The sequence below is a fragment of the Exiguobacterium sp. QJM3NY_9 genome, assembly GCF_056173545.1.
The window spans coordinates 152501-209702 of record NZ_CM149679.1 but is presented as its reverse complement, the minus strand read 5'-3'; the positions used below and the strand labels follow the sequence as shown (position 1 = coordinate 209702).

The 57202-nt window shown below is 48.8% G+C and carries 52 protein-coding genes, 7 tRNA genes and 2 rRNA genes (2 of these 61 cut by a window edge); 19 read left to right on the top strand and 42 right to left on the bottom strand.

Annotated features, from left to right (window positions below; translation table 11 throughout):
• Together AC0VYQ_RS01190 and AC0VYQ_RS01185 are read right to left on the bottom strand one after the other, a co-directional pair.
• On the bottom strand, positions 1-638 hold the 5' portion of the coding sequence (locus AC0VYQ_RS01190; protein ID WP_475404028.1) for a ribitol-5-phosphate dehydrogenase. The gene continues 388 nt to the left of window position 1, outside the view; the window shows 638 of its 1026 coding nt (coding positions 1-638); it begins with the start codon at positions 636-638; its stop codon lies off the left edge, out of view.
• Between the two features lie 7 nt (positions 639-645).
• On the bottom strand, positions 646-1359 hold the full coding sequence (locus tag AC0VYQ_RS01185; RefSeq protein WP_475404027.1) for an IspD/TarI family cytidylyltransferase: 714 nt from the start codon (positions 1357-1359) through the stop codon (positions 646-648).
• A 238-nt stretch (positions 1360-1597) separates the two neighbouring features.
• Here AC0VYQ_RS01185 and AC0VYQ_RS01180 point away from each other — a divergent pair, with 238 nt between their 5' ends.
• From AC0VYQ_RS01180 to AC0VYQ_RS01170, 3 genes are all read left to right on the top strand, one after another.
• Positions 1598-3361 carry a CDP-glycerol glycerophosphotransferase family protein gene (locus AC0VYQ_RS01180; protein WP_251137231.1) on the top strand — a complete coding sequence of 588 codons (1764 nt, stop codon included), beginning with the start codon at positions 1598-1600 and terminating at the stop codon, positions 3359-3361.
• The gene (locus AC0VYQ_RS01175) at positions 3358-4419 is read left to right on the top strand and encodes an acyltransferase family protein (protein WP_475404026.1); all 1062 of its coding nucleotides are present in this window, start codon (positions 3358-3360) and stop codon (positions 4417-4419) included. The genes AC0VYQ_RS01180 and AC0VYQ_RS01175 overlap by 4 nt, the downstream gene beginning before the upstream one ends.
• A 219-nt stretch (positions 4420-4638) precedes the next feature.
• Positions 4639-5835: an MFS transporter gene (locus AC0VYQ_RS01170; RefSeq protein WP_214894101.1), complete on the top strand. Its 1197-nt coding sequence runs from the start codon at positions 4639-4641 to the stop codon at positions 5833-5835.
• Between the two features lie 99 nt (positions 5836-5934).
• On the opposite strand, the gene AC0VYQ_RS01165 is transcribed toward AC0VYQ_RS01170, so the two are convergent.
• From AC0VYQ_RS01165 to AC0VYQ_RS01155, 3 genes are all read right to left on the bottom strand, one after another.
• Positions 5935-6267: a hypothetical protein gene (locus AC0VYQ_RS01165; protein WP_088836054.1), complete on the bottom strand. Its 333-nt coding sequence runs from the start codon at positions 6265-6267 to the stop codon at positions 5935-5937.
• A gap of 172 nt (positions 6268-6439) precedes the next feature.
• The gene (locus AC0VYQ_RS01160) at positions 6440-6892 is read right to left on the bottom strand and encodes a DUF4385 domain-containing protein (protein ID WP_088836053.1); all 453 of its coding nucleotides are present in this window, start codon (positions 6890-6892) and stop codon (positions 6440-6442) included.
• Between the two features lie 53 nt (positions 6893-6945).
• Positions 6946-7572, bottom strand: coding sequence for a TetR/AcrR family transcriptional regulator (locus AC0VYQ_RS01155; protein ID WP_475404025.1), 627 nt, complete (start codon positions 7570-7572; stop codon positions 6946-6948).
• 110 nt (positions 7573-7682) lie between these two features.
• Here AC0VYQ_RS01155 and kynU point away from each other — a divergent pair, with 110 nt between their 5' ends.
• The 4 genes from kynU to kynB are packed head-to-tail and all read left to right on the top strand — an operon-like array spanning position 7683 to position 11850.
• Positions 7683-8960, top strand: coding sequence for a kynureninase (gene kynU, locus AC0VYQ_RS01150; RefSeq protein ID WP_475404024.1), 1278 nt, complete (start codon positions 7683-7685; stop codon positions 8958-8960).
• Between the two features lie 10 nt (positions 8961-8970).
• On the top strand, positions 8971-10353 hold the full coding sequence (locus AC0VYQ_RS01145; RefSeq protein ID WP_214770570.1) for an amino acid permease: 1383 nt from the start codon (positions 8971-8973) through the stop codon (positions 10351-10353).
• A gap of 20 nt (positions 10354-10373) precedes the next feature.
• A complete protein-coding gene (gene kynA / locus AC0VYQ_RS01140; protein WP_088836049.1) occupies positions 10374-11213 on the top strand; it encodes a tryptophan 2,3-dioxygenase in 840 nt (279 codons plus the stop codon).
• Positions 11214-11226: 13 nt separating this feature from the next.
• The gene (gene kynB, locus AC0VYQ_RS01135; protein WP_475404023.1) at positions 11227-11850 is read left to right on the top strand and encodes an arylformamidase; all 624 of its coding nucleotides are present in this window, start codon (positions 11227-11229) and stop codon (positions 11848-11850) included.
• A gap of 260 nt (positions 11851-12110) precedes the next feature.
• On the opposite strand, the gene AC0VYQ_RS01130 is transcribed toward kynB, so the two are convergent.
• Positions 12111-12758, bottom strand: coding sequence for a cyclase (locus AC0VYQ_RS01130; protein WP_475404022.1), 648 nt, complete (start codon positions 12756-12758; stop codon positions 12111-12113).
• Between the two features lie 150 nt (positions 12759-12908).
• Between AC0VYQ_RS01130 and AC0VYQ_RS01125 the strand changes: the two genes are divergently transcribed.
• Positions 12909-13412, top strand: a complete 504-nt coding sequence (locus AC0VYQ_RS01125; RefSeq protein ID WP_088836046.1) for a hypothetical protein — start codon at positions 12909-12911, stop codon at positions 13410-13412.
• 59 nt (positions 13413-13471) lie between these two features.
• On the opposite strand, the gene cydC is transcribed toward AC0VYQ_RS01125, so the two are convergent.
• Together cydC and cydD are read right to left on the bottom strand one after the other, a co-directional pair.
• Positions 13472-15187, bottom strand: coding sequence for a thiol reductant ABC exporter subunit CydC (gene cydC / locus AC0VYQ_RS01120; protein WP_475404021.1), 1716 nt, complete (start codon positions 15185-15187; stop codon positions 13472-13474).
• Positions 15184-16914: a thiol reductant ABC exporter subunit CydD gene (cydD, locus tag AC0VYQ_RS01115; protein WP_475404020.1), complete on the bottom strand. Its 1731-nt coding sequence runs from the start codon at positions 16912-16914 to the stop codon at positions 15184-15186. Before cydD ends, cydC begins: the two co-directional genes overlap by 4 nt.
• Positions 16915-17125: 211 nt before the next feature.
• Here cydD and AC0VYQ_RS01110 point away from each other — a divergent pair, with 211 nt between their 5' ends.
• Entirely contained in the window at positions 17126-17608 is a 483-nt protein-coding gene (locus AC0VYQ_RS01110; RefSeq protein WP_088836043.1) for an Rrf2 family transcriptional regulator, read from the top strand.
• Between the two features lie 14 nt (positions 17609-17622).
• Complete coding sequence (locus AC0VYQ_RS01105; protein WP_475404019.1) at positions 17623-18006, top strand: nuclear transport factor 2 family protein; 384 nt, start codon at positions 17623-17625, stop codon at positions 18004-18006.
• Between the two features lie 488 nt (positions 18007-18494).
• Here AC0VYQ_RS01105 and ypfJ read toward each other — a convergent pair whose 3' ends face one another.
• Entirely contained in the window at positions 18495-19340 is an 846-nt protein-coding gene (ypfJ, locus tag AC0VYQ_RS01100; RefSeq protein WP_214767639.1) for a KPN_02809 family neutral zinc metallopeptidase, read from the bottom strand.
• A 208-nt stretch (positions 19341-19548) separates the two neighbouring features.
• Here ypfJ and AC0VYQ_RS01095 point away from each other — a divergent pair, with 208 nt between their 5' ends.
• Both AC0VYQ_RS01095 and AC0VYQ_RS01090 read left to right on the top strand, forming a co-directional pair.
• On the top strand, positions 19549-21072 hold the full coding sequence (locus AC0VYQ_RS01095) for a methyl-accepting chemotaxis protein (RefSeq protein WP_475404018.1): 1524 nt from the start codon (positions 19549-19551) through the stop codon (positions 21070-21072).
• A 136-nt stretch (positions 21073-21208) separates the two neighbouring features.
• Entirely contained in the window at positions 21209-25660 is a 4452-nt protein-coding gene (locus AC0VYQ_RS01090) for an MFS transporter (protein ID WP_475404017.1), read from the top strand.
• Between the two features lie 56 nt (positions 25661-25716).
• Here AC0VYQ_RS01090 and AC0VYQ_RS01085 read toward each other — a convergent pair whose 3' ends face one another.
• On the bottom strand, positions 25717-26871 hold the full coding sequence (locus AC0VYQ_RS01085; RefSeq protein WP_475404016.1) for a glycosyltransferase: 1155 nt from the start codon (positions 26869-26871) through the stop codon (positions 25717-25719).
• 53 nt (positions 26872-26924) lie between these two features.
• Between AC0VYQ_RS01085 and AC0VYQ_RS01080 the strand changes: the two genes are divergently transcribed.
• From AC0VYQ_RS01080 to AC0VYQ_RS01070, 3 genes are read left to right on the top strand one after another with little or no spacing between them, the layout of a single operon-like run.
• Entirely contained in the window at positions 26925-28118 is a 1194-nt protein-coding gene (locus AC0VYQ_RS01080; protein ID WP_475404015.1) for an oligosaccharide flippase family protein, read from the top strand.
• Positions 28115-29254 (top strand): glycosyltransferase family 4 protein, encoded by a 1140-nt coding sequence (locus tag AC0VYQ_RS01075; protein ID WP_475404014.1) that lies wholly within the window; start codon positions 28115-28117, stop codon positions 29252-29254. The genes AC0VYQ_RS01080 and AC0VYQ_RS01075 overlap by 4 nt, the downstream gene beginning before the upstream one ends.
• Entirely contained in the window at positions 29251-30117 is an 867-nt protein-coding gene (locus tag AC0VYQ_RS01070) for a glycosyltransferase family 2 protein (RefSeq protein ID WP_475404013.1), read from the top strand. Before AC0VYQ_RS01075 ends, AC0VYQ_RS01070 begins: the two co-directional genes overlap by 4 nt.
• Here the strand turns inward: AC0VYQ_RS01070 and AC0VYQ_RS01065 are convergent.
• A complete protein-coding gene (locus tag AC0VYQ_RS01065; protein WP_475404012.1) occupies positions 30101-30712 on the bottom strand; it encodes a response regulator in 612 nt (203 codons plus the stop codon). The two genes, AC0VYQ_RS01070 and AC0VYQ_RS01065, sit on opposite strands and share 17 nt — an antisense overlap.
• A 40-nt stretch (positions 30713-30752) precedes the next feature.
• Here AC0VYQ_RS01065 and AC0VYQ_RS01060 point away from each other — a divergent pair, with 40 nt between their 5' ends.
• Positions 30753-32087, top strand: a complete 1335-nt coding sequence (locus AC0VYQ_RS01060; protein WP_475404011.1) for a sugar phosphate nucleotidyltransferase — start codon at positions 30753-30755, stop codon at positions 32085-32087.
• A gap of 66 nt (positions 32088-32153) precedes the next feature.
• Here the strand turns inward: AC0VYQ_RS01060 and AC0VYQ_RS01055 are convergent, their stop codons facing one another.
• From AC0VYQ_RS01055 to AC0VYQ_RS01045, 3 genes are all read right to left on the bottom strand, one after another.
• Positions 32154-33107, bottom strand: coding sequence for a type I phosphomannose isomerase catalytic subunit (locus AC0VYQ_RS01055; RefSeq protein ID WP_475404010.1), 954 nt, complete (start codon positions 33105-33107; stop codon positions 32154-32156).
• 218 nt (positions 33108-33325) lie between these two features.
• On the bottom strand, positions 33326-33961 hold the full coding sequence (locus AC0VYQ_RS01050) for a peroxiredoxin-like family protein (protein WP_475404009.1): 636 nt from the start codon (positions 33959-33961) through the stop codon (positions 33326-33328).
• Between the two features lie 64 nt (positions 33962-34025).
• Complete coding sequence (locus tag AC0VYQ_RS01045) at positions 34026-35069, bottom strand: YcjF family protein (RefSeq protein ID WP_475404008.1); 1044 nt, start codon at positions 35067-35069, stop codon at positions 34026-34028.
• Between the two features lie 123 nt (positions 35070-35192).
• Between AC0VYQ_RS01045 and AC0VYQ_RS01040 the strand changes: the two genes are divergently transcribed.
• Positions 35193-35798, top strand: a complete 606-nt coding sequence (locus AC0VYQ_RS01040) for a hypothetical protein (RefSeq protein WP_475404007.1) — start codon at positions 35193-35195, stop codon at positions 35796-35798.
• Between the two features lie 46 nt (positions 35799-35844).
• The gene (locus AC0VYQ_RS01035) at positions 35845-36411 is read left to right on the top strand and encodes a hypothetical protein (protein ID WP_475404006.1); all 567 of its coding nucleotides are present in this window, start codon (positions 35845-35847) and stop codon (positions 36409-36411) included.
• A gap of 91 nt (positions 36412-36502) precedes the next feature.
• Here AC0VYQ_RS01035 and AC0VYQ_RS01030 read toward each other — a convergent pair whose 3' ends face one another.
• The 8 genes from AC0VYQ_RS01030 to AC0VYQ_RS00995 all read right to left on the bottom strand — a co-directional run bounded on the left by AC0VYQ_RS01030 (position 36503) and on the right by AC0VYQ_RS00995 (position 42026).
• The gene (locus AC0VYQ_RS01030) at positions 36503-36982 is read right to left on the bottom strand and encodes an N-acetyltransferase family protein (protein WP_475404005.1); all 480 of its coding nucleotides are present in this window, start codon (positions 36980-36982) and stop codon (positions 36503-36505) included.
• 62 nt (positions 36983-37044) lie between these two features.
• Complete coding sequence (locus AC0VYQ_RS01025; RefSeq protein ID WP_475404004.1) at positions 37045-37746, bottom strand: YjjG family noncanonical pyrimidine nucleotidase; 702 nt, start codon at positions 37744-37746, stop codon at positions 37045-37047.
• Between the two features lie 3 nt (positions 37747-37749).
• On the bottom strand, positions 37750-38220 hold the full coding sequence (locus AC0VYQ_RS01020) for a DMT family transporter (RefSeq protein WP_029332300.1): 471 nt from the start codon (positions 38218-38220) through the stop codon (positions 37750-37752).
• Positions 38221-38232: 12 nt separating this feature from the next.
• Positions 38233-38901, bottom strand: coding sequence for a Crp/Fnr family transcriptional regulator (locus tag AC0VYQ_RS01015; RefSeq protein WP_214811475.1), 669 nt, complete (start codon positions 38899-38901; stop codon positions 38233-38235).
• A gap of 12 nt (positions 38902-38913) precedes the next feature.
• Positions 38914-39339, bottom strand: coding sequence for a DMT family transporter (locus tag AC0VYQ_RS01010; protein WP_214802732.1), 426 nt, complete (start codon positions 39337-39339; stop codon positions 38914-38916).
• 142 nt (positions 39340-39481) lie between these two features.
• Positions 39482-39820, bottom strand: coding sequence for a zinc ribbon domain-containing protein YjdM (locus AC0VYQ_RS01005; protein ID WP_214805641.1), 339 nt, complete (start codon positions 39818-39820; stop codon positions 39482-39484).
• A gap of 419 nt (positions 39821-40239) precedes the next feature.
• Positions 40240-41091, bottom strand: a complete 852-nt coding sequence (locus AC0VYQ_RS01000) for a PPK2 family polyphosphate kinase (protein WP_475404003.1) — start codon at positions 41089-41091, stop codon at positions 40240-40242.
• Positions 41092-41168: 77 nt separating this feature from the next.
• Positions 41169-42026: an SDR family oxidoreductase gene (locus AC0VYQ_RS00995; protein WP_475404002.1), complete on the bottom strand. Its 858-nt coding sequence runs from the start codon at positions 42024-42026 to the stop codon at positions 41169-41171.
• A gap of 126 nt (positions 42027-42152) precedes the next feature.
• On the opposite strand from AC0VYQ_RS00995, the gene AC0VYQ_RS00990 reads away from it, so the two are divergent.
• Positions 42153-42482, top strand: a complete 330-nt coding sequence (locus tag AC0VYQ_RS00990) for a winged helix-turn-helix transcriptional regulator (protein WP_475404001.1) — start codon at positions 42153-42155, stop codon at positions 42480-42482.
• Between the two features lie 38 nt (positions 42483-42520).
• Here AC0VYQ_RS00990 and AC0VYQ_RS00985 read toward each other — a convergent pair whose 3' ends face one another.
• From AC0VYQ_RS00985 to AC0VYQ_RS00890, 20 genes are all read right to left on the bottom strand, one after another.
• The gene (locus AC0VYQ_RS00985) at positions 42521-43513 is read right to left on the bottom strand and encodes an NAD(P)/FAD-dependent oxidoreductase (protein ID WP_475404000.1); all 993 of its coding nucleotides are present in this window, start codon (positions 43511-43513) and stop codon (positions 42521-42523) included.
• A gap of 67 nt (positions 43514-43580) precedes the next feature.
• Positions 43581-44477 (bottom strand): phosphotransferase family protein, encoded by an 897-nt coding sequence (locus tag AC0VYQ_RS00980; RefSeq protein ID WP_475403999.1) that lies wholly within the window; start codon positions 44475-44477, stop codon positions 43581-43583.
• A 128-nt stretch (positions 44478-44605) separates the two neighbouring features.
• Positions 44606-45166, bottom strand: a complete 561-nt coding sequence (locus AC0VYQ_RS00975) for an isochorismatase family protein (protein ID WP_475403998.1) — start codon at positions 45164-45166, stop codon at positions 44606-44608.
• A 393-nt stretch (positions 45167-45559) separates the two neighbouring features.
• Positions 45560-46135, bottom strand: a complete 576-nt coding sequence (locus AC0VYQ_RS00970; protein WP_475403997.1) for a hypothetical protein — start codon at positions 46133-46135, stop codon at positions 45560-45562.
• A gap of 81 nt (positions 46136-46216) precedes the next feature.
• A complete protein-coding gene (gene glmS, locus AC0VYQ_RS00965) occupies positions 46217-48013 on the bottom strand; it encodes a glutamine--fructose-6-phosphate transaminase (isomerizing) (protein WP_475403996.1) in 1797 nt (598 codons plus the stop codon).
• 998 nt (positions 48014-49011) lie between these two features.
• The gene (gene glmM, locus AC0VYQ_RS00960) at positions 49012-50367 is read right to left on the bottom strand and encodes a phosphoglucosamine mutase (protein WP_029332288.1); all 1356 of its coding nucleotides are present in this window, start codon (positions 50365-50367) and stop codon (positions 49012-49014) included.
• 29 nt (positions 50368-50396) lie between these two features.
• A complete protein-coding gene (locus AC0VYQ_RS00955) occupies positions 50397-51683 on the bottom strand; it encodes a CdaR family protein (RefSeq protein WP_475403995.1) in 1287 nt (428 codons plus the stop codon).
• The gene (cdaA, locus tag AC0VYQ_RS00950) at positions 51683-52507 is read right to left on the bottom strand and encodes a diadenylate cyclase CdaA (RefSeq protein ID WP_204251426.1); all 825 of its coding nucleotides are present in this window, start codon (positions 52505-52507) and stop codon (positions 51683-51685) included. Before cdaA ends, AC0VYQ_RS00955 begins: the two co-directional genes overlap by 1 nt.
• 115 nt (positions 52508-52622) lie before the next feature.
• Complete coding sequence (locus AC0VYQ_RS00945; RefSeq protein ID WP_475403994.1) at positions 52623-53237, bottom strand: anti-sigma factor; 615 nt, start codon at positions 53235-53237, stop codon at positions 52623-52625.
• Between the two features lie 16 nt (positions 53238-53253).
• Positions 53254-53817, bottom strand: a complete 564-nt coding sequence (sigW, locus tag AC0VYQ_RS00940; RefSeq protein WP_029332284.1) for an RNA polymerase sigma factor SigW — start codon at positions 53815-53817, stop codon at positions 53254-53256.
• 125 nt (positions 53818-53942) lie between these two features.
• Entirely contained in the window at positions 53943-54851 is a 909-nt protein-coding gene (gene rocF / locus AC0VYQ_RS00935) for an arginase (protein WP_475403993.1), read from the bottom strand.
• A gap of 221 nt (positions 54852-55072) precedes the next feature.
• A tRNA-Ala gene (locus tag AC0VYQ_RS00930) sits at positions 55073-55148 on the bottom strand.
• A 16-nt stretch (positions 55149-55164) separates the two neighbouring features.
• Positions 55165-55236 (bottom strand) — tRNA-Gly (locus AC0VYQ_RS00925).
• 7 nt (positions 55237-55243) lie between these two features.
• Positions 55244-55316 (bottom strand) — tRNA-Lys (locus tag AC0VYQ_RS00920).
• Positions 55317-55320: 4 nt separating this feature from the next.
• Positions 55321-55404 (bottom strand) — tRNA-Tyr (locus AC0VYQ_RS00915).
• A gap of 33 nt (positions 55405-55437) precedes the next feature.
• A tRNA-Thr gene (locus tag AC0VYQ_RS00910) sits at positions 55438-55510 on the bottom strand.
• Between the two features lie 9 nt (positions 55511-55519).
• A tRNA-Glu gene (locus AC0VYQ_RS00905) sits at positions 55520-55594 on the bottom strand.
• 2 nt (positions 55595-55596) lie between these two features.
• Positions 55597-55671 (bottom strand) — tRNA-Asn (locus AC0VYQ_RS00900).
• A 16-nt stretch (positions 55672-55687) separates the two neighbouring features.
• Positions 55688-55803 (bottom strand): 5S ribosomal RNA (gene rrf / locus AC0VYQ_RS00895).
• Positions 55804-55850: 47 nt separating this feature from the next.
• Positions 55851-57202, bottom strand: a 23S ribosomal RNA gene (locus tag AC0VYQ_RS00890) (it continues 1563 nt past the right edge of the window).

Below are 57202 nucleotides of genomic sequence, written 5' to 3'. Positions count from 1 at the left end.
TGATACATCTCATCTGCAAAGGAAAAGTAATCAAGTTTCAACTTAGTCTTTCCAAAAACAAGTAACTTTGCATTTGGATACAATTTTTTTAATAATAGCGCGATGATGAAACCGAGATTTCCATCACCCCAAACTCCAAATGATTCACGACGATGATGAGCTATTTGATCAAAACGTGTTAAAGTGTGAACTGCAACACTGACAAGTTCTGTAAATGCTGCGACTTCTGGCTTGAGATTGATCGGTATTTCAACGAGTCGATCCATTTGAATAAAAACGTAATCCTGCATATAACCATCATACCCGCTTGAACGGAAACGACTTGAGCGCAAGTAATTTTCACCAATAATATCGTCAACTTCTACAGGAGTGTTTGGTACCATCACTACTATAGTCCCCTTTGAAAATGTTCCTGTTGGATCATAAACAACCTTTCCAATTCCTTCATGAATCATCGCCATCGGTAATTTTTTGGAAAGAACTTCTGTGCTACGACTGCCTGTAAAATATCGTTGATCTGCATGACAAATTGATAAATACGTTGGTCTGACAACAACTTGATCAGAATTTAAAGACTGTTCATCATATGTGACCTCGATTTGTCGTGGGGCTACAAGTTGGTAAATTTGATTTATCATTTATTACTCATCGGATAATCCGCTCCTTTAGGATTGCATTCGCAATACGCAAATCATAAGGTGTTGTAACTTTGATGTTAAAGAATTCTCCTGTGACGAGTGCTACTTCTTCACCTTTAAGCAATAAAATCTTACAAGCATCCGTCAAGAGAGCACGCTCGTCTACAGATAAAGATTCATAATGTGCTTTAAGCTTTTTTATTTGAAAACTTTGTGGTGTTTGCCCTTGATACATCTGATCCCTTATTGGAATATCTGTTATACTTTCGCCATCTTTTGAAACGACAATTGTATCAATAGCTGAAATCACAGTGTTACATGCGCCAAATTCAAGTGCTTTCGAAATATTTTCTTTTATGATTCGGTGAGTTATGAAAGGGCGAACTGCATCATGGGTGACTATTATATCTGTCTCTGAAATACTATTTTTTGCTTGAATCCACTCAATAGCAGCCATTATTGATTCATTACGATCTTTTCCACCGGCAATGATGACGATTCGCTCATCTCGATCAATATATTTTTCTAAAATATCACGAGTATAGTTAATCCAGGTATTTGGTGTAACGATGATAATTTTATCGAAATTATCATTTAACAGAAATTTTTCAAGGGTATGAATAAGAATGGGATTTTCACCAATCGAAAGAAATTGTTTAGGACGGTCTACATTTCCCATTCTCGTCCCTTTACCACCAGCTAAAATCGCCGCATAAATCATTTTAAATCGCAGACGCCTCATCAGTACAAAATACTTCCGTGAAGCGGTCTACTTCCCTCCTTCACTAAGTTTTTTTGTTTCTACTTAATAACATTATGGGTATATTTACAATGATTCAGTTCGAAGATTTCTCATATTGGTTCTGTTTTTCCATTACATTTTTAATTGTTTGTATTCAATTTTCTGAGTAAGAAATTGTATAATAATATTTTCTGGCCAGGGGAGAGGAGAGATTGTTTTGACAGAAGAAACACTGATGCCGACTTTACAAGCGAAAGTCGACTATTTAGAGCTTGCCGGTACGACATTCCGCTTTGAGGCACGCTTGTTTGGATTAACTGAATTCTTGCAAGCAGAACAATTACTTTTCGAAAACCCGACAGCACAAGAAGGACAGGAAACAGAACGAGAAGATGACTACATTCAATCGGAAGCACCAGAAGCACCCATTCCGCTTGAACGTGCCATCGTCTTCCGCAATAAACGAAATAAACGGACGTTCATCCTCCGCTTCCCATTTGAAGGGGACTGGACAGAAGAGACCTTTACCGGCTCATTGAACCTCAATCACATCACACCGACGGGACGTCCTTTACCAATGGGCTATTTTGATGCCTTCTTCGCAATCGTCCAGGGCAACTCGATTTTACACGAAGCCCCATTCGGCGACACACGTGCACTGATTCCGGTCATTTACCGTGTCGATACGAAACATAGCAATCTGTTATTGAAACTCGAATATGAACTCGTCGTCCAACATTCTGAGTATAGCAACACCTTAAGCTTCCATTCCCTAAAACGCGGGGAGTCAAAACGTTTCATCCGGATGATTGACCGGTACAACAAATATAAAAAGGATTTCCGCAAACGCGCCTTTAAATTCCGTCGGTTTACGTTTAAAGCCATCTACAACGTCACGAAATGGACGCAGCCGATCGCGGAAGACAAAGTCTTGCTCGCTTCCGACTCACGGAGTGATGTCAGCGGAAACTTCGCCTACATTCTCGACGAAATCGAGCGACGCGATTTGAACCTCGACGTTAAGACATTCTTCAAACCGAATCTTCAATCCCGACGCGACTGGCGTGATAAATTCACATTGCCGTATCACCTGGCAACAGCCAAAACAATTCTCGTCGATGATTTCTATCCGATGATCTATCCACTCAAAATCCGTAAAGGAACGGATCTTGTCCAGGTATGGCATGCTGTCGGAGCATTCAAGACGTTCGGTTACAGCCGTCTCGGTAAACCGGGTGGTCCAAGCGCCAACTCGCTCAGTCACCGGAACTATACGAAAGCAATCGTCAGTTCACATAATGTCGCGCGCCACTACGCTGAAGGATTCGGTCTCCGCGAAGATCAAGTCGTCGCGACCGGTATCCCACGGACGGACATGTTCTTCGACCAGGACTACATCGCTGCTGCGAAAGAACGGATTTATGAAGAATATCCAACATTCAAAACGAAAAAAGTCATCATGTTCGCGCCGACCTTCCGCGGTAATGGTGCGAAAAGTGCTTATTACGACTTCGACCAACTTGATTTAGATGCTTTGTACGAAGCGTTCCACGAAGAGTATGTCTTCGTCTTAAAAATGCACCCATTCGTTCGTCGTCGGATGGAAATTCCAGAACTGTACGCTGATTTCTTCATCGATTTGACGGATCACCGTGAAATCAATGAGTTGTTGTTCGTCTCAGACATTTTGATTACGGATTATTCTTCGACGTGTTTCGAATTTTCACTCTTGAACCGACCAATGTTATTCTTTGCTTATGACTTAGACGACTACATCTCTAAACGCGATTTCTATTATGACTTTGAAGAATTCGTGCCCGGACCAATCGTCAAAAATTCGGATGAATTGATTGAACGGATTAAAAATGAAGACTTTGAAATGGACAACGTCAAAGCGTTCGCTGAGTACTTCTTCGAGCATCAGGACGGGAAATCAAGTGCCCGGTTCGTCGATCAAATCATTCTTGGAGAGAACAAATGACGGTTGCTCCAAAGCCGATTCCCGTGCCGGCTTACGATCACTGGCTCGGGAATTACAAAGTCTTGTTGATTTTCACGGTCGTCTTCGGTCACTTGATCGAGACGTTTCGTAATCTTGACGGCAATGATTCGGTCCAAATCGCTTACAATGTCATCTACTTGTTGCACATGCCGGCCTTCATCTTCATGAGCGGATACTTCTTCAAACAAGTCCGACCAAAACGAATCATTTCGTTTGTTGTCTTGTATTTCATTTGGCAGTCGATTCATGAAGTCTATCTTGCGTATGCGAACGATAAGACGCTCGAAGGACTGATTGACGGATTACTTCATCCGCTCGTCCCAAGCTGGACATTGTGGTACTTGCTCGGCATTATCATCTGGCAAATCGTCACACCGGGGTTCCTCATCTTACGCTTCCCGCTCTTGATCAGTGTCGCTGTTGCGCTTTTAATCAATGCAGACCCGGGTGCGATCACAAACTTCCTGTCGCTCCAAAAGGTGATTAGCTTTTATCCGTTCTTCTTGATGGGCTATCTCGTCAAGGAACGCGGATGGTTAGCGAATGACGGTTTCCGCGATCGGTTGACGGGGCCTGCCGGACGACTTGTCGGTCTCGTCGTTTCACTGACGATTGCGATTTTTATGGGCATCTGGACAAAAAACGGTTTTGATACGGCATGGCTCTTTTACCGGGATACGTACGGTGAATTTGAAGTATCTCTCCTTAAGGGAGCGGCGACGCAACTGTTCCTTTATGCAGTCAGTACGGTCATGATTTTCTCCGTCCTCCTGATTGTCCCAAGACGATCTTTCGGTGAACGGTTTGACGAAATCGGGATTCAGACGTTAGCGATTTATTTACTCCATTCGTTCATCGTCCGTCTCTTCCGGGATTCCTTACCACCGGCTATCGCAGAATCACCGTTCCTGTTAATCGGCTTAGGACTTTTGCTCGCGACAGTTCTTGTCTTTGTCCTGTCGAGTCGCCCGATCGTCCGGATTTTGCGACCGTTGTTATCGCCGAATGTGAATTGGTTGTTCAAGAAAACAAGCTGATGCTTTACCTGATACGTGTAGAAGCAGGTGACTTCATCTAAAACATCCAAAAAGGGATTGTCCATCGATTTTCAGATGGCAATCCCTTTTTCCGTATCCATTTCAAAATCAATCTGGTCTTTTCAGCCCTCTAAATTGACACAGTCTTTCTCTTGAAACTAAGATGATAAGGATGACACAATAATCGCTTACATAAGCGCGCAGAAAGAAGGGGTCCCCTTGCAAGCGGATCAACGTAAAAAATTAACGGTCTTGATGATCAACATGTTCATCGCCGTCGGGAGCTTCGGGATCATCATTCCGATTCTGCCTGCTTATCTTGCCTCCATCGGACAAGGTGGAACGGCTGCCGGGCTGATGATTGCCATCTTTGCCGGCGCCCAGCTCATCATGTCTCCAGTTGCCGGAAAATGGGCCGATCAATACGGCCGTCGCAAGATGATCATCTATGGACTGATTGGTCTGACACTGTCGATGTTCGTCTTTTACTTCTCGAACTCGGTCGCAATTCTTTATCTGTCCCGTGCAATCGGTGGTATCGGTGCTGCCTTACTGATTCCGGCAATCTTTGCTTACGTCGCCGATATCACGACGATGGATCAACGGGCGAAAGGAAACAGTTATGTCTCGGCCGCGATGTCGCTTGGAATCGTCATCGGACCGGGAATCGGTGGGTTCCTCGCCGAATATGACTTAAAGTTGCCGTTACTCGTCTCAGCTCTCGTCTCGGGACTCGCCGTCTTGTTCAGCATCTTGTTGCTCAAAGAAAGTGATGTCCATGACGCAACAGCGATGGCACCGGACGAAGGATCGATGCTCAGTAAAATCGGTGCGTCGTTCCAAAAACCGTACTTCGTCCCACTCGTCATTACACTTGTCATGAGTTTTGGTCTGATGGCGTATGAATCCGTCCTTGGTCTCTTCATTGATAACCAATTCGGTGCTTCACCAAAGGATATCGCCGTCATGGTGACATCGACGGGTATCATCAGCGTTATTGCTCAAATCTTTATCGTCGACAAAATCACCCGGAGTCTGGGTGAAGGCAAAGTATTGAATATCTTTTTATTGATTGCGACACTCGGGTTTCTCGTCTCACTCTTCGCCTCGAGTTACGGCGGCTTCTTTGCCGTCACGCTGGTCATCTTCCTCGCGACGTCGATTTTACGACCTGTCTTGAACACGATGATTTCAAAACTCGCCGGGAACGAACAAGGCTTCGCGATGGGGATGAACAATGCCTATATGAGCATCGGAAACGTCCTCGGACCAACACTCGCCGGTCTGCTGTATGACGTCAATATCTTATATCCGTTCATGCTGGGACTTGTCTTCCTCGCCGTGACGTTAGTCGGCTCTGTCGTATGGCAACGCCGCCAGTCCCGGTTGATTGAAAAAATCGAACGTACGTCTTAAGTTTCACCCACTAAAAAAGAGTAGGAGGAATCCGGATATACAGCGGAGACCGCCCTACTCTTTGTTTATCGTACGACATCTAAATGAATCGGTCTTTTCTTAACGTTGCAGCTCTTTTCGAAGACGGAATTCGGTCGCAATTAAACGAAGTCCTTTCACACTGACTTCTACTGCAAGCAAGACAAACAAGAAAGCCGTCCATTCTAACCAAAGAACATGATTGAAGAGCAGTCCGCAGAGCAGTGTCGTCAGAAAAACGCGACGCGTCGTAAAAAAGCTCGCTTCCTGTATTTCGCCTACGAAACTAAGTCCCACACTGCTTACGAATAACACGAGCAAAATAGAGTACGCAACGGTCTCGATGTAATAATCCGTCACTGCATACATACTCAATCCGAACAGGATTAACACGACTTGCTTCAGCTTTTTCATCCTTTCACACTCCATGATTGATTTGTTTCATAATAACAAATCGTTCCCCTTCAAATCCGTCTTTTTTAGTGCAATATGGAAACTGATTTTTAAGAAAAATCGGAGGAAGCGTCGTCAAAGATATGTGCATCGCTGCAAGGTTACTGACGTATTGGATCCTCTTCGATTCATTTTAACCATATGCTTTTTGATGGGCTTTTTTTAACTTCAGGTAGTCTTCATCGGCCCGGATCAAGTCCCACTTCTCTTGAAAGATTTCAGCGGATTTTGCTTTTTCCGGGTCAATGTCCCGTTCGTTCAACTCGCCTTTTTCTTTATCCTTATATTTCCGCCCTCCCGGATAGTTCGCATAACGACGGGCACGTGTGTGTCCCATCTGAATGAACTTCCGTGCCATATCCATCCCGACGAAATCACCCGCCGCTTTATAGGCTAAGTACATTTCATAGATTTTTTCAGAGGACTCCTTTGCAATCTCCGGTGTCTTGAACCGCCAGTGCGGCAGGATTTCACCTTTATACGGTTCGACAAGCAGGACACCTTGCTCCCCCCGTCCGACGCGGTATTTTTCCGGTTCCTTCCGAAAGTCCGTCGTCTCGAAATCGATCTCATAATCAAATGCCACGGTTCCCACATCCCTTTAGTTAATTACAGGACAATTCCCCGCCATGCCTTCACTTAATCTTCTCGATACAATCCATGTGCATACACTTCCGTCAGCGTCCGCGCAATCTCATCAATCGTCGCCGTCGTTTCTGACCGGACGACTTCAAACAAATACATTTCATTTGCGAAAAACCACCCGCGTGCGACGAGTTTCGGATCAAGATCCATCCGGGCAAGCCCTTGCTGTTGGGCATATAAAATGTCTTGGCTGATTTGTCCGATGAACCGCTCGCGAATTTGTTTCCACTTCGTCCGGACGACGTACGATACGCCAATCGCTTGCTCGACGATCCGAAGCATCGCCCGCTCCTCATCCGCTAATCGAAGAAAGGCCGTCGCCTGTTCCAAAATCTGCTGTTTTGCGTCCGCACGCGAACGCGGCTCAAACACTTGCTCGGCAATTTTGTAAAACCGGTCCATGACGTCTTCCATCAGGACGATCAACAATTCATCCTTCCCTTCAAAATGAACGTATGCCGTTCCGTAACCGACACCTGCTTGTTTGATGATTTGTGAGATGGTTGCCGTTTGAAAGTCTTGCGATAAAAAGACGTCACGTGCTGCTACTAGCAGCTTTTCACGTGTTCGCACCGTCCGTAGATGACGTTTGTCGACTTTCGCCTGTCCTGGTTCCTTCATCCTCACACCACTCCTTTTGATTCGTTATTCGATAATATTGACACAGTGTCAATTTGTTTGCTACGCTTTTGTCAAAATTGATTGAGGATTCAGTTCGAGGAGGAACCGAGATGACACTTACCGCAAACCGTGAAGATGCAGTCCGCATGGATCAGCAAGACCAACTTGCACAGTACCGTAATGAATTTTATCTCCGTGAAGGGTCGATTTATATGGATGGCAACTCGCTTGGTCTCTTATCCAAACGTGCCGAACAGACATTGCTTGAGTCGCTTGCCGATTGGCGCGAACTCGGGATTGACGGCTGGATGCAAGGACGCCATCCTTGGTTCGAATTGTCGGAAAAACTCGCTGCCTTAAACGCCCCCCTCGTCGGCGGGCGGGCAAACGAAGTCATGGTGACCGGCTCGACGACCGTCAACCTGCATCAACTCGTCTCGACGTTCTTTGCTCCGAGCGGACAACGGACGAAAATTTTAGCGGACAGTCTGACGTTCCCGTCAGACATTTATGCACTGCAAAGCCAGCTTCGCTTACGTGGACTCGACCCAGCTGAGCACCTTGTCCAAGTCGAGAGTCGTGACGGACGTTTCCTTGACGAAGAGGATTTAATTGCTGCAATGACAGATGACATCGCCTTGATCGTCCTCCCGACCGTTTTATACCGGAGCGGGCAAGTCCTCGACATGGAGCGCTTGACGAAGGCCGCCCATGACCGGGGAATCCTGATCGGTTTTGACGGCTGTCACTCCGTCGGTGCCGTCCCCCATGCGTTTCACGACTGGGGCGTCGACTTTGCGTACTGGTGCAACTATAAACATTTAAATGGTGGACCGGGAACCGTCGGTGGTCTATTCGTCCATGAGCGGCACTTCGGGACACTCCCCGGTTTAACCGGGTGGTTCGGTTCGCGCAAGGACAAACAATTCGACATGGATCACACATTGACGCCGGCAGAAGATGCGGGTGCCTTCCAGATTGGAACACCACATGTCTTAAGTCTTGCGCCGCAAATCGGTGCCCTCGAACTGTTCGCAGAAGTCGGAATCGGTGCCGTCCGGGAAAAATCGCTCGCCTTGACGGATTATATGATGCGCCTGGTCGATGAAGAACTTTCGCCTTACGGCTTCTTCATCGGAAGTCCTCGCGATCACAAGCAGCGTGGTGCGCACTTGAGCCTCGAACATCCGGAAGCGGCGCGGATCTGTAAAGCGTTAAAAGCCCATCACATCATTCCCGACTTCCGTGCACCGAACATCGTTCGCCTCGCACCGGTCGCATTGTACAATACGTTTAGCGATGTCTACGACGTCGTTGCGACACTGAAGACCATTATGGAAGAGAAGGAATACGCGCAATTCGCAAATGAACGCGAAGTCGTCGCGTAAGGAGGTCATCATGAAAGAACACCCTACTGAACTACGACGTGACTTAAAAACGCGTCAACTGACGATGATTGCGATGGGGTCTGCCATCGGGACGGGACTATTTCTCGGAAGTGGTCTCGCGATCAGTCTCGCCGGACCGAGCGTGCTGATCAGTTATGCGATCGGCGCCTTCATCGTCTTATTACTGATGGGCTGCCTCGCCGAAATGACGGTCGCCCATCCGACTTCCGGTGCGTTCGGAACGATTGCCGAACGCTATATCAGTCCCTATGCCGGCTTTCTTGTCCGCTATTCGTACTGGGTCGCGAACGTTCTTGCCATCGGGGTCGAGGTCAGTGCCATCGCGATTTACATGAAGTACTGGTTCCCGGACGTTCCCGGTTACTTATGGATCTTATTGTTTGCCGGTGCACTCATTTATATCAATGCTACGACGGTCCATACGTTTGCGACGTTTGAATACTGGTTCTCCGTCATCAAGATCAGTGCCATTCTCATGTTCATCGTTCTTGGTGCGTACTTGATCATCGGTAGTCCGGCACCGGAAATCGGCCCGCAAAACTTCACGAATGATGGCGGATTCATGCCGTTCGGAATTTCCGGTCTGTGGGTCGCCGTCTTTATCTCGCTCTTTAGTTTTATCGGAACAGAATTAATCGCGGTTACGGCGGGTGAAGCAAAGGACCCGGACGTTGCCGTGCCGAAAGCATTAAAAGCGACGGTCTTCCGTCTCTCGACGTTTTATGTTCTGACGATCGCCGTCATGTTGATGATCGTCCCGTGGCAACAGGCCGGCGGGATTGATCAAAGTCCATTCGTCAAAGTGATGGAGCTCCTGTCGATTCCGTATGCAGGCGGCATCATGAACTTCATCATCCTAACAGCTGCCTTGTCAGCGATGAACAGTCAACTGTACGCCTCGACGCGGATGATGTACTCGCTCTCGAAAGCGACCTACGCCCCGCGGATCTTCAGTCGTCTGAACGCAAAAGGTGTTCCGCTGTTCGCACTCGGAATCTCGACACTCGGTATTTTCCTTGCTGCCGTCATCAGCAGCCAATCGAGCGTCTCCTACCCGTTCATGATGGGGATTTCGATGTTCGGTGCGATTTTCACCTGGTTCATGATTTTTATTTCCCACCTCTACTTCCGCAAAGCCTGGGAACGGGACGGCGGGCGGAAACTACCTGTCCGGATGATGGGTTATCCGTATTTGACGGCACTCGGCGCGATCTTGTTAGTCGCGCTCGTCATCACGACATGGTTCACGGACTTCCAAATTGTCCTGAAGTTCGGAATCCCATGGTTGATTTTCTTGACGATTGCCTACGCGTTTTGGAAACGAAATCATCCACCGCAAGCAGATCAACAGAAACGTTCACAATCACTTTAACGTAAAGGGGATCGATTGGAATGGAACAGACCGGTCACAATGGAATCGAGTCGACGATTCAAACGGATTTCAAGAAAGACATGTCGTACGGGGATTATTTACAGCTTGATCCACTACTAAGCAGCCAACACCGCTTATCGGATCATCATGATGAAATGCTGTTCATCATCATCCACCAGACAAGCGAGCTTTGGATGAAGTTGATTTTGCATGAGATGACGGCTGCGACAAAGGCAATTGCGGACGATCAGCTTGAACGTTCATTCAAGATGCTCGCCCGTGTCTCAAAGATTCAGCAACAATTGATTCAGTCCTGGTCCGTCCTCTCGACGTTGACACCGGCAGAGTACCTCGAGTTCCGGGATTCGCTCGGGCACTCGTCCGGTTTCCAGTCCTATCAAAACCGGCAAATCGAATTTGCACTCGGCTTTAAAAACGCGCAGATGTTGCGTGTTTATGAACATGAAACAGAATTATTCGCTCAGCTGAACAATGATTTAAAAACGCCCAGCATCTACGATGAGACCGTCCGCGCGATGGCACGACGCGGTCTCGCGATTGATTCTGCTATCCTTGAGCGCGATGTCACACAGGACTGGGAAGCTGATGCCAGTGTCGAAGCAGCCTGGGGTGAAATTTACCGTGACGTCGCACAATACTGGGACCTGTACGAACTCGGTGAGAAGTTACTCGATATCGGCAGCCAACAACAAATGTGGCGCTTCAATCACATGAGTACGGTCGAACGGATCATCGGACAAAAACCGGGTACGGGCGGCTCGTCCGGCGTCAGTTATCTCCGGCGTGTCCTTGACCACCGCTTCTTCCCGGAACTCTGGTCCGTCCGTACAAAATTATGAGGGGGAATTCCTGATGAACCGCTGGATTGATGTTTCACAACCACTGTCTTCGTCCGTGACGACATGGCCGGGAGATACGAAGTTCGACTATACGATCAGTTGGAGTAAGGCTGACACCGGATCCGTCAACGTCGGTAAGGTCACGATGAGCTTACACACGGGCACACATATCGATGCGCCGTTCCACTTTGACGATGCAGGCAAAAAAGTCATCGAACTCGACCCCGATCTTTACATCGGTCATGCACGGGTCATCTACTTACCCGGTCGGACGGAACTCGTCGCAAGTGACCTCGACGGATTCGATTTGACGGATGTCCGCCGTCTCATCATCAAGACGGACGGCTGGGTCGATAAATCGGTTTTTCCTGAGTCGATTCCCGTCCTGACACCCAGTCTCGCCGACCGACTCGGTACTCTCGGCGTCGAACTGATTGGTCTCGATCTTCCGTCCGTCGATGCGATCGATAGTAAGGAGATGGCTGCCCACCATGCACTTGCGACACATGGTGTGCATATTTTAGAAGGACTTGTCCTCGATAAAATCGCACCTGGGGACTATCACCTGAACGCGGTCCCGCTCCCGCTCGTCGATGGTGACGGCAGTCCGGTCCGTGCGTTATTACGTCCGTATTGAACAGAAAAAAGAACGTTCTCGTTTTTTCGAGGACGTTCTTTTTTGACTGTAATGAAGTAACTTTCGGACAAACGTTTCACTTTTCGTGACTCCTACGGGGAAAAGCGCACGATTTTTGCGCTGTCAGAGGCAGGCAAGACCCTGCTACTTGGTTCGTTAGAACCAGGTAGCAACGGCTTGCGCCTCGCCCGAGGAAAGCACGAGAAGGAAGACACGTTTGTCAGTCACTCACTTCGCCTAGAAACGATAGACAACACCGTTCAACGAATTACCGTCACGGGAAAGAGTGTTTCTTCAATCCGTTTCGTCACATGCGCAACCGTCGCAAGCGACTGATCGACTTGAAAACCGATATCTAACGAATGATTCGCTCCAGGAATCAGCTCAACCGTTAAGTGACTGGCCCGGCACCGTTCGAGTGCCGACGTTTCATAAAAACGGTCCGTATCACCGATGACGAGTAATCCCCGTTGCCGACTTGCGACAATCCCTTCCGCGATGAAAGGTACGGTCAAAAGCGGCGTCAGTAAAATGACTGTCGCTTCCGAAAAAACCGGTCGTTGCATTAACGTAACGAGCGGACCTGTCCCAAGGGATTTCGCGATGAACTGGTGCGTCAGATAGGTTTTTTCTTGTAAAACTTTCACGATGACGGCCTCGATCCGGCGTAGGATTTCGTCGTCCGCTTCCTCGTCCGGCAACGCATAGATGTCGTCTGACATATAGTGAATCTCAATGATATTGACATCATGATTCAGCAACATCATTCGACTATAGTAAAAGTATGGATGGTTGTAGACATAACTTGCGCCTGACAACAAAAAACAGACCTGTGATGACTCGGAATAATAATGCGTATATGAAACCAGCTGCTCCCCGACTGCGATTGTTTCGTGACGGATATCCATTGAACTCCCCCTTTTTAATTTTCCTTACTTTACCATCGATACATCATAAGGTCCATTAAAATTCCATTTCCATTCTGTAAGAAAACGGTCACCTGGCACTGACGATTCTTTTGTACACTGAATCCATCACATATCCTCTGGAGGTGCAGAATGGATTCAAAACGAAATGATGGGGTGATTGCTGTCGGTCTCCTGTGCGTCGAAGCCGGTCTTTTTGGTTTCGGTCATGCGATGTCCGTTTCACCTGAAGTCAGTTCCGGTAACGGCAATCCGGCCATTTTATTGGCAATGCTGTTAATCTTCTTATTCGTCACCAGCGTCCGTTCCGTCATCCGTTTCCTGCACCGTCTTCAAGTCCGTCCACCCGGATTGACGATTTTGCTGCTGCTCAGCGGGAGTTCCGTGCTGTTCGGTTCAATCTATCAAATCCATCACTACCGGACGTACCGGGCTGACTTGATTGATCATTTGATGCATCGCGAAGGAGCGACACGTGATTTAGAATACATTCGCTCGATCACATCCGTCTTCGACATCCACATGAATGATCAGACTTTCAATAGTACGACTTTTTTCATCTTCACTTGTGCCATCCTCCTCGTCAGTAGCTCGTTCCTGCTCCTCCATCACTGGTGGCTCAACGTACCCCGTTAAACCACACGAAAAAACAGGATCCGCTGGCGCCGTTCGTGGCACAAGTGGATCCTGTTTGTTTAACGTGCGATTTGATCCGGCGTAAAGACGGATTGTTCGACTTGTTTTAATGCGTAGAAGGCACCTTGTCGGTTCATCAACTCATCATATGTTCCGACTTCCATGACTTGTCCCTGTTCCATGACGACGATTTGATCCATCTGTTCAAGGCCTGCGAGACGATGGCTGACGAGTAGCACGGTTGCGTCTGTCGCACGTGCGAACAGTTGACGTAAAATCATTTGTTCCGTCAAGGCATCGACGGACGATGTCGGTTCATCCAGCAAGTAAAGCGGTGCTTCGCGTAAGAAAATCCGGGCAATCGCGAGGCGTTGTTTTTCGCCTCCCGATAGATTTTCTCCTTTCTCGAGCACCTTGTCAGCCAGACTAAACGTCAAATCAACCTGCCGCAACGCCAATTCCATCGCTTCATCCGTCGCTTCTTCATGTGCGAGCTGCAAGTTTTCACGAATCGTTCCGTAAAAGAAATGATTCTGTTGCAGAACGACATTCGTTTGTCGCCACAAGGCTTCCGGATCGATTTCTTCTCCACGGACACCAGCAATCGTGATTCCGTCTACTGGATACATTCGGAGCAACAGTTGAAGCAAGGTCGATTTTCCGGAGCCACTCGCGCCGACGATCGCCGTCTTCGATCCACGGGGGAACGTCACGCTGACGTCACGGAGGACGGGCCGGACTTCACCCGGAAATGAAAACGTGACGTCCGTTGCCGTAAGCATCGGGGCAGCGTCCAGTTCAAACGGAGGATATGTCGGCATGACTTCGTCCGTTACGACGTCATCGAGCCGCCGTGCAGCATGGCGGCTATCTTCGAAGAAGCCGGGTAAAATCGCCATCGGTGCCGCATTTTCGAATACCGTCAGTGATGTCATGACGAGCAACGCAAGGAACACACCATCGAGTTGACCATCCGCGACGAGGTAAGCGCCCAGTCCGAGGACGAGCCATGAGATGACTAACGTCACCAGTGTATTGAGCGCCAGGTTCGAGACGGCATGCAGTCCGTTTCGCCGTTCTTCTGCAACATAGCGGGCTGCGACTTCGTTCAGTTCCGTCTCTTTGTTCGCGAGTTGCTGATAGATTTTTAAGTCACGGTAGCCTTGGAACAACTCTGTCACTTCCGTCGAGAGTTCCCCGCGCCGCGCGCGAACGGTCCGCGCGAAACGCTGTTCCCGGTAAGCGAACCAGCCCGGGATGATGAATCCCGTCAATAACAGTCCGAACACGAGGACGAGCGCGACGCTCAGTGAGAAGAAGCTGACAAAAAAGATCGTACACAGAAAGACGAGGACGAGAATGATCGGCGGATAGACGACACGTAAAAACGTGTTCTGCAGACTCTCGACATCGCCGACGATTCGCGCGAGTAAGTCACCGCTCCGGTACTTCGCGAAGATGCCCGGCGCAAGCGGTTCGAGCCGTTTGTAAAACGTCGTCCGTAAATCACTCAAAATCGTAAACGTTGCCCGGTGCGAGTAATAACGCTCCGCATACCGACTGACGGCACGCGTCAGGCTTGATATTTTTTGCAAGGCAATCAGTACAGCGAGTGTTTGAATCGGTGGCAACAGTGCCGCCTTCGAAATCAGGAAGCCGCTTGCTGCAAACAGACCCACCGCCGTGACGCCGGCAAGAACACCAAAGACAATCGAGAGGACGATATCCCGTTTCTGGTGCAGCATCAATCGAAAAATACCCATCAATTCCTTCATCGTGTTTCCTCCCCTCGTTGGACGGCACGCATCCGTGCGTATTCCGAATCCCGTGCGAGTAACGCCTCATGTGTGCCTTGGTCGACGATCCGGCCGGCCTCTAAAATGACGATGTTGTCCGACTGTTCGATCGTATGCAGACGGTGTGCGACCGTGATGACGGTCGCCGTCCGTCCGAGTTCCTGGATTGCCTGCTGTAACAGGTGTTCCGTCTTGACGTCGAGTCCCGTCGTCGGTTCATCGAACAGGATGACGTTCGGTCGTTTTAAGAAGGCACGGGCGAGTGCGACCCGTTGTTTTTCGCCACCCGATAGACCGCGCCCCCCTTCACCGATTCCGGTGTCGAGCCCGTCCGGTAAACTCGCAATCAGTTCCCCGAGTCCTGCGGCAGCTGCCGCACGCTCGATGTCTGTCCGCGTCGCCTCCCGTAATTCACCAATGGCGATGTTGTCGGCGAGTGTCCCCGCATACAGGTAAGGATGCTGCGAGATATAGCTGAGCTGTTCAAACCAGCTCGTTTCCGTGATTTGTGCGCGTGGCTGACCATTCAGGAGCACTTCGCCGTTCTTTGGATCGGCCAGTCCCGCGAGTAACTGCAGGACGGTCGACTTCCCGGCACCACTTCGTCCGATCAAGGCGACTTTTTGGTACGGTTCGATGCGCAGCGTGACGTCGGTCAGTGCAAACCGCTCATCCTGATACGTAAAGTCCACGTTTTTTAATTCAATCCGCGGTGGTGTCGCGGACTTTAATTCAACCGTTCCGAACGTTACGCCCCGGTCGTCTTGCGTCAGTTCAGACGCAATCTGTTTCGCCGCCGCAACACTGCCCCGTCCGGTATGGAACGCAGCCCCCATCTCTTTTAAGGCCAAATAATACTCCGGTGCAAGCACGAGCATCAAGAAGGCTGGAACAAAGGTGATGCTTTGGAAGAGAATCAACCGGAGACTGACCTCAAGGGCAATCATCCCCATGCTGAGCATCGAGATGAACTCAAGCATCAACGACGACAAGAAGGCAAGCTTCAGAACGGTCAAGGTCGCATCGCGGAAGTCGAGACTGCTCCGTTCGATGACGTCCTGCTGTGCTTTCGCGCGACCAAACAACTTTAACGTCGTGATGCCTTGCAGCGTATCGAGGAAGGTTCCGGAGAACGCCGTCATCTTCTCGAGCTGTGTATCGGCACGTTTTTGTGTCATGATTCCGATGACGATGTAGAACAGTGGAATGAATGGTGCCGTGATCATCATGACGAGTCCCGTAATCCAGTCATAACTGAATGCTGCGATCAGCACCATCAAGGGAACGATCGACGTCTGGATGACTTTCGGCAAGTATTGGCTGTAATAGCTGTCCATCTCATCGACTGCGTCAAGCAATACACTGACCTTTTGTCCCGACTGACCTTGCGACATCACTTCGACGGAACTCGTCGTATACTTCGCGACGAGCGCCTGGCGTATGTCTTGTTTGACACGCGCTGCGAGGACCGTCCCGAGCCGCCCGTTCCAGTAGGTAACAGCGACCCGTAACATCAGCATGAGCAGTAAGATACCGAGTAGCGGAACAATTGCCGCAAAGGCGTCCCCTTGGAGAAAAATGCGGTCGACGATGATGACGATCAAGTACGATTGACCGATGACCGCAATCCCCATCAGGACAGCCGCCAGCATCAATTGCAACATGATCGTACGTGGAATCGAGATGATTCCTTTAAGTGGATTCATATAAAAACGCCCCTTCACAAATTGTGAACGACTTTTAGTGAATATTTTCACATATCGTACATTCAGTATACCGAATCCTTCGTTTAGTTGCCATGAGAATGCCGCTCCAAAGGTGTGACGGTTTTGTGAGAAGCGTTTTACTCGACAAAATTGCTAACGTCCACTATTATAGACAATAGTTATCCACGTTATACAGAAAGGGCGAATTACCATGCAAATGAAAACCGGAGTCGAACAATCCGTCTACGCGATGCTGTTACTGACCTTTTTGCCGGAGAAAGGACTTTTACCCGGTGAGTTCATCAGTCAGCAGCTCGGCGCGTCACCGACGTACTTTCAAAAACTATTACGTAAACTCGTCAGTGCCGACCTCCTCTTGTCTGTCCCGGGGGTCAAAGGCGGTTTCCGACTGAATCAACCTTCCGATCGGATTCGTATCTTTGACGTCTACGAAGCCATCGAAGGAAAACAATCCCTTTATGCTTCAAGTGGTGTCTTTGAGGACTTGATGGGCATCAAAGAACAGAATGTCCGCCTCTTATCGAACTTGATGACGGAAGCGGAAGACGCTTGGCAATCGACCTTAAAACGTGAAACGATCGGGTCGCTCCGACAGGAAATCGACCGGAACTGTCCCCCTGACCACTTAACGACATTGCAAGCCTTGATTGAACAACAAATGATTCGCAACTAAAAGGAGACTTACGCATGACTACACTTGACCGCTACTTTGACTTATTTGACGCTTCCCGGACTGATGAACAGGCTTTTAGTGACCTCATTTCACTCTTTTCGGACGACATCACGTTCGTCCTGAATGGACAGGAACAACACGGGATCGACGCCTGGAAAAACTTCGTCCGGCTGGTCTTCACTGCCAACCAGGACATCAAACACATGTATGAAGCCTGGCTTCCGTCAGCAGATGGTGATACATTCGAGACACGCTGGGCCGTCTGCGGCAAACGGGCTGATGGAACGGTCTTCACGCAAGAGGGAACGGACATCGCCCGCCTTGATGCGGACGGTAAAATCGTCTACCTCGCCAATGTGCCGGATGATGCGAAGATGTTCAACAATTACAACGACTAACAAAAAGAGAGACCGTTCTCCACTCGGAACGGTCTCTTCAGACTGTAGACAACGTGCTATCGGGAGATAAAGCGTCTTTTTTCGTTGCTTTCCTCAGGCGAGGCACAAGCCGCTGCTCCTTGGATCCTAGCGGACAATGAGCAGGGTCTTGCCTGCCTCTGGCAAGTCGCGTTAAAAACGCACTTTTCCTGTAGGAGTCAACGAAACGTGACGCTTTTTAGGTAATACCGTGACGGAAAGCCGGACGTGCAGGCGGTTTAGAGCGCCGCGATTCGTCTCGAATCGCTTTTAAAGCGAAAAGCAATCGGTCGCGACCCTGCAGCTTTGCTGTAGCGGCGTGACCGATTGCCGCTTTGAAGACGAGGCGAGACAAGGAAGCGCGAACGGATTGCCTCTCAATATCACATGTTCAAGCTTCATAAGAGTTTATCTACCCACTGAAAAGACCGTTCCCCCATTCGGAACGGTCTCTTTTTGAAGTCATCCGCTTATAAGTTTGCTGCTTCGAACGTGTCGCCACCTTCAATCGTTCCGTTATCAAAACCTTTTTGGAACCAGCTTTTCCGTTGTTTCGATGTCCCGTGCGTAAAGCTTTCCGGCACGACGTATCCTTGACCTTTTTTCTGAAGTGTATCGTCACCGACGGCATTTGCAGCACCAAGCGCTTCTTCAAGGTCGCCTTCTTCCAACAAGTTCTCCCCTTGCGCGTGATGTGCCCACACGCCGGCATAATAATCCGCCTGCAGTTCGAACCGGACGAGGTATTTATTGAATTTCTCTTCGCTCATCTTTTGACGGAGCGGCATGATCTCATCTGACGTCCCGAGTAACGTCTGGACGTGATGACCGACTTCGTGGGCAATGACGTAAGCCATCGCAAAGTCGCCAGGCGCCCCGTACTTAGTTTGTAATTCATCATAAAAACTTAAATCAATGTATAATTTCTGATCACCCGGACAATAAAAAGGACCGACCGATTTCCCGGCTTGCCCACACGCTGAACTGACTTGGTCGGTATAAAGGACAAGTGTCGGTTCTTTGTATGTCATCCCGTCTTGTTTAAACTCCTTCGTCCAGACACGTTCCGTATCGGCGAGCACGACCGAGACAAAATCGGCGGCTTCTTTTTCTTTCGCTGTTTCTTGATAGCCTGAGTTCGTCCCGCTTTCTGAACCGGATAAATCCCCAAGCAAATCAGCAGGATTCCCACCCATCAACGTCACGACGATCAAGATGATGATGCCAAGTCCACCTCCGATTCCAGCAATTCCTTTCCCACCCATTCCCCGGCGGTCTTCTACGTTTGAACTTCGTTCTCTTCCCTTCCACTTCATGCGGCTTCCTCCTACCAATTTCGATGTTTTTATATACCCGTTCAGGCATTTATTCATGCCACGTTCTTTTAGAAAAATAATGGATGTGCATCTAACTTTTTTTCCAGTCAACAAACACATGCGTGCAACCGATAGTCTTGATACGCCTACAAAAACAGGACTTTGTCTTTGTTTTAGTTTTAACTAGAAATCGGAGGAACTTTATTTTATGAAACGTCATCAACTCATGCTTGGCATCACGTCTCTTATCGTCGTTTTATCTTTAATCGTCCATGGACTCCACCGCTTCACAACGTTTGGAGAAGGCTACTCCCTTTTACAGGGAAAAGGACCAGCCGCGTCGCTCGCTACGTTAACGGTCGTCGCGCTGATTCCTGTCTTTTTTCTCTTTGCAGTTGTTATCCTGTACCGGCTTAATCCCCAAAGCAAACAGGTCGCCATCCTCTTGACACTGACGCTGACATTCGCAAGCATGTCAATCATCGCCGGTGGAGAGGGTCTCGTCGAATATCACTTCTCGATTTTCATGGTCCTGGCATTGATTGCCTATTTCCGGCGAATCGACTTGATTTTAATCAGCACGGTGTTATTTGCGATTCAGCATCTTGCCGGATTCTTTTTTGCACCGACGCTACTGTGCGGAACGACCGGGTATCCGTTTAGTTTGTTGCTGATTCATGCGGTGTTCTTAGTTTTAACGAGCAGTGCCCTGATCATTCAAGTATTCGTTCAAAATCGTGAACGCCACGCGGCGCACGCACGGGAAACGGAAGCAAACACGCTAATCACGAACGTCAGTCAACAAATCGAAGCACTGGTCGGTCATTTAAAAACGAATACGACACACTTGAAGCAAGCTGCTGCAAACTCGGTTGTCGTCACAGATCAGATTGCTGCTGCCATCGAACCGATTGTCGACTCTGCCGACGGTCAATATCAATCGATGCAACATGGAACGAATCAGTTACAGCAAGTCAATCAAGCAATCGCGACGATTCAAACACAGATGGCGACGACGGCAGACACAGCCGTCCACATGACAGCCACCGCACGTGAAGGAAATGAAGAGATGCAGTCGATGGAACGCCGGGTCGAAGGAATGGTCGAAGCGACGAACCGCTTAAACGATTCCGTCGAGACGATGACAGGACGCTCCGATCAAATCCAGACGATTCTCGCGAGTCTTGAAGCAATTGCCGGGCAAACGAACTTACTTGCACTCAATGCAGCGATTGAAGCTGCGCGAGCCGGTGAAGCGGGACGCGGCTTCGCCGTCGTTGCGACCGAAGTCGGGCATCTCGCCGTCCAGTCACGAAGCTATGCCAATGAAGTGACGGAAGTGTTAGAGGCTCTTGTCGAAGACACAAACCAAATCAAGGCAACGGCCCGAGCGTATGCCGAGACGTTGACGGAAAACCGTCAGATGACGAAACGTGTCGGTCAGACCTTCGCTGATATTACAGGAATGATTCAAGATGTCGAACAGCATATTCGCTCGATTCAAACAGCACGCCAAGGTGTCGGTACGCAAATGCTTGAAATCGGTGAACGCATGGATACGACACGTGTCGCTTCACTTGAAGTGCGTCGTGGAATCGAATCGACAGCTGCAGGACTCGAAGAACAGGCTGGTGTCCAACACGAATTTGAAACGATGACCGATTCACTCAATCAAATGACCGATTCGCTCGAACAACTCGTTGATGAACTGACGAACCACGTCGAATCCTAACAGTCAGGTTCCTCCCATAGGCGGAGGAACCTGATGTGCTTTTTTATTAAAATTAAATGAACAAACTCTAGGATTCTCTTGTCTGGACCCCGAATAACTAACTAAGACTGACCTTTTTAAAGAGAGGAGTTCTTGAATGCAGACTTCACGAAAACAGCTGATGGATTCCTTGAAGCGATTCGGACGGACGTACTGGAAAGATGCCATCGTTTTATCAAGTGTTCTACTTGTTATCTTCTTATATGGCGCTGCCCTCTTCCAACCAGGGATGGTCGTCTTTAGTGATTTGTCGTTTGGTTTATCCTCCAATCGTTATTTAGAGGAAATCTTCGGTGCCTGGAACAATCGTTGGAGTACGACGACGTTGCTGAACGTCGCTCGTCTCATCTATATTTTTCCGTTTTACCTGTTAAGTTTACTGTTCGGTGCTTCGGGACCGATTTTGATTAAATCATTCATTTTTGGACTCTTAATCGTTTCCGCTGTATCGATGTTCGCTTTCACGAAACGACTGCACTCCGTCTACGTCTCACCTCATTTTTCTTTCTTATCGCTCGTTGCATTCGGTATCGCCGCACTCTTTTACGCCTTGAACCCTTGGGTCATCACCCGGATTCAACACATCTACCTATTATGTGGCTATTCGGTTTTCCCACTCGCCTTACTGTTATTCTTCAACATTTTCGACCCAAAGTTTCGTGAACAATTGAATCCGAAGTTCACTTTGTCAGATCGTCTGTCGCGGCGGACCTGGATTGACATCGTCGGACTAGCCGTCGTGTTTGCTTTTATGGCGGCTGGCATTCATTACTTTTTCTTTTCATTGATTTACATGGGCATCATGGTCGGACTGATTTTTTTAAAGACGTATTGGGCGCATCGAAGAGAAGGAATTCTCAAACCGTTAATCGGTTTCTATGTCCGATCCACACTCGCTTTTTCGATGATTTTCCTGTTGTTTAATTCCTATTGGTTCTTAATGTACGTCGGCTCAATTTTGACAGGTTCACAAGCATCGCAACACAATATCAACGTATCTGATACCTTGATGTTGTTCAGTCGCCACTCCTCCTGGTCAAACGTTCTCTATTTGACGAGCTATTGGTGGCCGATGTTCGACTTAACGACGTTACCGATCAGCTTTTGGCTTGGCGGCGGTATTATTTTATTGCTCGTTCTGCTCGGGGCGCTCGTCTCCTATCGGCAACCAATCTTACTGTTCTTCACTGGACTTAGCATTCCGTTAATCGTCTTTGCGACCGGGACACATGAGCAGGTCGCAGACTTTTTTGTTTTATTCGTCACGAAAACGCCACTCATCGGTGCGATGTTCCGTGACCCGAACAAGCTCGTCGGGTTGCTGATGGTCAGCTATAGCCTTTTGCTTGCCTCTAGTCTCGCGACGATTTTTAATCGTCCATCAAAAACCTTGCCACTTGCGCTTTACCGGACGTTCGCAATCGGCATTACTGTCATTGCGCTCAGTCTATTCTTTCTCCCGTATCGCGCGGTCTATATGGAAGGCTTTTATCATCCTGTGAAGATGCCACAAGAATATTCTGCTGTTCAAGAACTGATTGACGGAAAGTGGCTCCAGTTTCCGATTGCTGACGAAATGACACAACCAGGTACAGGTGTCGCGACGCCAACGTGGAACAAAAACCCGAATCCTGACGGAGAGGTCAAGGCGACAGGCGACGTTCAAGTATATGGTTCGCAGACCGATACCGTCTTCCATCACGAAGGTGCCTCCCCGACCGTCGGCTATATGATGACGTTCATGCAATATTTACTCGACACAGGACGATCCGACCAGGCAGGACAAATCGCTAAGGCCTTTGGTCTGAATCAGTTCGCTTATCGGACGGAATACTCCGGGATGGCTGAACGCCAAGCCTTCAACAAAGAAATCTTGGCAACACAACACGATCTTTTAGCGACGAAACAAGTCGGGTTGTTTACTTTATTCGATTTAATCGAACCACTCGGGACACGAACCGTCCCACAGTTGATTTTGACACCGTACGGACTCGAACGGTCCGTCACCTACTCGACACTCGATGACTACTCGCTTGGTGCACAGTCGATTTTATTTGCGACACAAGCCCATCAAGATGGACTATCGTGGCTGAAACAAGATGACATCATCGAGATGGCTGAAGAAAACGATCTTTTGCTGAGCCAAGTCCCGGATGCATATTTTTGGAAACCGTTCGACGCAATCGATTCGGCCAATTCGTTTTTGAACTGGGGAAAAACATTTTTAGCGAACAGTGATTGGCGCTGGTACTTGCGCACGCAAGGTATTACAAATCCAGCGTTCGATCTCGACTTTGGTGATGGAATCGGTTTATCGTTCGCCTCAGCTAAGATTGACGTACCTGTCTATAAACTTGATCAACTAAAGACGAAGCAGATCGCCTCGTTCAATTCAATGCTCGAAGACGAAACGTTTTTTAAAGCCGATAATCCTGACGTCGTCGACTTATCACCGAACCCGATTTCAAAAGAAAATAACTTACCTGTCTTACGAGCAGAGGTCGCTGAAGGTGACCCGAAATACATTTGGCAGGTCGCGAAGTCCGGTAAGTTACAAGCGTTACCGAACAATGCGTACCGGTTCGATATCACGGCTTCCGGTCGCGGGGTCGATCGCCTGCACGTCAAGGTCCGCTTCTATGACGCAAAGGATCGTGAGTTGAATCAAACCTATGTCGTCGCCCCGCGTGACTCGGGTGACGTCGATGCGATTCACTTGCAAGGGGAGTTCGTCACTCCGAAAGATGCGACGACGATGCGGATCGATTTACTGAGTTTCCAGCGTCCGGAACGTAAAACGTATTGGTGGATCCACGACATCAAGATTTTCAGTTTCGAAGACTATATGGTCCCGAATACGATTGAGATGACAAAAGAGACGGTCCGCGGGCGCTACGCAGGCTATGCACGCGTCCTCCTGAATCAAAATGGCGGACAGCTCGATTTTGAGTTCAACGGGCAAAACATTCCAATTAATACAAAGCAGACGGCCGGTGCCAAGCTCGTTTGGGTCCCGCTCGGAAACCTTGTCGCAGATAGTACCAGTTCGACGTTACGCGTCACGAATACGGTCGGATTCAATGCCATCCAAAATATCGTCTTGATTCCAAAACCAGAACTAACTGACTTAAAAGATCAACTCGAAGAAAAGCTCGCCATTACGAAAACGATGATGGTCCTTGAAGCCGAAACATCGTTTGATTACACGGGACACTTACAATCTGAGCGAAACTATCCAGGCCTCAGTTTCGGGAAAGGCGTCGCTGCTCAACGCGGCACATTGAAACGTGCGATTGATATTCGAGAAGACGGCACGTACGACATCAAACTAAAGGCGACGCGACCGACGAACACGAAAGGACGCCTGACGGTCTTGATTCGTGACGGTACCGATGAAGTGTATCGCCAAACCCTGAGTGCGAAAGACTTCAAGGAGACAGACATCCGAAAAGAGAAGATTGGTCAACATACGGTGACATTCGATCCGCTTTATCGTGATTTCCCGTACCAACTCGAAGCGTTATCTGATGTTTATCAAACACTTCATCAAATTACGCTTTCGGACATCCCACTCGCAAGCGGGCGCTACGAGATAGAACTCGATTACGAAAGTGCCGTCCCTTCTCTCGTCACGATGGACGACCTGCATAAGTTCGACCCGAATGAAATCGTTACGGATAAACCACTCGCTGAACCGGAAGCCGCCGCCAACTGTGCGAGCTGTGTCTCGATCACAGAGGACATGTTCAGAGATCGCGAACAGGATGGTATCTACACGATTGACTACGACCCGACCTGTTCCTGTGATTGGTACATCTACGCATCGCAAAAGGTCGAGGCGAAACCGAACCATGAGTACTTGCTGCAATTTGATGCCGTCAGTCAAAATGTCCGCCAGCGTCATCTGAAAGTCTATTACCTTGATGAAGACGATCGTGTCATCGGGACCGATTTCATCAACGAGGTCGAAGAAGACAAGAAAAGTCGCTGGAATCACTATGAACAAATTCTCATCCCACCAAAAGAGGCTGTCCGGATGCAACTGCACATTTGGACTCGTGGAAATGAAAAGACGGCAGGAAAACTGAAGCTTAAAAACCTTGAATTTTTGCCGTACGAAAAATTGATTCTCGTCGATCAATTCATGCTTTCTGAACAGACAGATACACCCTTGTTCGCAACAGCTGCTCCGGAGACGCTTGACGTCGTCAAGTCGTTGATGCGTCGACAAATCACGAGTCAGCAGACGCTCGGTCGCTTTACTGTCAACGACTCGCCGACTCCACTCTTTGAACTACAAGATGGCGACACTCCGATGCGAGGAAACATCGCCCTGAACGGTGTCACCCAACTCTATCGTTCGACGCAACAACAGGCTGCCGTCACCGTCGTCTTACGCCCGATCTATTATGCCGGACTCGGATTACTCGCTCTAGCCTTCCCGCTCAGTCTATTACTGATTGGATTGATGACCGGACAACGGTTCGAGCCGTTCCGGACACGACTTCGTGAACGCTTCGCAGCTAGACGACGCTTCAGAAAAAAATAGACTAGACGCAAATACCCGCTCGGACTCACAGTGATTAGAGTCCAAGCGGGTATTTGTTAACGGTGGCGTTTATAAAGTTGTGCCATCGTCTTTAAAAAGGCGACTGAATCTTTCACGATATTGACATGAGACCCTTCCCGTTCGATACACGTCACGGGTTGTTGAAAGACGCGTAGGTTCTCTTTTTTCGCCGCATACATCAGCTCGAGATCAATCGCTAGACCACTCTCGACGTGAAGGTACGGTAAGATCCGATGAATGATGCGGCGGTTAATGATTTTGAGACCCGTCTGCGAATCCGTCACACCTTTTGGTAAAAATGCACGCGTCAAATTTCGTTTGGCAAAACTCATCAGCCTGCGGACCATTCCCCGGTCTTCAATCGTCAAATCCTTCGTCCCGATGACGATATCATAATAATCTTCCTGAGCGACCGTCAGCAATCGTGCGATGTCCTCCGTCTGAAACGAATTATCGGCATCGACGAACACATAATAATCACTCGAAATATTTTGCATCCCTTCGATGAACAAACCTGCCTTACGCGTATTATGCTCCACTTGATGGACTTCGAGATAACCGACGGTAAACAATGTATCCGTCGCATCCATGACGATCGCCCGGTAATCATGCAATAAATCTTGTGAGCGGTCGGACGAGGCATCGTCAAAAAAGTTGATGGAGGCATGGATGTAATCTTCACTGACGAGTTCTGCCAGGTTCTCCAAAAATTGTTTGACGTGCCCAAAACGTTTCTCTTCGTTAAATATTGGTAATATAAAGGCTATAGTGTCTTTTAAAATGGGATATTCCGGATGAATCAAGTGTTGCACTTCTGCAAATAGCTCATTTGGATACGAGGGTCGGTAGGAAAAGATACGAAACACACCGTCCCCATGGATGTCCTGGAATGGAAAATCACCTTTTGCGCGGACGACTTCTTCAATCAATAATACCTTCGCGCGGGGGCGTCGTTGACGGATCAAATTGACGATTCTAATTTGGTCAGGTTGAGCGACGTAGTCGACGATATACAATTTAACATCATGTTCCGCTTCCGCCGTGTTGACTTCCGTTAATGCGATTTGTTCAAATGAAGCAGGACTCTTAACGGGCTGTGTGTAAAGTAGTACGGGATAGTAGGAGATTAATGCTTCGTAAGGAATGTGTCGTTCTTGGTCAGTAAAGACTACGATATGCCCTTGACTCATGCGTTTTCATCCTTTCCGTTTCACTCAAATCGATGGATTGGAGGGAGTATACCTTGACAAGCTTTTTGAATCGACATGCGATCATTTTCATTTTTCCATTTCTTGACGTATTGCTGAATGTCGTCAACTACGCCTACCACTTATTACTTGCTCGTGAATTATCGAGCGTCGATTATGGACTACTGAATGCCTATCTTGCCTTACTCGGGCTGTTGCTGATCATCGGTAGCGCTTTGCAGTGGACGGTCACACGGGATTTAAGTCAGCGCCTGGATAACCAGTACCGTCACTTACGTTTTCGGCTACTGCTTTACACGGGATTCATTTTACTTATCTTAATGTACGTATTACCATTCATTCTACCTTTTACCAAAATAAACCTTCTTCTAATCGCATTTACAATCTTAATCCATATCTTACTCTCGTTCCGACGAGGGATTCTTCAAGCAGAAGAACGCTTTTATGCGTTGAACCTTTCCTATTACGTCGAGTCGGTCGTCAAAGTGGCTGCCACTTGGCTATTCCTTCGTTATACAGATGTCACACTCGCACTCGTTTTTATCTTGATCGGCATGCTGATGGCCTACTTGATTAGTTTAGTTCAAGTTCCATTTCCTAAAAGCGCGGGTACGATGCGCTGGCATGGTCTGACTCATATGATTCATACACAAGTCGTCATGACGTTGTTCTTCACACTCGACAGTCTGCTCGTTACTCGTTTTTTCCCGACACTCGCAGGAGATTATTCCGTCGCGCTTCGCTTCGGTCAATTGCTGTTATTCGTCGCCCTTTCACTTTCTCAGTTACTTTTACCACGTCTCAGTAGTTTGAATCAGTCCAAATCGTTCGTCGCTTGGGAGCGTAAACTTTACATCGGAATCCTGATTGGACTCAGTTGTTCTGTTTTATTCTATTTCACCGCCATCCCGTACATCATCCCCATCCTATTCGGAGCGGGATACGAACAATCCGGTCAGTACGTAAAATACATGGCACTCATCTACAGCGGTATCACTCTAATTCAGTATGAAGCACTCGTACAGTTTTCCTTACACCGGACGAGTTACTTGAAATGGTACTGGGGAACGTTAGTGTTACTCATTCTCGCGCTTCTGCTCTTTCGACAAACGATTGAAATTTGGTTGACGGCTCAAGTCGTCGTTTTTCTCACAAGTGCCATCTTCTTACGCTTCATCCTCAGAAGATATCGCGTACCTACTACGACTCCAGGAGGACATGACGCATGAAACCACATCTCTTATTTTTATCTTGGCGTGACATCAAGCATCCAAAAGCAGGTGGTGCCGAAGTGTTCACTCATGAAATGTTAAAGCGTGTCGCTGAAGATTACCGCATCACCCACATTTCCCCTCGCTTCGAAGGTGGACATGACGTCGAATTTCTCGACGGTATCACATACATCCGGCGCGGGACACTCGCGACCGTCATCGCTTACGCCTGTAGCTATTACCAGACGCATGCCGCGACGATTGACCTTGTCGTCGATCAAGTCAATACCCATCAATTTTTCACTCCGCTTTATGTACCACGAACAAAACGAGTCCTCTTCATTCATCAACTGACACGTGAAATTTGGAAGATCAACGTCAAACAACCGTACGCCTGGTTAGGGCAACAGACGGAGACGCCCCGCCTCCGTCTCTACCGGAACGATTTGGCGTTGACTGTCAGTAAGTCGACCGCTGACGATTTAATCGATATCGGATTCGTACCAGAACGTGTCACGATTTTACCGGAAGGTCTCGATTTCATCCCTTGGCCGGAAGAACAATGGCAAGCCAAAGAAGCACAGCCGACTTTCCTCTATGTCGGACGGATGTCCGCCTATAAAGGAATCAACGATGCGATTAAAGCATTCGTGACACTCAAACAAGAATTTCCCGAAGCACGCTTTTGGGTGATTGGTAAAAAGGATGAGGACTATATTGAAAGCGAACTGAATCCTCTCGTCCCAGAAGAGATGCGCCAAGATATCACCTACTTCGGTTTTGTCAGTGCGGAAGAAAAACTTGAACGGATGAGTCGCGCGACTGCTTTACTGTTCCCATCGAAACGTGAAGGCTGGGGATTGACCGTCAGTGAGGCGGCAGCGGTCGGGACACCAACAATCGTCTATGACGCCCCTGGTTTACGGGACGCCGTCCAATATGGATTAGCAGGATATATGGCAACGTACCAGACACCAGGTGCTTTAGCCGTCGAAATGCGCTCATGCATAAAGGATCGCGAACAATACGACACGATTCGCTACGCTGCCCATCGTTTCGCAAAGACGCTCCACTGGGATAATACGGGACAGCATTTTCGGGAATGGCTCGAAGGCGTACTCGTCCCATCACAATTCAAGGAGGGATATGAATGATTGGAATTGCCATGTCGACGTATGAAAATGAAGCCATCATCCATGAAACAATCACTTCACTCAAGCTCCAACAAGCAGCATTCCGGTGTGTCATCGCCGATGACGGCTCGACAGATGGAACGGTCGCTTTGATGCGCCAGATGACTGCCGGCGATGAACGGTTCGAGATCATCGCACTGCCCCACGGTGAGCGTGGGATTGCCCGCAAGACGGCGATTGATCGATTAAAAGAACTCGGTGTCGCTTATCTCTACGTCATCGACTCCGATATGGTGTTGGCTGATGATTTGTTAAAAAGTTGTCTGCTCTACCTTGAGGCGCATCCTTCCATCGGTGCCCTCGTTATTCCGGAACAGGCCTATAGCGAGTATTCCAATTACTTCAGTCAAGTCAAAGTCTTCGAACGTAACCTCTTTAACGTACCAAACGACCGACTGGATTCGAATTCGATTGAAGCCGCTCGGTTTTGGCGGCTCGACGCGTATGTAAAGTCAGGTGAAATCGACCCGGGTCAAATCAGCTTCGAAGAAACACAACCGACGATTCGCTACCTCGAACAAGGCGGTGAAATTCGACGCGCCACGTTTACGTTCGTCCGCCACAATGAAAAACAGGTCGAGCTCGCCGACCTGTTGAAGAAAAAGCGCTATTATTTTGACGTCATGCCGACGACGCTGGCAAGTGAAGAAGGGGGTTTCCTGAAAGCACTTCAACGGTGGTACTTCTTCCGTCCCGTCCTTTACCATCCGGCAAACATCAGGAAATACGCCAGTCACCCTAAATTGACGGCCGGTGTCATCTACATGTATCTTCGTCTCAGCTTGATTGGTGTCAGTTCGCTTCTTTTCAAACGGGTTTCTTGACCGTCGCTGCAGTCGATTGGTAAAGGATGAACGTTCCGAATTGGGTCGGAAACTCAAACCGCCGGATTCCGCTTGTTTCATCGCTCGGTGCATTTTTATCTTCCGGAGTTAGCTCACGCTGACCGATAATCGTCCCATCTTCAAAGAATAGGCAATAGGGACGATTCGAGTTCAGCAATACTTCATTAAAGGCTCTCGAGATGATCAATTTACGGGATTTCAATTCGACGACTTCTTCACCAATCTTTTCTAAAATCCGTAAAATCGTCGCATCGACCTTTAATGGTTTTGTCATCAACCGACTAATGTTCCCAGAATTGACGGCGGCGAGTAAGGTATGAATTTGGACATAATCGGTTAAGACGACTTGTCGAATGAGCGGATGCTGTTTCGTCACCTGACTCAGGAGTTCGACCCCGTCCATTTCTGGTAATCGCAGTTCCGTGATGATGACATCGATATCGTGGCGTTCCATTAATTCAAGTGCTTGTTCTGCCGATACAGCCTCAATCACACGTTGCTGATCTTCTACTAATTTCCGTTGCAAAATTTTCCGAGTCGGTTCATGTGAATCTACCAATAAATAAAGTGCCATCTATAATACCCCCATTTTTTTAGTGAAAGGATGGATTACAATGTATATTCTCTTATTATCTGGTGGGTCAGGAAAACGACTCTGGCCGCTCTCGAATGACTTAAGTTCAAAACAATTTTTACGTATCTTAGAAGATCGTCATGGACAAAAACAATCGATGATGGAACGTGTATTTCTCCAACTGCAAGAAGCCGGCTTGTCGGAACGCACCGTCATCACGACAACGGAAGCGCAACTCGATGCGATCGAACATCAACTCGGTCAGGATGTCGCCGTCATCTGCGAACCATCTCGTCGCGATACCTTCCCCGCGATCATGCTCGCGACCAGCTATTTGGCTGAAATCGTCGATCCGACGGAAACAATCGTCATCATGCCCGTTGACCCGTATGTCGATACGTCCTTCTTCGAAACGTTCACCCTACTCGATGAAGCTGTCCACGCACACCCGGATGCCCTACATTTAATGGGCGTTGAACCGCTGCACCCGACACCGAAGTACGGGTACATCATTCCAGAAAATGCTGATCCCATGGCACGCGTTAAAAAGTTTCAAGAAAAACCGACGACCGCTGTCGCGGAACAATTGATTCAAGAAGGTGCCCTTTGGAACTGCGGGGTCTTCGCATGCCAACTCAGTTTTCTCATGAAGCAATTGACTGCGCAAGACGTCCCGACCGGCTATCGTGATTTGCTCGTTGCATACGATTCACTCGAAAAAACTTCATTCGACTATGCGGTCGTCGAAAAAACAGAATCAATTTATGTTCGTCGCTATGATGGGTACTGGAAGGATCTCGGGACATGGAATACATTAACGGAAGAAATGCCAAGCGTCCTTCACGGGAATGCACGGCTTTTGAAGTCGACGAATACGCATATCGTCAATGAACTGCAAGTCCCTGTACTCGGAATCGGTTTAAAAGACTTAATCGTATCCGTCAGTCCGGATGGTGTGCTCGTTTCTTCTAAAGAAGAGACTCCCCATCTTAAGGAATATCTTGTCGACCAAAACTTGCCACCTCAATTCGAATGGAAACGCTGGGGATATGCGACGATTTTGCATCAACAACTCCTCGACGATGGACGTTATGCCGTTACACGCCGTTTGCACATTAAAGCAGATCAAAAGATTAGTCACCATTATCATGAGCATACCGACTCGACTTGGAGCATCCTTAAAGGAAAAGCAGAAGCCATCATCGATGGTGAACGCCAACTCCTTGAGGCTCCAGCCGTCGTCCACATTCCGCAAGGTGTTCCCCACACATTAAAGACGATTGATGATTTAATCATGATTGAAGTGAAATACTCTGTCGATTGGACGGAAGAAGACAACTATCCCCTTCCGATTTCGTTACGCTCCAAAGGATAACCTCTTTTTTTACTTCTATTACGTGTAGACATCTTTCCTTGAGATGTCTACACGCTTTTGTCTGTCCTAACGGGGAAACACTTCGCTTGTCACGAACTCGACCTCTCCCGTGATTGAGTAGTCTCCGCTCGCTCGCGGAATAAAAAAATGTTCGCCTTTTTTGATTGTCCGACTCGTCTCATGCTGACGGACGACCCCTTCTCCCGTAACAACTGAAAGAAGACGAAACACGTCATGATTTTCAAGCAGATAGCCTGGTCCCGTCACTTCATGGCGAACAACGGTAAAAGGTAAAGCTTCAAGCAGCGTCGTCTTGATTCCGGAAGGCAAGACTTCTTCAATCGGCTCAAAGACGACCGGTTCGTCCGGAATCGTCGTGACGGCGAGCGCTTTTTCGAGATGCAATTCTCGTGGATTCCCCTGCTCGTCCAACCGATCGTAATCGTATAAGCGATACGTCCGGTCACTCATCTGTTGAATTTCGAGTAAGACAATGCCCGGTCCGAGCGCATGAATCGTTCCGCTCGGGATATAAAGAAAGTCACCTCGTTTAACGGGAATGTGACGTAAACAGTTGTCCCAGTCTTTCGTTTGCGCACACTGCTTCAGTTCTTCCGGACACGTCAACGTATGACCGAGGATGACTTCCGCCCCTTCGTCTGCTTCAAGAACATACCAGCACTCACTCTTTCCGTAAGGCTCCCCTTCGAGACGCCGTGCCTCTTCGTCATTCGGATGAACTTGAATCGATAAGTAGGATGAAGAATCAAGTAACTTCACATGTAAGGGAAACGAATCAAGTGCATAGGAGCCAAATAAATCAAGCCGTTGCACTGCCCATAATACATCAAGCGTTTGTCCGCGATTCGGCCCTTCCAATAGACGTGTCAAACCACTAGGATGTGCGGAAACAGCCCAGCATTCTCCGATTTTACCGACTGGTAAATCGTATTGAAACAACTCCTCGAGACGACGACCACCCCAAATCCGTTCTTTGAATACCGGTTCTAATTTATACATCCTAGTAGCGAACTCTTCTATAAGGAAAGGAGAGACGCTGCACCTCCATTTCTTCAATTCGTTACCTTTCTATACCCATTTATATACAATTTACAACAAAAAAGCACCTTGCAATACTACTCGTTATTTTGACAGGAAAGACAAAACCGCCCTCACCACAGGGGTGAGGACGGTGCTCGATCATAAAAGAGATAGCGTGACGCTTTCTCCTAAGCAATTTACAGTTTTGAGATGATCGTTAACGGATCAACGCGTTGCGTGTAGTCAGACGGAACGTCAGCAAACGAAATTTCACCTGACGGCTGAATGATGAACGTTGCTGGTTTCGGTAGCTGCCAGTCTTCATTTCCGTTATGTCCGGCGACGTCCAGCCCTGATTCTTTGTACACTTCAACCAAATAGTCCGGCATCTCGAAGACGAGATCAAATTGACTAGCGACGACATTGTCGACGTCACTGAGGACGGCGAACTCTAAGTCATTTTTTTCTTGTGTCGAGAGTGAATGATCCGGTGTCTCAGGACTGATTGCGACGAGTGTCGCTCCTTTTTCCTGAATCTTCGCCAGTTCACGTTGGTACGCACGGAGCTCTAAGTTACAGTACGGGCACCAGCCGCCACGATAGAACGTGACGATGACGGGACCTTGTTCAAGTAAATCTGCTAAAGCGACGGATGTCCCTGCCGCGTTCGGTAACGTAAAGCGCGGCGCCTCGTCACCGACAGCTAATCCTTTTGCTCCGTTTGATGCTGCGAGTTCTTCTGTTGCTTGCGTCATCAGCTTCTGCTTTTCAGCCGGTGCTTTTTGACGGAACTGTTCTTGATACGCTTGAATTTCTTCTAATAATGTAGACATGACAATCCCTCCCTGTTGTTTTTCATAGCATAACAGGGTGTCTGACAAAAGACTGAAATTTTGCTCACTCCGATTTTTTTCGGAATCGTTTCACAAATCCTATCAGACTTTCCGGTGTCAGTTCGAGTTTGTTCTCGTACGCATATTTTGTTCCGTAACCAAGTGCGAGTGTCGCCGTCGAGGCGATACCCGCTCCGAATACAGCCCCGTACCCGGGCACCATCTTCGCCAGTTGGCGAAAAGCCGTTTTTCCTGAATTGCCGACGATTGTCACAACAAGTAACTCTTTCGCACTTTCTTTCGATAAGTTCCGTTCATATAAGTTCGACAGCTTCAGCATCAAACCGATTTGAATCGATGTCAACGGAATGATGTCCGCGCCCGGGAACGGGACCGCTCCGATTGCACCAGCCGCCGTCCCGGCCCCGACAATCCAGTTGTTAGCGATTTTCCCCCGTAACGAAGGATCGATTTCGCGGACAAACAGATTATCCTTGTCGAACTTTTTTAGGATGTCGAGGACCTCACGCCGCAGCCGGTCGATGTTCGTCCCGTCCTTCGCTGATACAGGGACAAGCGTCGGTCCCGGTAATTTTGATTCGATGTGCCGGGTGACGGTCTCTAAGTCGTTCGTTGCATCAATCTTCGTCACGACGATGATGATGTTTTTATTATGGGCATAAATCTTATTGAAGTTTTTTGTTTCTGTCTCCGATAAAACGGTCCCCGCTGCATTCAAGAAATACAAAATGACGTCAGCACTCTCGTAAAATTGCCATGTCGTATCCGAATTTAAGCTGTTCGCGTCATTGAGTCCCGGCGTATCGACGAAGATGACTTTATCTTCCGGGTGCTGCCGGATTTGATCGATGCGTGTCGTTTCACCCGGTTGCGCTCCGACTGTCGCAACATCACGTCCGAGGATTGCATTGAGTGTCGACGATTTACCGGCATTAACGTCGCCAATCAGGGCGACGGTCACTTCTTGATTGAGCGACTGGTTAAAGTCGCGCCGTTCTGCTTCAAACGATTGGTCAAATACTTCCTCAAGCTTTGACTTCCGTTTCTGTTCATTGGTCTCAAGTCCCTCACCGAAAAAATCATCCATCGTTACCCCTCCTGAAAATATGTGCTGTCAGTCTTTTCCCGTTCTTCATTGAAATCATCCAAGGAAAACGATAAGCTTGATGATGGATAATGTTTCCAACAAGCGAAGGAAGGGGCTTTTTCTATGAAAAACTGGATGTACATACCACTTGCCGCTCTTATCTTGACGGGGTGTAGCCAAAACCACGATCAAATCGAATCCGCCACGAAAAAAGCACCTGTCACCCAGGCTGCTTCTACATTCACCCTCGCTCCCCTGTCCGTCACAGAAGGAGAAGAAAAATTCGCGGCACTTGCCAACCAACAGATTGGTGCCGTTCAGTTAAAAGGAACAGTAAAGACGACCCACTGGCTAAAGGGTGTCGAATACCTCCCGAACAAACAAGAACATGTACTCTTCTCGATGGAACTTGAACCGAAAAAGTACGATACCACGATCCGGTTTTCCCAGTCGTTCTCGGACGACCTGATTCAATTCGGGATTGATGTCGGTGAGACGGTACTCTTCGGTGACGACACGTTTACGCATCTCGACGATTACATCGTTCGCGGTGCCGACTTCCGCTCAAAAACGGCTACGGCGACCCCTTATAATCTTTTGATGGTCTACCATCTGTCGAAAAATGAGGAAATGCGCGGATTTAATTTAAATGAGGTCACAGGTCCCGCTGACGTGCCACTCAAAAAAGGAGAGCGGATTTTCGGAATCGTATTATCAAATCAAAAGTAAAAATATGACGTTCCTACAATCTTCTTAAGAAATGATGTGTTCCTGCATGAAAAAATTTGGCATTGCTTGCTTATTCGCCACTCTATTACTGAGTGGCTGTCTCTCACCTGAAAACGATCGCCTGACTGTGACACCAATTGGAATAAAAGCCGGTGAAGAAGCCTTTGCAGAAATCAATGATCAAGACATCGCCGCTTTTCATTTGGATGGTAAACTGGGTAAGGCTTATTTGCTAAGATGGGTTGAATTTTTACCGAATCACAAGGAGCGGACACTTTTTTCAATGGAAATCTCTCCGGATGACTATGATACAACGCTCCGTATTACGCAATCTTCCACCGCAAAATACATTCGTTTTGGAGCGAGCTTTGAAGGTGGAATCATGCGTGCTAACGAAGCATTAAAACAAAAACCGGTTGCCCTTAGCATGCAAGCTCAAGGAGACACATTCACCATCAGCGATTACGATGTATTGACGCTTCGTCGCTTGTCCACGAACACTGGCAGTGAAATCAAGACGAGTTCGTCCATTGATATTCACGGTCCTCAGGACATCGATGTAAAGAAAGACGAGCGGGTTTTTGCACTCGTGTTATCTCCACTTGAATCATAAGTGACTCCATTTGAACGAGACTAAGGGTGGCAGACTTAATATCTGCCACCCTTAGTTGCGTAGAAATCGACTTTTGCGTCAGCCCCGTTTTTTAAATTTCACTTCTTCGCTCGAGTAACACGGTATCCCGCCAGACACCAGCCAACTGTCCAATCCGTTCCCGACGACCGACTTCACGGAAACCGAACCGTTGATGGAGTTTGAGGCTGGCGGTGTTTTCCGGAAAGATTTGCGAGTGCAGCGTCCAGATGCCTGCTGCTTCACTCGACGTAATGACCGCCCGCATCAATACCGCCCCGACTCCTTTTCCCCGTGCGTCTTCATCGATATACAAACTGACTTCGGCAACACCGGCATAGGCCGGAATCGACGAAAACGGACTGATGGCGACCCAACCGAGGAGCCGTCCCGCTTCTTCTGCAACAATCCGGCTATGGCGATGGTGATGGGCATCCCAGTAGTCAAACGACGGTACTTCCGTTCGGAACGTCGCATTCTGCGTCTCGATCCCCTGTTGGTAAATCCGACTGACTTCCGGATAATCTGCTGCGGTCATCGCTCGTAGATTCATAACAACCTGCTCCTTTTCTAGTCTTTTATCGCTTCGCGTCAAACAATCTTGACCTATTTTCGTCAGCGGACTCGTTCCGTCGTCCGCAACAGATCAAGCAACTGTTCGAGCCGTTCTATGGCGTAGGTCGGTGTCAATTCAACGGGAGCCGTTTCCTGACCCGGGTTAAACCAACACGTATCAATTCCGGCTGAAAGACCGCCTTGGATATCTGCAGTCAGGGAGTCACCGATGAGCAGTGTCTGCTCCGGACGGAATGCCGGAATCCGGTCGAACACATACGTAAAGAAAGCACGCATCGGTTTTTGATAACCCGTGTCTTCCGAAACAAAAATCTCGTCGAAGTATGGCGACAGTCCTGAACCAGCGAGCCGTGCATGTTGTGTCCGCGAGACACCGTTCGTCACGACGTAGAGCCGGTAATGTCCTTTTAACTGCTCGAGCAATTCGTGTGCCCCGTCAATCAAATCCGTTCCCTGACCGAGATACGTTCGGTAGCGCTCATCCATCTGTTTCCCGTCGACTACCCGTCCCTGCTCTGCAAAAAACGTCACGAAACGTTCCGAGATGACTGCGTCTCGAGTCACTTCCCCCCGTTCGAGGGCTGCCCATAAGGCTTTGTTAATGGACCGGTACCGGGTTTCACGTTCTTCCGTCCATTCGAGCTGTTCGTCCACGAATAGTTTTCGCAGCGCCCAGCGTTCCGTTGCGTCAAAATCAAGTAAAGTATGATCGATATCAAAGAGTAATGTTGTATAGTTCATCCGTCATGCTCCTTTTCGTAAGATCCGTTTTTCTGTCAGCTTCCCGCCGAGTTGGAACAAAAGCACCCCGCCGCCAATCAAGAGAACGCCGACTGCCTTCGTCCATGTGAAGGCGACCTGTTCGAGACCGAACCACCCGAGCGTGTCCCACAGCAGGGCAAAGAGGATTTGTGAGACCATGACGATCGAGATCGCGTAGCTCGGTCCGAGTTGCTGAACGCCTTGCGTCACAGACAGGACGACACCGACACCGATGATGCCGCTGAACCAAAACCACGGCTGCATACCGGTCAAAGAAAAAAGTGCCGTCCCTTCAACGAGCAATCCAATCGTCAGCGAAGCGAGAAAGCCGAGTCCAAGGACTAACGTCGTCGTTGCCCAGGCTCCGACCCGTTCTTTGACTTTGGCGTTAAAGGTGTTTTGAATACAGACGAGCATCCCGCCAAATAAGGCGAGTAAAATCCCAAGTGTCATCGTGCTTGCCTCCTATTCATAAATACTTTCCCCGACACGCTCCATTAAACCCGCGCGGTCGATAATCTCAATCGTCCGTTTCGTCCGGTCAATCAATCCATCCCGGCTGAACTGGAGCAATACCCGGTTCAGGTGCCGGTAGCTCGTCCCGATCAAATCCGCTGCATCGACTAAATCCGTGACCGGCAGAGTTTGTTTTTCCGGTGTCATCGACAACAGATAACTCGCGAGCCGGACTTCGACCGGATATAACAGGTTGAAGCTCATCGAGTGCGATTTCAGTTCGAACTTCATCGTAATCGTCTCGAGCAAAAAACGTAAGAACGCCGGATTATCCGTTCCGACCTGTTCAAGTGCCGCGTAACTGATTCGGAAGACTTGGACCGGCGTTACAGCCTCGACCGTGTTCATCAAGGGGATACGGCGGACATATTCGATATCGCCGACCAGATCGAACGGATGCTTGAAGGAAAGAACGAGCCGTCGTCCGGCCGCTGACATATGTGTGATCTTCAACTTTCCTTCGACGAGCAAATACAGCTGTTTCGCGTCATCGCCCTGCTGGCACAAGTATTCGCCCGGTTCGACCTCGACACGTTCGAGATGACGGCGTAAGCGCTCGTCAAAGACATGCGTCAATTGAAAACGGTCCAAGTATGTCGCAAGTCGCTCATCCTCCACGCGAATCCCTCCTTATAGTTTCAAGATTAAGACACCGCCGACCATCAACAAAATTCCGATGACTTGCGGCAGCTGCAACCGACGTTTCATCATCCCGAACCATCCGTTCCAGTCAATTAGAAGGGCCAGACCAAGCTGGGCGATCAAAAAGAGTGAAATCGTCAATGTCACACCCATCAAATGCACGGCTGTGATATTACTGAACAAAACAGCCGCCGCCAGTGCGCCTCCTGATAGATAAAGCGGCTTGACGTGGCGCATCTCTTGAAACGTCCGGTCGCGTAAAGCGAATGTGATCAATAAGGCGACGATGAAGCCTGTCATTTGGGTCACGGTCGCTGCCTGCCAGGTCCCGATGCCATCACTGATCCGGGCATTGGCGACACTTTGGAGCGTCAGGAAAAAACCGCCGCTGATTGCAAAAAGGATGCCTCGCATCTGTATCGCCTTCCTTTCGTTATCTTCTTTCATCCTATCCTAAAACGACGGTGGATGATTGATAAAGGACATTTGTCCTGAACATAAATTCATTCGTCGAAAACACAAAACCGCCAAGTCCACTTGACTGGCGGTTTTTACTTCAGATTTTTTTAACGAACTCGGATTTCAGCTTCATTGCGCCGAGTCCATCAATCTTGCAATCGATGTCGTGGTCTCCCTCGACGAGACGAATTCCTTTAACACGGGTTCCTTGTTTGACGACGAGCGATGTGCCTTTGACCTTCAAGTCTTTGATGACCGTAATCGTGTCACCGTCATGCAATTCGTTTCCGTTCGCGTCACGGATGACCGCCGTCTCTTCAGTCACGTCCGCTTCCGCCTGCGTCCATTCATGGGCACATTCCGGGCAGACGAACAGATTTCCGTCTTCATATGTATAGCTCGATCCACAGTTCGGACAGTTTGGATATTCAGTCATGTGTGATTCCTCCAAGTCTTTCATTGTTTCTTCTTTGTTTAGTATAACGTGTCTGACAAAAACGAAGATAATAAATTAAAACAATGCTTAGACAACCTCTTATAAAGCGTGAATATGCTAGAACGAGAGGCAATCCGTTCGCGTTGCCCTGTCTCGCCTCGTCTTCAAAGCGGCAATCTTCCGTACCGCTACAGCAAAGCTGCAGGGTCGCGACCGATTGCTTTTCGCGGTTCTAAGCGATTCGAGACGGATTGCGCTCTAAACCGTCTGCATGACTGGATTTCTGTCACGGTATTACCTAAGCGTCACGTTTCGTTTCTTCCCCCGTAGGAGTCAACGAAACGCGACGCTTTATCTCCCGATAGAACTTTGTCTACAGCCTAAAAAACCGTTCATCGTCAGACGATGAACGGTTTTGATTATTCATTTTCCAGCTTTTTGATTGCTTCATCTAGTTTTTCTTGATCCTCGTCCGACACTTCAGGAAACTGCGGATCGATATCGCGTAAAACGTCGTTCATGACTTCTGTCACGATGTAACGTCCGAACCAGTCATCATCGGCCGGTAGCACGTACCATGGCGCATTTTCCGTTGATGTGTTTGAAATCAAATCGGCAAAGATGTCTTGATACTCATCCCAATGTTCCCGCTCCTCAACGTCACTGAACGAAAACTCGAAGTTCTTTTTCGGGTCTTTCATCCGTTCGAGCAACCGTTCCTTTTGTTTGTCTTTTGAGACGTTAAAGAGAAACTTGACGACACGGACGCCGTTCTCGACCAGGTACCGCTCGAAGTCATTGATTTGCCGGTACCGCATCTGCCAAACGTCTTGATTGTTCGGGAGCTCTTCCTCCTCAAGCAGGTTATGAATACGCGGTGCAATGACGTCTTCATAATACGAGCGGTTCAAAATCCCGACTTCGCCCTTGGCCGGCAACCCGTCATGAATCCGCCATAGAAAATCGTGTTTTTGTTCTTCTTCTGACGGTTTCTTGACGGAAATCGTCTTCAAGCCCTGAGCATTTAGATTTGAAAAGATATAGCTGATCGCTTCATCTTTCCCACCGGCATCGATTGCCTGCAGAACGACAAGAATGCCCTGTTTTTCTTCTGCATGAAGCCGCCAATGTAGCTCTTTCAATTCCTCAACGCTATCTGGAATATATGTCTTGAGTAATTGTTCTTCAGAAATCCGGTCCGGATCAGATGTTTGGTAATCAGCTAAACTGACGTTCGCATCCGGAGCGACTCGATATTTTTTGATGTCCATTTGAATCCTCCTCTAACTTTCGCTCACTCTCAAAAGAATACCCTGAGAAGGACTTCGGAAAACCCGTTCAAATGAACTTATCTTTTAATCAATCGTTCTAATGCATCGTTGATTACGACAGGTGGGCGACCGAGAATTTGTGCAAAGTCCTGACTTTCAACAGCAAGCGTATCGTTTGCGATCCCTTCTTGAATCGAGACAAGCATCGGGATGAGGAAGTCCGGGAGACCCGCTTGTTTCATGATATCAGCATACGTTGCTACATCCACTTGTTGAACAGTGACAGGTCGAGCAAGAACTGTCCCAAGTGCTTGAGCGATTTCTGTTTGTGTCAACAATGAACCCGACAGTTCATAGATAGCTTGTTTTGGAGCATCTGTTGTCAAAACAGTAGCGATTGCTTCTGCATAGTCGTCCTGCAACGCCCAACCGACTTTTCCGTCACCCGCTGCTGTCAGCCAGTCTGCTCCGTTACGTACAGCGTCAATCGTCGCCTGCTCGTTTTCAAGATACCAGTTGTTCCGGAAGAAAACATATGGGATACCTGTCTGTTCAATCAATCGTTCTGTTACCTGGTGCGTCCGTGCCAAGAAATTTTGACTTGCTTGTGCATTGGCAATACTCGTGTAGGCAATCAGGCCGACGCCTGCAGCCTGTGCTGCCTCGACTGCTACCGTGTGTTGCCGGATCCGTGTAGCTTCTTCCCCGTCCGTTGAAATGATCAACAAACGATCAATCCCTGCAAAGGTCGTTGCTAACGTAGTTGGCACATCAAAATCTCCATGACGGACTTCGACACCACGTTCTTTGAGATTCGCTGCTTTTTCGACATTTCGGACACTGACGACAAGGTCGTCCGCACTGATCCGCCCTAACAGATGATCGACAATCTTAGTTCCTAGTTTTCCAGTTGCTCCTGTAATCAATAGCTTCATGGGTATTCGCTCCTTTTTCTATCAAATGCCTATCCTGTACCTAATCTTATTACAGGTGGTACACTAATCCTAGTAGGCACCTTTTAGATACTTGGTCACCTAAACAGAACCATTGGAGGACACTAAATGAATCTTACCGAACAGCGGACGGCTTGTCCGGTCACTCGTGTACAAACCATCATTTCTGGTAAATGGAAAATCCTCATCCTGTGGCATCTCAAACAAGGAACACAACGCTTTGGTTCCTTACAACGTCTGCTGCCCGGAATTTCTAAGGGCATCTTAGCACGTCAACTACGCGAACTTGAGCAGGATGGCATGTTGCTTCGAAAAGTCTACCGGGAAGTCCCGATAAAGGTCGAATACTCATTGACCGACACTGGACTTAGTTTTTTGCCGATTTTAGATGCAATGGCTGCTTGGAGCATGTCGCACATTTCAGAATCTGAACAATAATAAAGGAGCATGCCATGTCGCATACTCCTGCTTTTACTTCATTTCGTCAGAACGTTTTGCTTAAAATGCGCATCGATTGTCGCTGCAACACGCAGACCAGAAATGACGGCACTCTCAACCCGTGTCCGTCCCGAGGCATCATCCGCTTCAAGGAAGGCATCCCCGGCAAGCCAGAGCGGATGGTGATTCAGTTTTAGAAACGGCGTGTGGAAAACATCGCGTGCCTGGGCGTAACGCCATCGTTTTAATTGACGGGAAACGAGTTCGACGGGACCGAGTTGTGCTTGAAGGAGCCGTTCGATTTCAGCAAGCGTGACCGCCTCTCCTTTTTCATACCAGGCTTCACTCCACTCACCCGTCATGTAGACACTCAGTAACGGTGTCGCCGAGATTTCTTTTTCTGCGTTGTTGACAAGCTTCAGCATCCCGGGGACAAGTCCTTCGTCCTCTAGACCGACCTGCCCGATTTCGCATGGTTCCTTCAGTTCAAACAGGCCGACGAATGTCGGTTCGAACGTGACACGACCTAACGCTGCGTGATCGGCTGCGTCAAGCGTCAGCCGGGACGCTTGCAGCAAGTCATAGGCTTGCGGGACGGGTGCCGTCACCAGCATCGCGTCATAGACTCGTGTCCGGCTATCTGCAATCGTCCGGAGCGTGGTTGCGTCCGCTTCAATCCGTCCGACCTGTTCATTCAAGTGGACCGGAATCCCTCGTGCAATCGACTGAACGAGTTGATTCATCCCGTTAATCGCGATATATCGTGGAAAATCATCACCGAACCATTTCCGGATCAATCCGCGTTCGAGCCATTCATCGACTTCCTGCGCCAGTTCATCCGTCCGGACGGTGAAAAAGACAGCTCCGTGGTCCGCCTTTCCCTGATCGATTCGTCGTGTCGCCATGCGTCCCCCGACGCTTTGGCTTTTTTCGATGATCTCGACCTCGTATCCTTCGACTTGTAATTGACGGGCAGCGAACGTCCCCGCAAGTCCACCGCCGATAATTCCGATTCGTTTTGGTTGTTCCATCTGATACATCCCCCTCCACTTGCTTCATTTCCACAAGTATAGCGGTTTGACTGTCAAATCACGTCTTTTAACGTTCTTCGAATATGCTCGTCCGTTCGAGTTCAATTAATAAGCAGGCATGGTTGTTGTTAAAAAACTGTTGGTGCTGCGCTAACCCACGCTGGACGCACCAACCGATTCCCGTCAGTGCTTCAAACAGACGGTAGTACGGCAAATAAACTTCAATCGGTTCCGGTGTCCGAATTTGGCCGTATCCGTTTTGATAAGCATCCAGCAGAGCGCTGCCACCTTGGAATACGTCCCGGTCGAGTTTCGTGAAGTCGATCTCCGTCGCTCCGAAACGTGAAGTTTCAAAGTCGATCAGTCCAGTGAGGTTTCCGCCGTCTGCGAGCAGATTCCCGAGTCGGAAATCGAGATGGACGGCGACCGGACGCGACGGTTCCGGTAACTCATGTTCACGCCGCTTTAATTCTGTAAAGGCGGCTTGATAAAGGGCAGGCGGCAAAACTTGTTGAATCGCCGGCTCGAATGAGGTCATCTTCGCATTTCGGAAGACACGCCAGTCCTGTGAGGTAAACGCGGTGAAGCCGTTTTGTTCAAAATCACCATAGGTCTCATGCGTACAGGTATGTAAAGTCGCGTGAAGCTGTCCGATTTGTGTGGCTAGTGTCGGTGTCACCGTCTCGATTGTCGCACCGGCTAATGCCTCCAGTACGAAAGCTCCCGTCGTCTGCGGCGTTGGCGGTGCTTCTGCAAGGATTTTCGGAACGGCGACACGGTCGGCCAAATACGTCAGCCATCCGTGCTCCCGGTACCATTTATCAGCCGTATAGGGTCGCTTTAAAAAAACAGTCTGCCCGTCACGCAGAACCAGCCGGTCGACTTCGGAACTGTACGAATCCGTGACGGAAAAAATCTCTGCTACATCGAGCTCAAACGATTGAATCCACTCTTCGCGGGTCATAATGCATCCCCTAGTCGTTTTTCAAGGATTTCACCGGGCAGTCCGTCAATCGCGGCTGTACCGAACATCTGATAGGTTAAATAAACAGTCTCTTTTATCTTTCGCAGTTCAATCATAACTTCACTCCTTTATGTTCTGTGCTGATCGTGGATCGGTTCAAATAACTTCTCCGATGAGGGGCGGACAAGCGCAAAATGTTCGACATTGTAGTGACCGTGCAAGACTTGATTGTGATGGGCAATCATCAAATCCGCCGATAAAACATCGGAGCCGTTCGTCGTATGTCCGTCAGCAACGAGCGTCACATCAAATCCATTGACGGTTGCACTGCGGACCGCGGTATCGATGCAGTGTTCCGTCTTACAGCCGAGGATGACGACATGTTCGATTTGTCGTTCATTCAGATACTCAAGCAGTGGTGTCCCGTGAAACGCATTCGTTGCAGCTTTATCGAACGTCACCACCTGATCTGGAATCTGAATTGAGGCGTGCACCTCAAACCCCGGTCCGTTTCCGTCCGCGACATCAAGATCCCGGATGAAGACAATCGTATGAGCATGATTCCGCGCTTCTTGCACGACTTGATTGATGACCTGACTGACGGCATCTTTCGCATGAACACCTGACTCTTCTACCGTACCTTCGACGAGATCCTGTTGAAAATCAATAATGAGTACTGCTTGTCGCATCTGAATGTCCCTCCTTTTGGTTTCTTTACTTTTCTTTTTTCCCTTCCCTACTGGAAAATCCTGTTTTTCACAAAAGATTTTAAGCTTTGCGAAACTTTTGATTGACTTGATGCGTTGAATAAGATGATGGAAAGGATGTTACATATGGACCTATTGCCACTCTTTTTCGTGATTTTCGTAATTGTCTTAGCTGTTAATCTGTTTCTCGATAAGATGATCATGAACCGGCGCCTTTCACGGAACGTCTTCATAAAAAATCTGTTCGTCTGCTTTTTGATTTCGCTTGTTTTGCTAAGCTTCTTCTATCTTCAGTCCATGATGAACTAACAAATAGACCGTACACTCTCTGTTGAGCGTGTACGGTCTATTGACGATTACTCGATTTCAGTATTTCTACTGCTTTGTTACCTTGCGTAAACGGTAGTATTTTGCAAGTCGAAATCCGACATAGGCTGAATCCCCTAAGAGTGGATAAGATGTCCGCTGATATACATTCCAGTAGCTGATGATGCGACGCTCAATCCGTGTCATGTAAACATCATTTGCTTGTAGAAAGGAACACAGATTTTCCTCAGGCCACCGCTCTAAAATCGGCTCGATTCGTTCTAGAATTTCACTCACATATTCCCCGGTCAACTCAATTAGATAAAGCAACACCCAGTCTGTATCCGCCTGTTCTTCTTGTAATCGTTGAACATATTTCTCGCGGATATAACCATTGTGATGGCGCGTATACAAGCAATAGAGCAGCCACCGTTGTTGTTTCGTCAACGTCTCGATTTTCACCTCTGGTACTTCATCCAAGTACACGCGAGACGGCAAATTCAACTTTTCTTGCCAATACGCGATTTCAATCGTCCCCCACGTCACCGGTCTAAACAATCGGTGTGGGAAGAGACGTCTCACAGCCTCCACGTCTACTGCACAGGATTGCGGAAAAGCTTGAAGCCAGTTTGTTTTCATTTGCATATGTGTTTCACCACTCATTCCTTCAGTGTTAGGTAATAAAAAAGTCATACTCCAACTGGAAGGAGTATGACTTGAATGTTTTTATTCGACTGTTACCGATTTCGCCAAGTTACGTGGTTTGTCGACGTCGCAATCACGACCGAGTGCCGCGTAGTACGAGATCAACTGAAGTGGTAAGACTGAAAGTAATGGTGACAAGAGCGGCTCGACTGACGGGATGACGAATGCATCCGTCGGCAATTCGAGACCTTCTGAAGCGATGACACATGCGTTCGCGCCACGTGCAACGACTTCCTTAACGTTGCCTCGGTTGTTGAGGTGAACGTGCGGTTGTGTCACGAGGGCGATGACCGGTGTATTGTCTTCAATCAAAGCGATTGGACCGTGTTTCAATTCGCCGCCGGCATAACCTTCTGCCTGGATGTACGAAATTTCTTTGAGCTTGAGGGCCCCTTCCATTCCGACATACGCATCTTGACCGCGACCGATGAAGAACGCATTGCGTGATTCAGACAAGTATTCTGAAGCGATCTCTTGGAACCGTTCTTTTTGTGACATGACGGATTCCATCGCGCTTGAAATTTTACCGAGTTCTTTCATGAGATCGAAGTTGACGTCGACGCCTTTTGCTTGAGCCAGGTCAAACGCAAGGACCGCAAGAACAGCGATTTGCGCTGTGTATGCTTTTGTAGAGGCAACCGCGATTTCAGGACCGGCATGCAACAAGAGTGTTGCGTTCGCTTCACGTGACAGAGTAGATCCTGCAACGTTCGTGATTGTCAGTGCCGGGTGACCAAGTTTTTTCGCTTCGACGAGAACCGCGCGGCTGTCCGCTGTTTCACCTGATTGTGAAAGGAAGAGGAAGAGTGGTTTCTCTGTCAAAAGTGGCATGTTGTAGCCGAATTCAGATGAGATGTGGACCTCTGCCGGAATCCCCGCGATTTGTTCAATCAATTGTTTCCCGATCAATCCTGCATGGTAGCTTGTTCCGCAACCGATGATGTAGACACGGTCACGTCCGAGGACTAAATCACGGACTGACTGATCGAGTGTGATGTCGCCAGCTTCGTTTTGGTACTTCTGAACGATGTTCCGGATGACCGCCGGTTGCTCGTCCATTTCTTTAAGCATATAGTGCGCGTACGTTCCTTTTTCGATATCTGATGCATCGATTTCAGCTGTATACGCGTCACGCTCTTGGACGTTTCCGTCTAAGTCCTGGATTGTGACACTGTCACGCGTTAAGATAATCATTTCACCGTCATGTAACTCAACGAACTGATCCGTCACTTGAAGCATGGCCATTGCGTCAGACGCAACGACGTTGAACGTGCCGTCTCCGAGACCAACGAGAAGTGGTGATTTATTTTTTGCGATATAAAGAACGTCCGGGTTTTCTGCATCGATTAAAGCGAGCGCATACGAACCGTGAAGCACGCGAAGTGTTTGACGGAAGGCTTCCGTGACATCACCTGTTGCGTCAAAGTTCTTTTCAATCATCTGAACGATGACTTCTGTATCCGTGTCGCTGAGTAAATCGACATTGAGTTCTGCTTTTAACTGCTCATCGTTTTCGATGACACCGTTATGCACGAGTGTAAAGCGTGATGATGCACTTTGATGCGGGTGCGCGTTCGGGACACTTGGTACGCCGTGTGTTGCCCAACGTGTGTGACCGATTCCTACTGTACCGTCTGCATCTGCAGGGACGACTTCGCGTAGCGCAGCGATGCGACCGACTTCTTTATGAACCTGAACGCCGTCATTGACGAACGCAAGACCTGCCGAGTCATAACCGCGGTACTCGAGTTTTTCGAGACCCTTTAGTAAAATTTCTTTCGTGTTAACTTCTCCGATCATACCTACGATTCCGCACATATTGATTCTCTCCCATATCAAGTATTTCCCTGAAGAGGAAACGGCTCTTGTCGAGAGTTATCAGCACTTGCTTGTTTGTCCATCTAATCACTTAGACGATTTCAAGTAAGTTTACGGTACTGATAAGGTACCGGGAGGCATCCGCCGAATGATTCGATAAACCTCCACCTCGTCAGCTGCCTATCACATAGTCAGCCCTGGCGCTTCTGTTTCTGTCCGACTCCGTTTCTGTCCGACTTTACAATCATACGAACTTTAATTGGAAAAAGCAAGGAAGGTAACGTATTTGTAACTATTCCCGATATCTTTCTAAACAATACCTCTAATACCTAGATTTTGTAAAAAAAGAATCATTCATCTTTATATTACTTCTCCACCTTCGAACGAACCCGTACCCCTGTCCGACTTCTACAGGAAAAGGAAGCTCTGCTTCCGACAGGAACAGGCGAGACCCGAACAACCCCAAGCTGGCCGCGGCTTGCGTTCCGTCTGAGAAAAGCGGGCAGAGGACAGCGGTGTCGTCCCCTTCTCTCTCCTATGATCCAAACACTGTTCCTACTCCAGACCCACGCTACTCCTGAAATGAACCCGTACCCCTGTCCGACTTCTACAGGAAAAGGAAGCTCTGCTTCCGACAGGAACAGGCGAGACCCGGGCAGCCCCAAGCTGGCCGCGGCTTGCGTTCCGTCTGAGAAAAGCGGGCAGAGGACAGCGGTGTCGTCCCCTTCTCTCTCCTATGATCCAAACACTGTTCCTACTCCAGACCCACGCTATTTCTGAAACGAACCCGTACCCCTGTCCGACTTCTACAGGAAAAGGAAGCTCCGCTTCCGACAGGAACAAGCGAGACCCGGGCAGCCACAAGCTGACCGCGGCTTGCGTTCCGCCTGAGAAAAGCGGGCAGAGGGACAATGGGTTCGTGACGAGTTCCCTCCTTAAAAGTTCGTCCATTAGTCGAACAAAAAAGGAGCAGCACGTAGCTACTCCTTTTCGTTGACTCAATTTTCTTGTAATGCGTAATTTTCACGCACGACGTTCGCGATCCGCTCGACGTACATGTCACATGCTTCTTGCGACTCTGCTTCCGCCATGACACGAACGAGTGGTTCTGTTCCAGACGCACGAACGAGAATTCGACCGTTTCCAGCCATTTCCGCTTCGACTTCCGCAATGATCGCTTGGACGGCAGGACCGTTCATTGCCCCATTCTTATCCGATACACGAATGTTGACAAGACGTTGCGGGAAGATTGGCATCTCGGCTGCGAGTTCCGATAACTTCTTGCCTGTCGCCTTCATGATTTGGAGCAACTGAACGCCAGACAACATGCCGTCGCCTGTCGTCGAGTAATCCATGAAGATGATGTGACCTGACTGTTCGCCACCGAGCGTGTAGTCGTTTTTACGCATCTCTTCGACGACGTAACGGTCACCGACCGCTGTTTGTAATGCCGTCATGCCATGTTCTGCGACCGTTTTATGGAAGCCGAGGTTACTCATGACTGTCGCGACAATCGTGTTATCTTTCAAACGACCGATTTCGTTCAAGTATTTTCCGCAGATGAACATAATTTTATCGCCATCGACGATATCGCCGTTCTCATCGACTGCAATCAAACGATCGCCGTCACCATCGAACGAGAGACCGACGTCGGCACTTTTCTCTTTGACGAATGCCGCGAGGTGCTCCGGATGTGTTGACCCGACACCATCATTGATGTTCAAGCCGTTTGGTGTTGTACCGATTGTTGAGACTTCTGCTTCGAGGTCCCCGAACAAACGTGGTGCAAGGCTTGATGTCGCGCCGTGCGCGCCATCGATTGCGACATGAATCCCAGAGAAATCTTCATCCGATGTTTGACGAAGCATATGGAGGTATTTTTGCGCACCTTCATAATAATCGTGAACGAAACCAAGTTCTTTCCCTGCTGGTCGTGGGAGTGTGTCCTCTGTTTCGTCGAGCAATGCTTCGATTTCAAGTTCTGTTGCATCATTGAGCTTAAATCCGTCTGTTCCGAAGAACTTGATTCCGTTGTCTTCGACTGGATTATGTGAGGCTGAGATCATGACGCCTGCTGTCGCATCCATCGTCTTCGTCAAGTACGCGACGCCCGGTGTCGAGATGACACCAAGACGCATGACTTCCGCGCCGATTGATAACAATCCTGCAATCATCGCGTTCTCAAGCATTTGACCCGAGACGCGTGTATCGCGTCCGATCAAGACTTTCGGACGTGTGCTCTCGTGTTTCGTCAACACGTATCCGCCAATCCGTCCAAGACGGTAGGCGAGTTCCGGTGTCAATTCTACGTTTGCGACGCCGCGGACGCCGTCAGTTCCAAAATACTTACCCATGTGCTATTTCCTCATTTCACTGATTGGTTTTAATTGGTCTGTACCGATGTCCGGGGAATCGTCTTTAACGTGACGTCCATGTTATCCGGTCGTAAGACATCGAATGCTTTAGATGTCTGATATGAAATCGGTAAGCCGTGTGTGCCTTCTTTTAATCCTGTTACGTCGATGACAGCCTTGATGTCGGTTGCATCAATCGAAGCTAAGTCCGCTTCGCTGCCACGGACGACGAGATCAATCGTTTCAGCATAGTCAATTGTATACTTCGACTCGTCGAAACCGTTAAGCGTCACAGGAACACCTGTAATCGTCTTCTCTGCTCGCTCCTCGACCGTTTCCGTCGTCGATTTAGCATTTTCTTTCTCGACGACGATACTGACCGTAATCGAAGTCGGATCCATTGCCGTCACATTATCCGGTTCGACGAGTTCGATCGTCTTATCGGTCGTCTTCGTCAATCCTTTTAGTGAGATTGCCTTTGTATCGACTGAACCGATTCGCGTCAATTCTTCCTTCGTTCCGTACAGACGCGCTTCCGTGACGACGGGAACGATTTTGACGACCTTGTAGCCTTTTTTGACGCTACCTGTTGTTTTAACGTTGATCGGGACTGTTTTACTCTCCTTATAGACAGGAACTGTCACTTCAAGCTGTTCCGGATCGTACGTCGCGCTAATCGCGTTCCCATTCGTATCCGTCGCTTTGACGTTGAACGACTCCATGAAGGTCGACGCGCGACCTGTCACGTCGATCGGGACTTGAATCGATGTGATGGCTTGGAGCTTTTCTGCTCCTCCTGTCACAGCAACCGTTTGTTTACTCGGTTGTGCTTCACCGACGACATACCCTTCGGCGATTTTATTTTTGTTGAGTAAAGCGACTTGAACCGGGACTTGTTTCGTGACTTTTTTATCAAGAAAAACTTCGACCGTCTCCTGTTTCGGTGTCACTTCAACATCTTTTCCAAAACCATTCGCTGTCACACGAACACGGTGGTACCCAGGGTCGAGTCCCTCTAAATCTAACGATAGACCAAAGTCTTTGACGAGGCGAAGCATCGTCAAGCTACTCGATGGTCCTTTGACCGTCGTTTCGATTGTAGTTGGAATATTATAGGCGACCCACTGCGATTCATCATAATTCACTGTGACCGTTACGTCAAACGTCGTCGAGCCCTGACCAGCGATCGGCAATAGACTCGCCGCGTCACTTTTCCCGCTCGAACTCGAGCCTGCGACCATCAAATAGAGCATCACAGCAAGTAGTACCGCAACGATTCGTAAAAACCATCGTTCATTGAACCACTTTTCGAACATTATTTTTTCGCCCCCATCCAGTTAAAGAAGGACGTATTCGCCGGTTCGACTTTGACGAGCGTCTCAAGCAACTTCGTCCGAAGCGAATCTTCGTCGAGTTCCCGGTAAAGACGACCATTGATTGCGAGAGATACGCCTCCCGTCTCTTCCGATACGACAAGCGTGACACTATCCGTAACTTCACTGACACCAATCGCGGCCCGGTGACGCGTCCCGAGATCTTTAGAGATGTGGGCACTTTCTGAGAGCGGTAAATAACAAGCCGCTGCCGCAAGTTTGCCTTGCTGAACGATGACGGCACCATCATGCAACGGCGTGTTCGGGATAAAGAGGTTAATCAAAAGCTGACTCGTAATTTGAGAACCGAGCGGAATCCCCGTCTCGACATATTCACTGAGACCGGTTTCCCGTTCAAACGTGACGAGCGCACCAATCCGGCGTTTCGACATGTATTGTGCTGACGAAACGAGTGCGTCGACGATTCGCGTTTGTTCATCTTCATCACTGATGGCACTCCGTGAAAAGAATTTACTCGTTCGTCCCAGGTGCTCCAGTCCTCGACGGAGCTCTGGCTGGAAGATGATGATAATCCCGAGTAATCCATAGGTGATGATTTGATTCAATAGAAATTGTAAGGTCTTCAGTCCGAAGAAGCCGCTTAAGAACCAGCTGATCAAAATGACAGAAATCCCTTTAATCAATTGAACCGCTTTTGTGCCTTTGACGATAATCATCAGGCGGTAAATGACGAATGTCACGACCGCGATATCAAGCACATCATTAATATAATCGTACCAGTGTACGTTTTCGCCCAGTTTCAACATTTGAAATTGAAGTGGTTGCCAGTTGAAGTAATTCACCAACCGTGCCCCCTATCTCATCTAATTTAAACAGCTTTCATTATAGCATAAAGGGGCGAGTTAGACTCGCCCCAACTGATTAATCAAAGATTCGTTTGATTCCATACCAGACGCGTTCGAACAACTGATCGATTTCTTTAATTTCTCCAGTCACGTTTCCGGCACTGGCTGTATAAGCCGTCCCGTCCACGGTCATGACGTCTCCGTTGACTTTGCCTTCAATCCGGACATTGCCGCCTTCGACGTATAAATCTTGATTGACCGTCACTCCTTTTGGAACAACGACCTCGCCATTTTCAGCGACGATACCGGGAACGTTCGTATACGACAAGTCTTTATCTTCTTGCGTCATGTACCCCCCGAGGCTACCGACCGAAAGTAACGCAAAGATCGAGGCAGCTGCAAGGAGTGGGTACTGTTTCATCTTCCCTCCAAAACGAGAAGTCTTACGAAGCGGTGTCACATTCGACGTGTCCACCTGTTCGGGCAGTTGTGCCAGCACGCGGGATGTAAAGTCTGCCGATAGCTTCGGCTTCGGAAGCGTGCGTAACTGTGCATCGAGGAGTCGATACTCTTCGAAGTCGTCCATCGCATTCGCCTCCCGTAACTCCGCTTCGAGTTGCTTAAAGTCTTCTGGAGGTTGGTTTTGGTCTAAATAATCTTGGATGCGTTCGTTTACGTGTTCTCGTGTCATGGTGAGATCCTCCTTCTCACCGCGTTCCGAAGTGCTTCTTCAGCGCTTCGCGGCCACGGTGAATTCTAGTTTTGACTGTGGCGACAGGTAGGTCGATCATTTCACTGATTTCCTTTAATGAAAGATCTTCAATATATTTCAAGACAAGTGGAATACGATATTTTTCAGGTAAAGCGGCAATCGCGTCACCGACAGCATTTCGTTCTTCTGAATCAACGACTTGATCTTCTGGCAATTGCTCCTTACTTTCAAGCTGGGAATACAGCGTCAATCCTTCAGTGCCCGACATCTCGGCATCAAGAGAATAATCTGGACGTTTCTTCCGTAAGCGGTCAATTGAGACATTTGTGACGATGCGATACAGCCACGTACGGAACTTCCATTGTGCATTATACGATTCAATCTTTGTGAATACGCGAATAAAGGCTTCTTGCGTGGCATCTTCTGCTTCCATCCGATCACGTAATACACGGAAGGCAACTAAAAATGCTCCTTCTTTATATAGATCAACAAGTGCCGCAAATGCATCACGGTCGCCTTGCTTCACTCGCTCAATTAAGCGTAGTGTTGTTTCTTCCACTTCAAATACCCCCCGCTCTATGCGGTCAATCTCTTATACGGAGTCGACCGATAAATGTTTCATCTCATTTTAAATTGTAACAAAAAAAACTTGAACCCCGATGAAAAGAGTTCAAGTTCTATCCATTATTTTACTAAATGCTGGTTTTTCATCGCTTGAAGTAGGTTTCCGATCAAAGCATTTGCAAGAATCGCCGTCCCGTTTCCTTCTTCTAACAACGGATTCACTTCGACGAACTCCGCTGCAATAAAGTTTTCTTGTTCCGCACAAGAGTTCAAGACGGTCTGAGCATCCTCTAACATGACACCATCCGCAACCCGCGTCCCCGTCCCTTCGACTAAACTCGGGTCAAGACCATCCATGTCGAAACTTAAGTAAAATGCGTCTGTCGTTTCGTTCAGGTAAGCAATCGCTTCCTTCATGATGGCTTCCATTCCCCGTGTCCGAATCGCTTCCATGTCATAAACGCGAATGCCAAGCCGATCAATCAATTCCTGTTCTCCCGGGTCGACGTCACGCAAGCCGATAAAGACGAGATGCTCCGGTTGTAACTTGACGTCTGTTCCACCGATTTCCGTTAGGCGCCGATGCCCTTCCCCAAGGGCAACAGCGAGTGGCATTCCGTGAATATTACCTGTAGGTGACGTTTCCGGTGTATTTAAATCGCCATGCGCATCGAACCAAATCGCACCGAGCCGCGGAATCGATCGACGAAGTCCTGCGATCGTTCCGATTGCCATGCTGTGGTCGCCCCCGACGAGTAACGGAAAACGTCGTTCGGACAGCGCATCATGTACAAGTAGCTGTAAATCATTCGTCGTATGGACGACTCCTTCGAGACGCTTTAACTTCGCATCTTCCTCACGTATCGCGTCTTCTGGTAAGACAGCCGCTTCCCCGTAGCGGACTGCTTCTTGTCCATGTGTTGCTAACGTTTGAAATAGGCCTGCTTGTTCGACTGCTGCCGGACCATGCTCTGTTCCTGGCTTTCCTTGACCGTAACGATATGGCACGCTGATATATGCAATGTTCATCCCCGCATCCCCTTTGCTTAATTAAGTTACCTTAATTGTAAGCGGTAACATACAGCTGGTTCAACTCGACAAGATGACGCATCTTTATACAGTAGAAGACAACAAAAAAGCACTGTGAAGGGAATCACAGTGCTTTCGCGTACGTACTCTGGTTAACAGGCATTTCAAGTATAAAAAAACTTAAGACGAACGAAACTCGCTTAAGATCTTTAAGCAAAATTTGGTGGAGCCTAGCGGGATCGAACCGCTGACCTCCTGCGTGCAAGGCAGGCGCTCTCCCAGCTGAGCTAAGGCCCCAAAAAAATAAACAAAAAGCGGAAGACGGGATTCGAACCCGCGACCCCGACCTTGGCAAGGTCGTATTCTACCACTGAACTACTTCCGCAAGAAAATGAGCCATGCAGGATTCGAACCTGCGACCCTCTGATTAAAAGTCAGATGCTCTACCAACTGAGCTAATGGCTCGACATGGTGGGGGGGGGCGGATTCGAACCGCCGAACCCGAGGGAGCGGATTTACAGTCCGCCGCGTTTAGCCACTTCGCTACCCCCCCAGTTTGTCTAGGAAAATTTAATTAAAAAAACAGTGCCGGCAACAGGAGTCGAACCCGCGACCTACTGATTACAAGTCAGTTGCTCTACCAGCTGAGCTACACCGGCACAATAAAATGGTGACCCGTACGGGAATCGAACCCGTGATACCGCCGTGAAAGGGCGGTGTCTTAACCGCTTGACCAACGGGCCATTGGCTCCGCAAGTAGGATTTGAACCTACGACCTACCGGTTAACAGCCGGTTGCTCTACCACTGAGCTATTGCGGAATAAAAAAACAAAATTGCCTGGCAACGTCCTATCCTCACAGGGGGAAGCCCCCAACTACTTTCGGCGTTCAAGTGCTTAACTTCCGTGTTCGGCATGGGAACGGGTGTGACCACTTGGCTATCGTCACCAGACGACAGGGCTCGCGCCCTCAAAACTGAAGTCATCAACAATCATCTGCTAGAACAAGGCCTCGACCGATTAGTATCACTCAGCTCCGCATGTCACCATGCTTCCACCCGTGACCTATCTACCTCATCGTCTCTGAGGGGTCTTTCTTGATTACTCAAAGGGAAATCTCATCTTGGAGGGGGCTTCATGCTTAGATGCTTTCAGCATTTATCCCGTCCGCACGTAGCTACCCAGCGATGCTCCTGGCGGAACAACTGGTACACCAGCGGTGCGTCCATCCCGGTCCTCTCGTACTAAGGACAGCTCTCCTCAAATTTCCTGCGCCCACGACGGATAGGGACCGAACTGTCTCACGACGTTCTGAACCCAGCTCGCGTACCGCTTTAATGGGCGAACAGCCCAACCCTTGGGACCTACTCCAGCCCCAGGATGCGATGAGCCGACATCGAGGTGCCAAACCTCCCCGTCGATGTGGACTCTTGGGGGAGATCAGCCTGTTATCCCCAGGGTAGCTTTTATCCGTTGAGCGATGGCCCTTCCATGCGGAACCACCGGATCACTAAGCCCGACTTTCGTCCCTGCTCGACTTGTAGGTCTCGCAGTCAAGCTCCCTTCTGCCTTTGCGCTCTACGAATGATTTCCAACCATTCTGAGGGAACCTTTGGGCGCCTCCGTTACTGTTTAGGAGGCGACCGCCCCAGTCAAACTACCCGCCTGACACGGTCCTCCAGCCGGATTACGGCTGCGAGTTAGAGACTCTATGCATGAAGGGCGGTATCCCAAGGGTGACTCCTCCGAAGCTGGCGCTCCGGTCTCGACGTCTCCCGCCTATCCTGTACATCATGCACAAAGCCTCAATATCAGGCTGTAGTAAAGCTCCATGGGGTCTTTCCGTCCTGTCGCGGGTAACCTGCATCTTCACAGGTACTATGATTTCACCGGGTCTCTCGTTGAGACAGTGCCCAAATCGTTACGCCTTTCGTGCGGGTCGGAACTTACCCGACAAGGAATTTCGCTACCTTAGGACCGTTATAGTTACGGCCGCCGTTTACTGGGGCTTCGGTTCAAAGCTTCGCTTGCGCTAACCCATCCCCTTAACCTTCCAGCACCGGGCAGGCGTCAGCCCCTATACGTCATCTTGCGATTTAGCAGAGACCTGTGTTTTTGCTAAACAGTCGTTTGGGCCTATTCACTGCGGCTCTACTCATGTAGAGCGTCCCTTCTCCCGAAGTTACGGGACCATTTTGCCGAGTTCCTTAACGAGAGTTATCCCGCGCGTCTTAGAATTCTCATCCCGCCTACCTGTGTCGGTTTACGGTACTGGCACCTTCCACCTCACTAGAGGCTTTTCTTGGCAGTGTGAAATCGTGACCTTCGTCCCTAGGGGACTCCGCGTCGTTC

What these genes read in the sequence shown, in the direction of transcription:
- AC0VYQ_RS01185 (WP_475404027.1), bottom strand. Translation starts at nt 1,359, where the DNA reads ATGATTTATGCGGCGATTTTAGCTGGTGGTAAAGGGACGAGAATGGGA.
- AC0VYQ_RS01175 (WP_475404026.1), top strand. Translation starts at nt 3,358, where the DNA reads ATGACGGTTGCTCCAAAGCCGATTCCCGTGCCGGCTTACGATCACTGG.
- AC0VYQ_RS01165 (WP_088836054.1), bottom strand. Translation starts at nt 6,267, where the DNA reads ATGAAAAAGCTGAAGCAAGTCGTGTTAATCCTGTTCGGATTGAGTATG.
- AC0VYQ_RS01155 (WP_475404025.1), bottom strand. Translation starts at nt 7,572, where the DNA reads ATGAAGGAACCAGGACAGGCGAAAGTCGACAAACGTCATCTACGGACG.
- kynU (WP_475404024.1), top strand. Translation starts at nt 7,683, where the DNA reads ATGACACTTACCGCAAACCGTGAAGATGCAGTCCGCATGGATCAGCAA.
- AC0VYQ_RS01145 (WP_214770570.1), top strand. Translation starts at nt 8,971, where the DNA reads ATGAAAGAACACCCTACTGAACTACGACGTGACTTAAAAACGCGTCAA.
- kynA (WP_088836049.1), top strand. Translation starts at nt 10,374, where the DNA reads ATGGAACAGACCGGTCACAATGGAATCGAGTCGACGATTCAAACGGAT.
- kynB (WP_475404023.1), top strand. Translation starts at nt 11,227, where the DNA reads ATGAACCGCTGGATTGATGTTTCACAACCACTGTCTTCGTCCGTGACG.
- AC0VYQ_RS01130 (WP_475404022.1), bottom strand. Translation starts at nt 12,758, where the DNA reads ATGGATATCCGTCACGAAACAATCGCAGTCGGGGAGCAGCTGGTTTCA.
- AC0VYQ_RS01125 (WP_088836046.1), top strand. Translation starts at nt 12,909, where the DNA reads ATGGATTCAAAACGAAATGATGGGGTGATTGCTGTCGGTCTCCTGTGC.
- cydC (WP_475404021.1), bottom strand. Translation starts at nt 15,187, where the DNA reads ATGAAGGAATTGATGGGTATTTTTCGATTGATGCTGCACCAGAAACGG.
- cydD (WP_475404020.1), bottom strand. Translation starts at nt 16,914, where the DNA reads ATGAATCCACTTAAAGGAATCATCTCGATTCCACGTACGATCATGTTG.
- AC0VYQ_RS01110 (WP_088836043.1), top strand. Translation starts at nt 17,126, where the DNA reads ATGCAAATGAAAACCGGAGTCGAACAATCCGTCTACGCGATGCTGTTA.
- AC0VYQ_RS01105 (WP_475404019.1), top strand. Translation starts at nt 17,623, where the DNA reads ATGACTACACTTGACCGCTACTTTGACTTATTTGACGCTTCCCGGACT.
- ypfJ (WP_214767639.1), bottom strand. Translation starts at nt 19,340, where the DNA reads ATGAAGTGGAAGGGAAGAGAACGAAGTTCAAACGTAGAAGACCGCCGG.
- AC0VYQ_RS01095 (WP_475404018.1), top strand. Translation starts at nt 19,549, where the DNA reads ATGAAACGTCATCAACTCATGCTTGGCATCACGTCTCTTATCGTCGTT.
- AC0VYQ_RS01090 (WP_475404017.1), top strand. Translation starts at nt 21,209, where the DNA reads ATGCAGACTTCACGAAAACAGCTGATGGATTCCTTGAAGCGATTCGGA.
- AC0VYQ_RS01085 (WP_475404016.1), bottom strand. Translation starts at nt 26,871, where the DNA reads ATGAGTCAAGGGCATATCGTAGTCTTTACTGACCAAGAACGACACATT.
- AC0VYQ_RS01075 (WP_475404014.1), top strand. Translation starts at nt 28,115, where the DNA reads ATGAAACCACATCTCTTATTTTTATCTTGGCGTGACATCAAGCATCCA.
- AC0VYQ_RS01070 (WP_475404013.1), top strand. Translation starts at nt 29,251, where the DNA reads ATGATTGGAATTGCCATGTCGACGTATGAAAATGAAGCCATCATCCAT.
- AC0VYQ_RS01065 (WP_475404012.1), bottom strand. Translation starts at nt 30,712, where the DNA reads ATGGCACTTTATTTATTGGTAGATTCACATGAACCGACTCGGAAAATT.
- AC0VYQ_RS01060 (WP_475404011.1), top strand. Translation starts at nt 30,753, where the DNA reads ATGTATATTCTCTTATTATCTGGTGGGTCAGGAAAACGACTCTGGCCG.
- AC0VYQ_RS01055 (WP_475404010.1), bottom strand. Translation starts at nt 33,107, where the DNA reads ATGTATAAATTAGAACCGGTATTCAAAGAACGGATTTGGGGTGGTCGT.
- AC0VYQ_RS01050 (WP_475404009.1), bottom strand. Translation starts at nt 33,961, where the DNA reads ATGTCTACATTATTAGAAGAAATTCAAGCGTATCAAGAACAGTTCCGT.
- AC0VYQ_RS01045 (WP_475404008.1), bottom strand. Translation starts at nt 35,069, where the DNA reads ATGGATGATTTTTTCGGTGAGGGACTTGAGACCAATGAACAGAAACGG.
- AC0VYQ_RS01040 (WP_475404007.1), top strand. Translation starts at nt 35,193, where the DNA reads ATGAAAAACTGGATGTACATACCACTTGCCGCTCTTATCTTGACGGGG.
- AC0VYQ_RS01035 (WP_475404006.1), top strand. Translation starts at nt 35,845, where the DNA reads ATGAAAAAATTTGGCATTGCTTGCTTATTCGCCACTCTATTACTGAGT.
- AC0VYQ_RS01030 (WP_475404005.1), bottom strand. Translation starts at nt 36,982, where the DNA reads ATGAATCTACGAGCGATGACCGCAGCAGATTATCCGGAAGTCAGTCGG.
- AC0VYQ_RS01025 (WP_475404004.1), bottom strand. Translation starts at nt 37,746, where the DNA reads ATGAACTATACAACATTACTCTTTGATATCGATCATACTTTACTTGAT.
- AC0VYQ_RS01020 (WP_029332300.1), bottom strand. Translation starts at nt 38,220, where the DNA reads ATGACACTTGGGATTTTACTCGCCTTATTTGGCGGGATGCTCGTCTGT.
- AC0VYQ_RS01010 (WP_214802732.1), bottom strand. Translation starts at nt 39,339, where the DNA reads ATGCGAGGCATCCTTTTTGCAATCAGCGGCGGTTTTTTCCTGACGCTC.
- AC0VYQ_RS01005 (WP_214805641.1), bottom strand. Translation starts at nt 39,820, where the DNA reads ATGACTGAATATCCAAACTGTCCGAACTGTGGATCGAGCTATACATAT.
- AC0VYQ_RS01000 (WP_475404003.1), bottom strand. Translation starts at nt 41,091, where the DNA reads ATGGACATCAAAAAATATCGAGTCGCTCCGGATGCGAACGTCAGTTTA.
- AC0VYQ_RS00995 (WP_475404002.1), bottom strand. Translation starts at nt 42,026, where the DNA reads ATGAAGCTATTGATTACAGGAGCAACTGGAAAACTAGGAACTAAGATT.
- AC0VYQ_RS00990 (WP_475404001.1), top strand. Translation starts at nt 42,153, where the DNA reads ATGAATCTTACCGAACAGCGGACGGCTTGTCCGGTCACTCGTGTACAA.
- AC0VYQ_RS00985 (WP_475404000.1), bottom strand. Translation starts at nt 43,513, where the DNA reads ATGGAACAACCAAAACGAATCGGAATTATCGGCGGTGGACTTGCGGGG.
- AC0VYQ_RS00980 (WP_475403999.1), bottom strand. Translation starts at nt 44,477, where the DNA reads ATGACCCGCGAAGAGTGGATTCAATCGTTTGAGCTCGATGTAGCAGAG.
- AC0VYQ_RS00975 (WP_475403998.1), bottom strand. Translation starts at nt 45,166, where the DNA reads ATGCGACAAGCAGTACTCATTATTGATTTTCAACAGGATCTCGTCGAA.
- AC0VYQ_RS00970 (WP_475403997.1), bottom strand. Translation starts at nt 46,135, where the DNA reads ATGCAAATGAAAACAAACTGGCTTCAAGCTTTTCCGCAATCCTGTGCA.
- glmS (WP_475403996.1), bottom strand. Translation starts at nt 48,013, where the DNA reads ATGTGCGGAATCGTAGGTATGATCGGAGAAGTTAACACGAAAGAAATT.
- glmM (WP_029332288.1), bottom strand. Translation starts at nt 50,367, where the DNA reads ATGGGTAAGTATTTTGGAACTGACGGCGTCCGCGGCGTCGCAAACGTA.
- AC0VYQ_RS00955 (WP_475403995.1), bottom strand. Translation starts at nt 51,683, where the DNA reads ATGTTCGAAAAGTGGTTCAATGAACGATGGTTTTTACGAATCGTTGCG.
- cdaA (WP_204251426.1), bottom strand. Translation starts at nt 52,507, where the DNA reads ATGTTGAAACTGGGCGAAAACGTACACTGGTACGATTATATTAATGAT.
- AC0VYQ_RS00945 (WP_475403994.1), bottom strand. Translation starts at nt 53,237, where the DNA reads ATGACACGAGAACACGTAAACGAACGCATCCAAGATTATTTAGACCAA.
- rocF (WP_475403993.1), bottom strand. Translation starts at nt 54,851, where the DNA reads ATGAACATTGCATATATCAGCGTGCCATATCGTTACGGTCAAGGAAAG.